Below are 57671 nucleotides of genomic sequence, written 5' to 3'. Positions count from 1 at the left end.
ATGTGCCTGTTATTTCACCGTCAGGCAAGTAGGTTGGGCATATAACGGTCCAGTTTAGGTCACTTTCCTTCAAGTGTAAGTATCCTTTTAAATGATCTTCTGCTGCTCTGGTCGTTTTACGCTTCGATTCATTTGATTGAAAACGATACTTTTCCGGTTCTGTTCGTGACTGTAAAATACCTGCAGTTCCGATAGTAAGAATACGATGAACGCCGTAATGCTTCATGCTGTTTATAATGAGCGGCATACTTTTTGAAATTGTCTCTGCACCATCTGTATTTAACGCGCCGACTACGATATCTTGGTGCTTGAGGGCAAAGCTGATATTTTCTTGATGAAGGACATCGCCTTGTAAGATATGTAGGTTTGGATGACTAACCTTTAGCTTATTGCGATCTCTAACAAGTACTGTAACGTCATTTTCATCTTTTAGCATCATTTTTAATAAAGACTGTCCAACTCGCCCTGTTGAGCCTAATAGTAAAATTTTCATTGGTTGCACCCCTCTATAAAAGATAGTATCTATTCTTTAGGATATACAATCTGTATACTTATTCATAATAAAAAGCATGCGTAGCATAAAGTAATACAAAGTTGATGAAGGAAATATTCAACATCAAAAAAATTTGATATGATAAAAAGACGGAAAAATCAAAAAAATAGGAGAGTGAATGTCTTTTGGGAGACTTGCCTCTGAATCAAATGATGATATTAGTCGTTTTGCTTATGTTATCAGCTTTCTTTTCATCTGCTGAGACAGCCTTTTCAAGCGTAAATAAAATTCGTTTAAAACATTACGCTGAGAAAAAATATCGAGGAAGTAAAAAAGCGCTACATATTGCTGAACACTTTGAGCAGACGCTATCGACAATTTTAGTAGGAAATGTTGTCGTAAACATTGCTGCGTCCTCTTTGGCAGCTAAAATTGCCCTCGATGTGTTTAAAGGAAACCTAGCACTTGTGATTAGTATCATCGTTATGACCATTATCATTTTGATTTTTGGTGAAGTCTTACCGAAATCGTTAGCGAAAGAGCATGCCGAATCTTTTGCGCTGATGATTTCTTCCTTGTTATTTATTATTATTAAATTGTTAACCCCGATTTCCTTCTTATTTTTACAAGTGAAAAAAGGAGCTTCTCACTTGTTAGCGTCTGCTCCTACACCAACGATTACAGAAGATGAAATTAAAGTGATGGTAGATTTAAGCGAAGAAGAAGGAATGATTAATAATATTGAAAAAGAGCTAGTTCATCGTTCACTCAATTTTAATGACATTGTGGTGGGGCAAATTTTAAAACCTAGAATAGATGTCACAGCAGTTGACGTAAATGCTGATATTGATTCGGTTTGCCAAATGTTTCTTGAAGAGAGATATTCGAGAGTTCCTGTATACGAAGATCATATTGATAATATTATTGGCATTTTATCAGAAAGAGAATTTTTAACCTGTTTAGTCCAAAGAAAAGAGATTTCTATTCGTGATTTGTTGAGACAACCTATTTTTGTAGTAGAATCCATGAAAATATCTGTTCTATTGCCAGAGCTCCAAAAAAGTAAGGTACACATGGCAATTGTAGTTGATGAGTTTGGTGGAACGGCCGGTCTTGTGACCTTAGAGGATATATTAGAAGAAATTGTAGGAGAGATTTGGGATGAACATGATGAAGCTGTTAAGTATGTACAACAGATAGGGGAAAAGGAGTACGAATTTAACGCGGACATCCCTATTGATGAATTTTTAACCTATGTAGCGGTTAGTTCTCCTGACAGTACGTGCCATACCTTAGGGGGATGGATATATGAGCAGTTTGATCATATTCCTGCTAAAGGAGACTTTTTCTCATATGAAGAGATATTGTTTACCATTAAGGAAGTAGAAAATCGACGTATTCGCAAAGTTTCCGTAAAATCATTTGCGAATAAGAATGAGGAAACTGATTAAAAGAAACTAGAAAGCGCTCCAAGGGATCTTGGAGCGCTAAAGCCATAATATGAAATTAGTTAATATTAGTACTTGCCGCCTAAGTTTTGCTCAGCTAATTGTACTAAACGTTTTGTGATTTCGCCACCAACAGATCCGTTCGCACGAGCTGTTGCATCTGGTCCTAAGTTTACACCAAACTCACTAGCGATTTCGAACTTCATTTGATCGATAGCAGCTTGAGCACCAGGCGCCACTAACTTGTTTGATGAATTTCTGTTTGATGCGTTTTGATAATTTGCCATGTGTATTCATCTCCTCGTTAGATAAAATAGATTGTAATGGTTGAGTTAGCTGGAGTTGAACCAGCCGAGCAGATGCATCGATTAGATCTGCTTGCCTACCGCGGCGTAACTCAATGTTTGCGAGCTGTTGTGCTGCTCGGTTGTTACTAGTATTATGACGAAAGGAAAAAAAACATATACATAGAAATTATTTGGTAATTTATAGAAAATGTTGTGTGGAGTTTGATAAAGAGTAAGAGAGTTTTATTCCGTGCATATTATAGGTACATATTGATTAGGTAAAGCGAGGTGTGCGGATGTCGATTTGTTCCTTATGTAATGGGTTTAGTGATGTACAAATGACGTGCAAAACATGTGGAGAAGTGCTGGGGGATATGGGAAAAGTCAGCGATTATTTTGATGATTACAGTGCTTACATGGAAATCGATCAGTTAAAAGTAGAGAATGGGTATCCTAGTGATTTAGCAAATCACCAATGTATCCATCTCTTTTACTGCTCTACTTGTCACAGTGAGGAATTGAAGCAAATACAGGAATAAAAAAAGACCCCTAGGGGTCTTTTTTTATTCCTGTTCAGCACGGATGCGCTGTTCGGATTCTGCATCAAAGAAATGCGCTTTGTTCATATCTAATGCTAAGTCCAGAGACTGAAGCGGTTTAATATCTGTTCTTGAATCTACGCGTGCTACAAAATCTTGTCCGCCAAGTTTAGAATAAAGCATGGTTTCAGCTCCCATTAACTCGGATACATCGACTTTGATTGTAACTTTTGTGCCAGGTGAAGATTCAATAAATACAGGCTCATCATGGAAATCTTCAGGACGGATGCCTAAAATAATTTGTTTGTTTAAATATCCTTGCTCGCGAAGTATTTTCATTTTACCTTCCGGAACTGCAAGAAGAGAATCGCCTACTTGAACCTTTCCGTCTTTTAACGTTCCGGTTAAGAAGTTCATAGCAGGAGAACCAATAAACCCGCCTACAAATACATTTTCAGGTTTTTCATATACTTCTTTTGGTGTACCCACCTGCTGGATAATCCCATCTTTCATAACAACCAGACGAGAAGCCATTGTCATTGCTTCGGTTTGGTCATGTGTTACGTAAATTGTCGTTGTACCCAAACGCTGGTGAAGCTTCGCAATTTCAGAACGCATTTGCACACGTAATTTCGCGTCTAAGTTTGATAAAGGTTCATCCATTAAGAAGACCTTAGCATCACGAACGATTGCACGACCTAGAGCTACACGCTGACGCTGTCCGCCCGATAATGCTTTTGGCTTGCGCTCTAAGTATTGCTCAAGTCCTAAAATACGAGCGGCATCTTTTACGCGGCGTTCGATTTCATCTTTTGGTAATTTCCGAAGTTTTAAGCCGAAAGCCATGTTGTCATATACGCTCATATGCGGATACAATGCGTAGTTTTGGAATACCATTGCAATATCGCGATCTTTTGGAGCAACGTCATTTACACGTTTGCTGTCAATATAAAAATCACCTTTGGAAATTTCCTCTAGCCCTGCAACCATACGAAGCGTTGTCGATTTCCCGCAGCCTGAAGGCCCAACAAATACAATAAATTCTTTATCTTGAATGTGAAGGTTAAAATCTTTTACCGCCGTCACATCTTTATCATACATTTTATAAATATGTTCTAAACGTAATTCAGCCATTTCCATTTCCCCCTTGTATGTAATTTGTGAAACCGTTTTCTTAACTCTAGTGTAATTTTTTTTTATGAAACGGTAAATGGCAAACATGCACAAAAAAAAGAAAGGGTTTTCGTGCACTATTTACGAAAACCCTTTCATTTTATTTTTTAGCCTGCGAATTTTTTAATGCAAGAATAGCTAAGTAAGCGGACACAGCTCCTGTGAAGTGTTTGATATCAAGGTGTGTGCGATCAATAAATTTCTCAATTCTATACTGCAAGCTGTTGCGATGCATGTACAATTTCTTAGCAGCAAGAGATACGTTTAAATTACATTCTAAATAAATTTTAATCGTTTCTAAAAGATCTCCATCATCTTTTACTAAGTCAAGTAAATGTATCATATGATTTTGGATTGCCCCTGAAGACTCTTGCAGAACCAAATGGGGTAAAACGTCGGTAAAATGGATAACATGTTTTTGTTCGACTGTATGCTTAATTTGATAAAACCATTTCTTTTCACGTTCAAAAATTAATTGCGGTGAAGACGGAAAAAAGTGAATTTGTCCTTCAAAGAACTGAATCGAAGTTTCAAAATCATGACATAGGACCTCGATAGAGTCTGATAAATTTTCAGTTAAGTCATTAGGATCATCAAAGGTTTCTATAACGATACCTGATTGTTTATCAATCCACAACACAGTGATGGAGGTAGAATACAAGGCGTGAAGCGCATTTTCAAACTCTATTTTTTGTTCAAACAAACGTTTAATTAAAAACTGGGTGAAGCGAAAAGAATGGTGCGTATGATGAGAGTGAATGACTTTTTCAGGTGCTTCAAACAGCAGGTTTGACCAATACAATTGTTCTGGCGCCAGTAAAGAAACTTCCTCATCGTAAGGCGTTAAAAAAGCAGAAAGTAATGCCTGCTCTTTTTGAGATAAAGCCGTGTGTTCAATTCCAATGAAGCCTTCATCACTTGAAAACCATTTGTATCGTCCAAATTGAGAAGGGATTTTAGCCTTAATCATTTTATCCCCAAATAGTGTGTGCAGCTGTTTCATCTGTGCTCGTTCCCTTCGGCGAAAGCTTACTATTCATAAACGTGAAAAAGCATAAGCTCATGAATATAATCAATTAATTGTGTTTCATCTATTTGATTAGAAAGCGCAGTTTTCCATAAAATTTGTCCATCTTTTAAATAATCAGCCTCATAATAAACCCGATTCATATAAAACGAGATGTGCCAGCCCGGCATTCGATTATTTTGATAGAGTGGTTTAACCTGAAAATGTGAAATCATAAAGAAAATCTCCTTTCTCAATTAATTATTATAAGCTTACCATGAGAAAAGGAGATGAAAAATCATTTAATCTAAAAATTTTGTTAATTTGTAAAATATGTTGCATATGTGTTTAGCACCTTGCGTTTGAATGTCTGTTTCATCAAAAATCATCGGTTTTGCATTCACTTCAAACAGATAATACTGCCCTTGGACTGACTTTGCCATATCAAGAGAAAATTCTTCAACTAGAGGGAAGGACTTTTGAAGGACTTGCCCGCACGTATTTACAAAAGACGAAAGAAAGGAAGTATCTACTTCATCTTCAAGATCTTGAAAAGGTGAAATGCTTCCGCCGTTTAATGTATGTGTTGTAATGGATTGATAGGGACTATGTCGAATACCGACGCCACTAATAACATATCCACTATCTTTGTGATGCGCTAAAATACGTAAGTCATAGCGCCGGTCTTTGAATGGTTGCGTCTCAATTGCTTCTTGAATGAGATAAGCAGATCTGGGAAGGTCAATTGCTTGTAAAGAAGAAAATTCTTCTTTGCGAGTATGATCTTGATAAGTAATCGTATGTTTATCGGACGATAATCGAAAAATCCCAGCGCCTTTACTGCTGTTAATAGGCTTAAAATAAAGGGAAGAGTGTTTTTGCAGAAGCTTAGCAATATCAATTTCTGGTGTTAAACGATAGGTTTTAGGAAGGTGAGAAGATAATAGTGGATCCTTTGAAAATAACTGATACACTTTCCATTTTGAAAAAAAAGCGGAATTAAAAAGGGGGATGTGCCTGCTTTTTATTTTTTGGTGTAAAGATTTCAGCTTTTTGGTTTCTGATTTTCTGCCTGGATAACGATTATATATAACGTTTGGCAGCGGCAAAGTTGTTTTGATCCACTGCTTTCTTGCACCGTCAAAGCAATACCCTTCAAAGAAGTGACGAGACATTGTTTCTTCAGCGAATAAAGCAAGAAGCCCGCCTTTCTCTTGCAGGGTATGATGTAAGAGTTCTAATAAAGGACGCTGTTGTACATTCAGTTTTTCCAAAACAGCTTTGTTCGTTAAAACTCCCACAATAGGACCAGCTTTTTCTCCTTTTAAACGAAGAAAAGCCTGAGTAGAAGAAATGTTTTGAGTAAAGGGAAGTTCAATTTCTTGAACTCCCCATGTGTAAGATGCTGAAGGGTTATTATGAAACCACTGCTGCTTTTCTTTGTGATAGTAAATTGTAATCATATGCTGATGCCTTCAGGTGTATTTAGATAGTATCCAGATAAGTAAATCGCATATTCTAGAGAAAGTTTTCTAGTTTGTTGATCCGCTTTTCGTAAGGCAGGGTGTGAAAAAATAGAGCGACCGGGCTTAGAGTTAGCTTCAAACAGCCACACGTTTCCTTGATAATCTACTCCAAAATCGAATCCAAGCTCTCCAATTAATCCGTTCAACTCCTGTTCAAGCACATGACTAATTGAGATAGCGGCATCTTTTAGCTTATTTTCAATTTCTTTTTTGTAAGAAGGGTTAGTGAATATTTTGGCTGTAGCTTCAATTTCTCCGCCGTAATCAAGATGCGTAGTGATGCTGTTGGGACCGGCTACTTTAGCAGCTAGAGCAGTAAGCACCCATTTGTTATTCCCGTCTTTATTCGTATGCACGCGAAAGTCTACACAGCGCTTTTCTTTTTTGATTAATGAAATACCTTGCTGAGCAATGTAGGAAGGATTAGTAAGTAGATATTCAAATTCTGATAATAGATTCTCTAAAGTTTCTTTTTCTTGAACATGAAGACCTTTTTCTCCTTTGTAAGTCAGCGTGTACATGGAATCCTTAAAAGATAGCGTATAAATGCCGCGGCCTAAGCTTCCGTTTTTCGGTTTTAAATAAACGGTTTGATGAAGAAGCAGAAGTTTTTTTATTTGCTCATACGAAGGACTTTCAACCGTGTAAGGTAATAAATAAGCTGTCTGCTCGTTCAGTTTTAAAAGCTCATGAATTTCCCACTTGTTGAAAAAATCAGGATTAAAAAATGGAATGCCGTAATCAGTCATCATCTTTTCTTTAATGAACTTAAAAGGGGCTAACCCCTCTGTTTTTCGATTTGGCAAACGATTATATACAACATTGGGAAGTGGAACTTCATGCTGTGTCCAGCCGCTTTTTTCATAAAAATAGCCGTTTATAGTCCCGGTTTCCCAGTTGATATGATGAGTTCCAAAAATAAAAGGCAGTCCCCCTGTGATACTTGCAGTGGAAAGAAGTTTAGCTAAGTGAAGGGAACGCTTTCCAATTGGCCGCAGCAGAGAACCAGTAAAACCAGCTGATAACACACCAATTAAAGGTCCTAAGTGAATGGTCTCATTCACAATAATAGGGTGCATCATATGAGCGAAAGGAATTTGCAGTTTTGTCATTAGCTCAGTTGAAATCTGAATTTCTTCACGTTCTGAAGATTGTATAAGGCATGGAGCTGTCATTGTTCCAAAAGCTGCTTGTTTCAAGGAGTCTTTGTAAAGAGATGCAGGAACAGAAAGATCGCATCCTAGCTGCTCTACTACAACAAGGCGAGTAAGAGTTTTTTTCATAGCATTACTCCTTACGATACGATAGTGTGTTAGCTAAATAGACGCAGTAAGACAGGACATTTTTATACATGACTTCTTTTTGTTCAGGGGCTGTTTCCATTATTATTTTTCTTCCCGGTTTCGAATTTATATCTAGAATCCAGATGCTGAAGTCTCTCGAGATACATAAATCAATACCTAATTCAAAAAGAGAAGGAAAATGATTTTCCAGTACGGGCGGAATCGTTTTACAAATGGTGTTGATTTCATCCATTACATATTGACGGTGAACGCGAGGGATGCGAGGCAGCAAGTTCTCAAAAGGTACAATAGAGGCTCCTGAACTTACATTTGTTAGGATGGAGTCCCGTTCACCTTGTCTAAGTCCTCTTCCAATTTCTTTCCAAGCACCATCGTTTCCTTTTTGTAATAGCAGTCTTATATCAAAAGGAGTGCGTTCATAAGGGAAAAATGAAATATGGGGCTGAGCAATATACAATACATCACGGGTCGTTTTCGTAAACCAGTGCTTAAACTCTTGAAAAGACGAAAATAGAATGGTGTTTACAATGTCATTTTGTTGATAAGAAGCTTCAATTTCACGTCCGCGCTGTCTTAATTTCACAATTCCTTTACCTTGTGAGCCGTTGGCAGGCTTAATCATTAGGCTATCGTTTGTTCGAAGCAGCTGAACAAGCTGCTCTACACTTTCAATTGGAGTGGTAGGAGGAATATATGAAGATAAATAGCTATCTTTTTTAATTACTTCATAGACATCTAGCTTATTGGGCAATCCATGGCCTAAAAATGTAACATCTTCCCGCTGTTTAAGCCAGCTTACAATAGGGCGCGCCTTTTTAGACAGCGAGTCTTTTCGATAAAAGCAGCGATCGTAAATAAACGAAGGAAGTAAAAAGGAATCTTCTATCCATTTCTCTTGTTGCAAATCATAGCGGAAGCCTTCAATATTTTCGGTGTTAGGATGAATGTTAAAAGGAGTAAAACGGTATATTTCAATTGAAAACTCAGAAGCATGTTTAGCAATTTCGGTCACGTACTCCACTTCTTGCTGTGGGTGAATCGTTAAAAAGCCTAATGAAATCATCGTAAATCCTCCTTGGCAAATTGAAAATTCGTTGCATGCAGACAATAATCAAGCAGTGCTTTTGTTGAGGGACGGACAGAGAAAGCGCTTGAATCTAATTGTTTGGAAGGTTTGACATTTACTTCAATAATCCAAGGCTTTCCTTCTTGATCAATCGCTAAATCAATACCAAATTCTGCATAAAGTTCAGACGGGTGAGAAAGCTGTGTGCAAATTTCAATCGCAATCTCTTTTAAAAGTGAAAGGATGTGACGCGTAGTTTTTGAATCATAGAGCTGAGTTAAAACTTGCTGAGGAGGATGAATATCTCCTCCACGGGCAAGATTTGAGACGAAATTGCCGGGTTTTGATACACGTGTGACAATAGACGTGATTTTCCACGTCAAGTCGTCTTTTTTATGACAGAGAATACGGAAATCAAAAGGGCACTGTTTGTATGTCTGCAGTGAGATTCCTTCTTGGATGAGAAATCCTTGCCTTTTTAATTGACTATAAAGCGTTTCAAATAAGTCATAGAGAGATTCATATTCTTTTTCATACGTCTGCGTAAACGTTGTATAGTCTAAAATATACTTCTCTTTCTTTGAAATTTTAAAAATATTTTTTCCTTGGCTGCCATGAACAGGCTTTAGAAAAACATCGTCATGAAGTTCCAAAGCGTCAAGAAGATCTTGACGTGAACGAAGCTGATACGTTTTTGGCAAATATGGAAGGAAGTGTACGACATCTTTAAGCTGTTGAAAAACCGTCCATTTATTTAAGTAGCGTGCGTTAAAGAAAGGAACGTCGTGCTCTTTCAAAAATGTTTTAAAGGTTTGAAAATCAGCGCTTTGCTCGGTTTTCCTGGCATGAATCCGGTTGTGTACGATTCCCGGAAAGGGAACGTCTGAATAAACCCATCGATCAGCGCGATAAACATATCCTTTAGGGGACAATGACTTCACGTCGCTCAATTTGCTCACATAGCAAAAACACCCTAACTCCTTGCAAGCTTGAACAAATTCCTTACAAAATACAGAAATGGAGCCAAAGAGTTCTTCACCTTCTCGAACTTCTGTTACGATGCTAATCACGGGTCCCATCCTAAAGGTGTTCTCTTCGTAAATGCCTCTCAGCTGATGCGTTTCATAGGGAAAGCGAAAGTCTGTAAATAGAGCTTCTGACATCATGAAGCAGCATTCTCGATGCTGAAAAACAGTGGCTTTGACTTCTTTCGTGATGGAGCCTACTGTTAACGTAAACTCGTGCTTGCATTTCACACGTGAGAACAGAGCAGAACTAATGTAAATATCGTCGCTCATATGGTTCTCTAGTGGTTTTAGAGAAATGGTAAAAGTATTCATAAACGAATCCTCTTTTTCTTTCCTTTAGTAGGCGAATGCTGATATATACTATGAGGAATTAGCCCAATCTGTGAAGAGAATTTATCGTTTTCTGAGAAAATAAAGGTCTTAAGCTGAATTTTATATAATAATTTGTTATAGTTAGGGAAGTCAAGAAATTATAGAACTTAATTAGGAGGAACTTAACGTGTCTGTAAACTTACATGATGTAGCAAATGATTTAGAAAAAGCAATTCGTCAAAGCGACGATTATACAAACTTAAAAAACTTATATGCAGCAGTAAACGCTGATCAAGGTTCAAAACAATTATTTGAGCGTTTCCGTACAATGCAAATGGAGCTGCAACAAAAGCAAATGATGGGCCAAGAGATCACTGAAGAAGAAGTTCAGCAAGCTCAACAAACAGTTGCAATCGTTCAACAAGATCAAAATATCGCGAAGCTAATGGAAGCTGAGCAACGTATGAGCATGGTAATTGGTGAATTAAACAAAATTATCATGAAGCCACTTGAAGAACTTTACGGTGCGGCTGAATAAGAGATAGGGAAAAGAGGAAAAGAGAAATCTTTTCCTCTTTTTTTTATGCGGAAATTTCTTCTAATTGTGCAGTTCTGCTCATAAGCTTAGTAACAAGGCTACACATGCCGACTATCATGAAAAGGTCATTTATAACCGTATCCTAACGGATTAGACATCTATGAAAGAAGGGGTTCTCATATGGCTTATCGATTGCTAGCGTTGAATATTGATGGAACCATTTTAAATAGCCAAGGGCGCGTTACAAAAGAAACGAAAGACGCAATTCAATTTGTGAAAAATAAAGGGGTTTACGTTACGTTAGTAACAAACAGGCATTTTCCGTCTGCTAAAAAAATTGCTCGGTCACTTAAAGTTCATCCTGCAATGCTCATTACTCATAGCGGTGCCTTTATCGGAACATCGATAGACAAACCGATACTAGATAAGAGAATTAGCGAAGAAAAAACATTTAATCTCATTCAGCTTTTTGAAAATTTTAATTGTCATGTCCGCATTTTACATGAAAGGTTTTCAATTGGAAATCGTGTAAAGCTTCCTAACAATATTGTAGCTAAAAGCGTGTTAAAAACGGGAGAACCGCTCTTTTACCCCGTGCAGTTCGTAGATTCATTAGGAGATACGCTTCGTGATGAACCTGTTTCTACGCCAAAAATAGAAGTGTATTTTGCAGATCGTAGAGAAAAAGAATACGCTGAGCAAACAATTGCTAGTGCAGTTCCGGATATTGAATGGTTTTCGTATCCAAATGAAAATAGATGTTATATTACGCCAAAAGGAGCCACAAAAGCTGCCGGCGTTCGTTATGTAGCAAATCGTCTAGGGATACCAATGGAAGACGTGGTGGCAATTGGAAATTGCTATGATGATGTAGAAACGATTGAACATGCGGGAATGGGTGTGGCCATGGGCAATTCACCAACGGAATTAAAAATGCTTGCGGATTGGGTTACTCGTTCTAATAATGAAAATGGTGTAGCCTATATGGTGAAAGAATTATTTAGAAAGCAGCAGCGCCTCGGTTATCTTCATCAAATTGACAGCTTTCGTTTAAAATAAATAAAGGAAAAAAGAGGCTAGGATAAAAGTAGTTTAGCCGAAGGAAGATCCGAACGATGAATCGAGATTCTTGATAGAGAATCCAATTCGTTCGGATTTTTTTATCGGAAGAGTGAACGTAGGTTTCATATATGTAGGTGCTTCTAGCTGTTGACTAGAGGGCAAGGCGAAGACTCCTGAGGGAAAAGCGCAAGCGATGAGGAGGCTCATCGGCCGCCCGGGGAAAGCAAAGCCTTGCACGGAATCAACAGAGGTGTAACAAGCAATTCATATGATCTCATTTATCCTATTTGTTCGTCTTTAGATTGAATGAATGTAGTTATGGCTCAATCTCTTTTTCCGTTTGTTTCCTGTCCGTGCACTCCCTTGAGCTGAGCACCTTGACCGGACATACGTAGGTTTTGTAAACTGATTACTTAGATAGAATTGATTTGAAAGGTGATTATATTGAACATTTATATAAAAGGTATAGAAGATGAGCGTTTTTTACGTCCGCTTCACCGAATTTCAGATTTGTTTTTTGAAGAAAGCAATGTCTCCTTTGAGGATGATAACGAAGCTCAGCTGAAGGTCGAAGTAGAGCTAAAAGTTCATGAAGAAATTTATGCGAAAGCAGTGCTGCATGATGCTGAAACGGACAAGGTGTTTACAGAAGAGCTTTCTAAATCGTTTACGCCGTATGAAACAGAAAAAGAAGAATTTAAGCAAATAAAAAATGTGGTGCTTCGCGTCTACTTATCTGTACTACAGGAGTATACAAGCATTGTTCAAAAATGGGGTATTTTAACTGGTATACGTCCGACGAAGCTGCTTCATATGAAACTGCAGTCAGGCAAAAGTAAAGAACAAGCACATCGTGAGCTAAAGGAAGAATATTTAATCACCGATGACAAAATTAATTTAATGCAGCATATTGTGGATCGTCAACTAGCAGCTATTCCTGATTTACATGAGTTAAAGAACGAGGTAAGCATTTATATAGGCATTCCGTTTTGTCCGACGAAGTGTGCATACTGTACATTCCCAGCCTATGCGATTAACGGACGTCAAGGATCCGTTACGTCATTTTTGGGCGGCTTGCATTATGAGATGCGTGAAGTAGGAAAATGGTTAAAAGACAATAACGTCAAGATTACAACCGTCTATTATGGCGGAGGCACACCAACGAGCATTACCGCTGAAGAAATGGACATGTTATATGAAGAGATGTATGAATCGTTCCCGGATGTACAAAATATCCGTGAAATTACGGTAGAAGCAGGAAGACCTGATACGATTACGGAAGAAAAGCTAGCTGTTTTGAACAAATGGAATATTGACCGGATTAGTGTAAATCCGCAGTCTTATATTCAAGAAACCTTAAAAGCTATTGGACGCCATCATACAGTTGAAGAAACGATTGATAAATTTCATCTTTCTCGAAAAATGGGGATGAATAACATTAACATGGACTTAATTATTGGGCTTCCAAATGAAGGTGTAGAAGAATTTCAGCATACGCTAGACGAATCTAAAAAATTGCTTCCTGAATCTTTAACTGTTCATACGCTATCGTTTAAACGTGCGTCTGAAATGACTCAAAATAAACGGAAATACAAAGTAGCAGATCGCTATGAAATTGGTAAAATGATGGATTTAGCGACTGAGTGGACTCAAGAACAAGGATATGAACCTTATTACTTATATCGCCAAAAAAATATTTTAGGTAATTTAGAGAACGTTGGATATTCATTTCCTGGTCAAGAGAGCCTGTATAATATTATGATCATGGAAGAAAAGCAGACGATTATTGGCCTTGGATGCGGGGCATCCAGTAAGTTCGTGCATCCAGAAACAGGCATTATTACAAGGTTTGCGAATCCAAAAGATCCAAAATCGTACAACGATGGATTCGAGCACTACACACAAGAGAAACTCAAGATTTTAGGTGAATTGTTTAAGAAATAAAAAGGTCACTTTCTAGTGATCTTTTTTTATTTTCAGCAGGGAAATGTCGGAATCTGTTGAATATATAAAAAAGTTGTAAGCGTTTTCTCATCATGACGATGCGAGGTGCCGCTTAATGATGAATGTACAGTTAACCGTACCATCTATGATGGAAAGAGCTGAAAAGCTGTTTGGTAAAAAAGAAGTGGTTTCTAAATCTTCAAAAGGAATTCAGCGTTTAACTTATAATCAGTTAATAAAACGGACTCGGCAGCTCTCTAGTATGCTAGAACGAATTGGAGTGAAGCGAGGGGAAAGAGTCGGAACGTTTGCATGGAATCATCATAGACATCTAGAGGCTTATTTTGGTGTGCCGGGAATAGGCGCTGTTCTTCACACAATTAATATCCGGTTAGATTCCGAGCAAATTGTATACATCATTAACCATGCACGCGATAAAGTCATTTTACTTGATGAATGCTTTTTACCTTTATTTGAAAGCATTCATCAAAAGCTTCCACATGTTGAAGCCTATATCATTATGTCAGATGAAGGTGAGCTGCCAGAAACAGACTTGCCAGTTTATCATTACGAAAATTGGATTCAGCAAGGGCATGCATCGCATTCCTTTGTTCAAGATTTAAGCGAAGAAGAACCAGCAGGTCTTTGTTATACCTCTGCTACTACAGGAGAGCCAAAGGGCGTTGTATATTCTCATCGCGCTATTTATTTGCACTGTATGGCGCTAGGGCTTGCTGATAGTGCTGGATTATCAGAAGCTGATACCGCTATGCCTATCGTTCCAATGTTTCACGTAAACGCATGGGGAATTCCTTTTGCTGCGGTCTGGTTTGGAACAAAGCTCGTGCTGCCGGGTGCTTTTTGTACTTCGGAGACGATTGCTTCTCTGATTGAACAAGAGAGAGTAACTCTTGCAGCAGCAGTACCTACCGTTTGGTTAAATTTTTTACAAGAGTTAGAAAAAAAGCCTTACGCAGTTGATAGCTTGCGCGCTATTTTATGCGGCGGATCAGCGGCCCCAAAAAGCGTCATTCGAGAATTTCAGGAAAAATATCAAATTGAATTTATGCATGCATACGGAATGACGGAAACAAGCCCTGTTGTAACCGTGTCCCGCTTAAAAAGCTATCAGTACAGCGAAGACTCTGAGTATCAGCTCAGCGTAAAAGCGAAGCAAGGTTTCTTAGTTCCTGGCGTTGAAATGAAAGTAATAGGTCAAAATGGAGAAGTTGCTTGGGATGGAGTGGAAATGGGTGAGCTATTACTAAAGGGGCCATGGGTAGCTTCTGAATATTACAAGGATAAAAGAACAGCAGATACGTTTAAAGACGGCTGGCTGTATACGGGAGATATTGTGACGGTTGACGAAGAGGGAACGATCAAAATTGTAGACCGAACAAAAGATTTAATTAAAAGCGGAGGAGAATGGATTTCATCTGTTGATTTAGAAAACGCGCTTATTGCCCATGAAGCTGTTTTCGAAGCCTGTGTCATAGCAGTCCCTCATAAGGTGTGGCAAGAGCGTCCAGTTGCTTGTGTCGTGTTAAAAGATGTATATAAAGGTGTCGTTTCGTCAGAAGAGCTGCTCAAATTTTTAGCGTCGCAATTTGCAAAATGGTGGCTTCCAGATGAAATTTTATTTATAGATGAAATCCCGAAGACAACGGTAGGAAAGTTCTTAAAACGTACGCTTCGTGAACAAGTCGTTAATCATTATCAGAAAGGGTGAGTAAGATGACCGTCGAATTAAAAGTAGTAGAACTAGTTTTACAAGAGCGCGTCGCCACAATTTCGTTTAACAGGCCGGATGCGTTAAATGCATTAAATGAAGAAGTGCTAGAGCAGTTTATTCAATGTTTAAAAGTTGTCGAAGAAAGCGAAGCGGACTTTTTAGTAGTAAAAGGAAACGGAAAAGTATTTTCAGCAGGCGGAGATATTAATATGATGATGTCACCTTCACAATCAGAACGTTTTGAGCAGGTGATGGATTTGATTAATGAAGCCGTGCTGACTTTATACAGCCTGCCTCAAATGACGATAAGTGTACTGCACGGTGCGGCAGCAGGGCTAGGGCTCAGCATCGCGCTTGCTTCTGATTATATTATTGCAGAAAGACACACAAAAATTGCAATGAACTTTATCGGCATTGCTCTAATTCCCGATGGAGGCGGTCACTTTTTACTAGAAAAGCGCATCGGTGCTCACCGTGCGAAACAGCTGATTTGGGAAGGAAAGACATTAAAAGCAGAGGAAGCTCATCAATTTGGCATAATTGATGAAATAAAAGAAGGAGATTTGGCGAAGCGTGTAGAAGATTATCTCTCATATTGGCTAAAAAAACCTTCACGTGCTTTGAAGGAAACAAAGCGAATTTATGTGGAGACATCTACTTCACAATTAAAGCAAGTGCTTGCCCTTGAGAAAAGAAGTCAGTTTGCTATGAGCCAAAGTTTGGATCATAAGGAAGGTGTACGTGCGTTTCTGGAAAAGCGAGCTCCTGTTTTTAATCAAAGTGAAAAAGATATTTCCGAAAATTAAGTGAACTAGTTTAAAAGCCAATATTTTTGTCTATCATATTGATAGAGCATGTTTAAAAGTTGCAAAACAGTGGTAACACAAGATAATGTAGAAACTAATGAGGTGATTGGAAATGAACAAAACAGATTTAGTAAACGCAGTGGCAACAAAATCGGAGTTAACAAAAGCAGATGCATCTAAAGCAGTTGACGCATTACTAGAAACAATTTCATCAACGCTAGGTGAAGGTGAAAAAATTCAGTTAATCGGCTTCGGTACATTTGAAGTACGCGAGCGTGCTGCTCGTACAGGCCGTAACCCTCAAACGGGTGAAGAAATGCAAATTCCAGCATCAAAAGTACCGGCATTTAAAGCTGGTAAAGAACTAAAAGAAGCTGTAAAGTAATATAAAACGCCGGAAAGCTAAACCTTTCCGGCGTTTTATATTAACGATGAAATAATACAAGTTTTCCGCTAGAGCTAACGCATCGATGTGTTTTTTCTAAATAGGCAAGCTCTTCCAACTTTTTGGTGCCGATAGTCTTTGCTTCTGTTTCAGAAGCTGCTTCGAAACTTTCATCTATTAATTTTTCTCCAGTCTTTTCAAAAGCGGTTAATGTATAAGTACTCATAAAATCTACTCTCCTCTTATAGTATCATTGTAAGCGTATTCAACATATTTCTCGTCTTATTCCCCTAAATCCTGCTAAGGTTTACAGATATCATTTTTTTCCATACAATAAACATAGGTTTATCTACAAAGGAGGAATTAAATGTCTCTTTCTATCCGTGAAGTTTCAAAAAGGTACGGTGAATTTACAGCTGTAAACGAACTATCCTTGCAAATTCCAAAAGGTGAAGTGTTTGGTTTTTTAGGTGCAAACGGTGCTGGCAAAACAACGACGTTTCGAATGATTTTAGGACTCATTGAACCAACCTCAGGTCACATCCAATGGAATGATAAATCTTTAACTTATAGTAGAAGTCATCTAGTTGGTTACCTTCCAGAAGAAAGGGGACTATATCCAAAATTAAAAGTCAAAGATCAGCTTGTTTATCTAGGGCGGCTGCGCGGGATGAAAAAAGCTCACGTGCTGCAAGAAATGGAGCGCTGGTTATCTCGGTTTAATATTCCTCAATATGCTTCAAAAAAAGTAGAAGAACTATCCAAAGGAAATCAGCAAAAAATTCAATTTATCGCTTCCGTTATTCATCGTCCTGAGCTGCTTATTTTAGATGAACCTTTTAGCGGCTTGGATCCTGTAAACGTAGAGGTACTAAAAGAAGCGGTACTTGATTTAAAAAAGCGCGGAACGACGATTGTTTTTTCAAGTCACCGAATGGAACATGTGGAAGAACTTTGTGAATATTTATGTATTATGCATCATGGTACGCCTGTTGTATATGGAAGACTGCCGGAGATTAAGCGTGCATTTGGCAAAAAAAATGTCATTGTACACGGAAAAGGTCCGTTTGAGAGAATTACGGAGCTTGAAGGTGTTGTAAAGGTGAAAAAAACGGTTGAAGGCATGATCGTTCAAATTCAACATGAATCCGTATCACAACTCATTTTTCAAGAACTTAAACACTTTTCATTTGTATCTAAATTTGCAGTGGAAGAGCCTTCATTAAATGATATTTTCATTGAAAAGGTAGGTGCTTCCTATGAATAAATTTTGGGTTATCGTTTTTCATACATATCTTAATAAATTAAAAACAAAATCTTTTATTATTACAACGATTATTACTGCTCTTATTCTAGTTGCTCTTACAAATATGGAGAAAATTATCGACGTTTTTAATTCAGATGATAATGGCACAAATGTGGGTGTCATCTATGAAGTGGAAAGCGTATATACGTTGTTCAAACAAAATGTAAATGCCATGGATAAAGACATTCATTTAAAAGAATTTACGTCTGAGTCTAAGGCAAAGCAAGCGGTAAAAAGCGGGCAGCTCGATAGCTATTTACTTTTATCTTTAAACGATAAGCAGCTGCCTCAAGCTGTGTACAAAGCTAACTCTTTGGCCGAATCAAATCTTTCTTCTACCTTAGAACAGGCGGTACAGCAAACAAAAGTGGCTATGGCTACAGTGAAAATCGGTTTAGAAGAAAAGCAAATTGATCAGCTTTACAGCCCTGTTTCATTTAAAAAAGAAGCGTTAGTTGAAAATGCCAAAACAGAACAAGAGCTAAATCAAGCAAGAGGTCTTGTGTATGTGTTGCTGTTTGTTATTTATTTTGCCGTTATCATGTATGGAAGCATGATTGCGATGGAAGTAGCTACTGAAAAATCATCCCGCGTTATGGAGATCCTTGTATCGAGCGTATCACCTATTACACAAATGTTTGCTAAAATCATTGGAATTGCTCTGCTCAGCTTAACACAGCTTGCAGTGATACTGAGCGTAGGCTACACATCGTTAAAAGCCAGTGTGGAAACAAATCATAACGGTATCTTTTCTTATCTCGGATTTAATGATGTTCCGCTGACTACATTCATGTATGCATTTGTCTTTTTCATATTGGGGTACTTTCTTTTTGCTACGCTCGCGGCTTTTTTAGGTTCTCTTGTGAGCCGTATTGAAGATGTACAGCAAATGATTACGCCCATGACCCTTGTGATTGTGGCCGCTTTTTTAATTGCTATGTTTGGACTTGGTGATCCTGAAACCACAATCATTACAGTCACATCTTTTATCCCGTTTTTTGCGCCGATGATTATGTTTTTGCGTGTAGGTATGTTAAATGTCCCTGTGTGGGAAGTGAGTGTATCGATAGGGATTTTAATTGTGACGATTACTGCTTTAGCAATATTTGGTGCCCGTGTATATAAAGGAGGCGTTCTTATGTATGGACAGTCTACCTCTTTTAAAGATATTAAAAAGGCGCTGCAGTTAACGAAAAAAGAAACATAAAGAAGTGAGAGGCTGAGACAAAAATAGTTTAATTGTAGGAAGGTCCGGACGAACAATCTAGATTCTTGATGGAGAATCCAACTCGTTCGGATTTTTTTATTGCTATTGGTGACCATAGTTTTCATGTATGTAGTTGCTTCTAGCTGTGTATTGGAGGGCAAGACGAAGACTCCCGCGGAAAGCGAAGTCTTGCAAAGAAATCAACAGCGATGTCTCAAGCAGTTCAGCTCCTTTATCCAATTTGTTCGTCTTTAAATTGCATTGATTTTGTTATGTCGCAATCTCATCTTTTATGAAAAAGCGTCTGCCCGTGCATTCGATGCCAAGCGATGGTAAAATGAAATGTAAAGAGCTGTAAATAAGCGGACGAAGCGATAAGAGCTTTGCTATCAAATACATAGAATGAAGTGGTAAGGAGGAAAAGATCATGACAAAAGGAATTGCTCAATACGAAGTAGGAGAGCAAGTTGATCTTTATTTTTTAATTAAATCCTCAACGAGAGGAATTGCAAGCAATGGAAAGCCATTTTTAACGGTAATCCTACAGGATAAAACAGGTGATATTGAAGCCAAGCTGTGGGATGCATCCCCAGACGACGAGGAAAATTATGCTGCTCAAAAGATTGTGCGAGCTGCTGGAGAAGTAATGAATTACCGCGGGCGCAACCAGCTGAAAATACGCAACATTCGTCCTGCACAGCCCCAAGACGGAGTGCGCACATCTGACTTTTTAGAAGTGGCGCCTTTATCTCAAGAAGAAATGGTCGAACATATTACAAAGAGTATATTTGAAATGAAAAATTCGAATGTCCAGCGCATTACTCGCCATTTGTTTAAAAAATATCAAACGGAATTTTTAGAATATCCGGCAGCAACTAAAAATCACCATGAGTTTGTATCGGGACTTGCCTACCATGTCGTGTCTATGCTGAAGCTGGCTGAGTCATTTTCAACCCTTTATCCAAGCTTAAATCGCGACTTGCTGTACGCTGGAGTGATTCTTCATGACCTTGGCAAAGTATTTGAACTTTCAGGTCCTGTTTCGACGATATACACAGTCGAAGGGAACTTGCTTGGCCATATCTCGATTATGGTGAATGAAATTGGAAAAGCGGCGGAAGAATTAGCGATTGAAGGAGAAGAGGTTATGCTTCTTCAGCACCTTGTATTATCGCATCACGGTAAGGAAGAGTGGGGAAGTCCGAAAAAGCCGTTAATTAAAGAGGCTGAGATGCTTCATTTGATTGACAATGTAGACGCTAAAATGAATATGCTAGACCGAGCATTAACAAAAGTGAAGCCTGGTGAATTTACAGAGCGTATTTTTGCACTTGATAATCGCTCATTTTATAAACCAACGATTGATTAAAAAGGTATAAGTCTTTCTTCCTTCGCATATAGTGGTTGTAAATAAATGTGATGGGGGATCAATATATGGTGACACTACCAATTTGGATTTATTTAGTTGTAGCAGGCATTTTCTTTAGTGGATTTATGGCGATTCGTGCTGCGCAACATGATAAGCAAGTGGATGATTCGTTTATTGAAAAAGAGGGACAAGTTTTCATCGAAAGAATGCAAGTGGAAAAAGAAAGACGCAACAGCGATTCTATCTGATTATATAAAAGAGCCTGTCACTCATGTGACAGGCTCTTAGCATTACTGCTGAGGAGTTTCTACGCCAGATTGACTATCTGTCGCACCTTCTTCGAAAATTGGTTTTACATTTTTATCTTTGACTTCCACTTTTGCTTTATCAAGCTCTTTTTGAATCTTCTTGTTCGCTTCTGCTTGATCTACTTTTGAACGTTTGATTTGCTGCTCAAGTTCGGGTTTCTTTTCCTCAAACGATTCTACTTTCTTTTTATCAACTAGTTTAATGATATGGTAGCCGTACTCTGTTTTGATTGGTTTACTTACTTCACCTTTTTTCAGCTTGTAAGCCGCTTCTTCAAATTCTTTAACCATTTGGCCTTCACCGAAGTAGCCTAAATCGCCGCCGTTAGCTGCAGACTGCTGATCCGTTGAATATTCTTTTGCCAGACTAGCAAAGTCCTCGCCTTTTTTGATTTTCGCTTCTACTTCGTTTGCTGTTTTTTCGTCTTTTACTAAAATATGACTTGCGCGAATTTGAGGTTTTTGAGCTTTATATTCATCATAAGCTTTTTTCAGTTCTTTGTCCGATACCTTAATGCCTGCTGTAGCAGCTTTTTCACGAAGAATATCAACTTTTAGCATATCTTTGACTTCTTTTTCGCCTTTTTGCTTAATAACTGAATCCACCTGATCACCGTATTGTTCTCTTAGAATGTTCAACTGCTGATCAAGCTCTTTATCCGTTACTTTATATTTTTTACTCAATACTTTTTCTTCAGTAACGCTTCGTACGAGTGTATTAAATTGGTCTTGTCCGATTGTATCTTTCATTTGCTTATACAAATCACCTTGCGTGATATTGCCTGCTTTTGTTTCTACAATCACTTTTGAAGAATCGTTTGCATTTGAAGCATTACTTCCCCCGCTGCATGCTGATAAAGCAACGAGACTGGCTGCCGTTGTTAGTGCAACTAAGCTTTTTTTCATACGTAAACACTCCTACTCATCATTTTTACTTATGTAGCTTGACTCAAGATTTACTATATCACATTTCCTGATGTTAGCAAATGAAGTTAAAACCACGTAAATTTACATTTATTTTCCACTAAGCATGGAGTGATTATACGCTTATGATGCCTTTTTTATAAAGCATTTTCAAAATGGTGCACAAACTCACAGAGTAATCTCCAAACGAGAAGCAAGGGAAATAAATTATGGAGTTTGGGCTAAAAGCCTAGACGTTTTTTGAGGTAATGCATAAGATGCAGTATTAGTAAACAAAGGGGGTGCTCAAATGAGCGGATGCGGATATGGAGGCGGTTTTGCACTATTAGTTGTACTGTTTATCTTATTAGTCATTGTTGGTTGTGCATGTTACCACTAGGAAATAGATGAATATAAAAGGAAAGGGGCGATAGATATGGGTTCTTACGGATGCGGATACGGCAGTGGATTTGCGCTATTAGTCGTATTATTCATCTTATTAATTATCATCGGAGCTAGCTGTTTTTGCTAAGCCTATAAAAAAGCGGTGAGACATCTCACCGTTTTTTATGTAAATGATACTTCAATATAAGATGAAACTAATAAAATGGTAATTAATACATTAATCGTACGAAAAACTTTAGGCTGTTTTTCAGCTGGAATTTCTTTTTGAATACACAATGTATTTGTTAGTGCATTGATGTAGAATAAAATGAATAGTGCAAATACAATAAAGAATATGTACATAAAAATCCCCCTAACAAAATCAGTGTGACAAAGACAAAAAGTCTTATAGTCATTTATATAGTACAGCTTTGTATGAATTTACAAATATCTATATTAACATTACCAAAAAAGCGGTAAAATAGATAGTTATATATACAGTTGAGCAAAGAATTTCAAAAGGTATTTACACAGAAATGCGGTTTTTATTTTATAAAGGGCAATTAAGAAGTTGAGAAATAGGTTTTAAACGAAATAGCAAAGTGAATGGATAAAAAGTGAGTAACAATTAGCCATTGTGCAAAAGGATTGTTAAAAAGGACAGAGGGATTTATATTAATATATGCAGTGAGTACATAATCAGTATATGAAAATCTTTATACGGTGCTACTCAAACAGGAAATGTGATTGACGAAGAAAGAATTATTTGGAAGAACATGAATGAATCATGTACAATATGGAGTAGAGGTATATGAACGTTGAAGGAGTAGGGGAAGCGGATGGAAACTTTAGAATCTCGAGTATCACGTTTAGAATATTACATAAAACTGTTATCAGGGACATCTGAACAAGAAGCTAAACCATTTATTGATTTAGTGGTAAGAAATCAGCTTACAAAGAAGGAAGTAGAGGAAATCTTAATTCTGTGTGAAGATACAAAAAGCGAATATATTGAGCAAAAAGCGGAAGGTCTAACAGACTTTGTTCCGCTTCTTACACAATTTGTTGGCATGCTGAATTATAAATTAAATCCAAGAGAGACGGTCGAATCGCTTCGTTACCAACCTTCTTATCAAGATGTGATGAATGAATTTTTTGAAATTATTCAATGGATAAGGGACTAACCATTAAGAGTTTGAAATAGTCTCCTGGTGGTTCTCTTTATCTTTCTTGACAAGCTTGCCATCTTCTTCAGTGAATTCCTCTTCGATATGATGGAAAGATCGCTCGAAGATATCCATAAAATCTTCACCGTAAATTTTGCGGATGACGGTCATTAGTTCCATAAACTCAGGGAATTTGCCGTACAAGTCGCGCAATGGAAGTGCACCGCTGAATACCGAATTATTAGAAGGTTCGTAATGTTCCATTAAATCTAGTAAAATGGCCTCGCCTTTATCTGTCAGCTGAATGTACGTATTTCGCTTGTCGCTTTCCTTTTTAGAAAACTCAAGCAAACCTCGTTCTTCTAGTTTTTTGGAGAAGTTAAACGCAGTAGAAACATGCATAACTCCAAACTTGGCAATTTCGGAAATGGAAGCCCCATTTAAATGATATGAAATCCACAAAATATGATGCTCGTTAATATTAAGGTCATAAGGCTTAATCCATTGCTGCCAATCCTTCTCTACGGTTTTCCAAAGGGCTTTACTTAATTGGGCAATGCGTTGGCTAAATAGAAGTGCTTCTTTCAAACTGTAATCTTGATCACTAGTCTTTTTCATCTTCTCCCACCTACTTAGTCTCTTTTTTTATTTATCTTCTATTATGCCAATAAAATAAAAAATTATAAAGATGTAAATTTACAAAATTTTAAAAAATTAAAAAAGAAGGCGCTTTAACCTTCTTTTTTGTCAATTTTTTCATTGGGATTTTTAGTTGTCTGTACATGTTCCTCAAGGTTTGACAAAGAATTTTGGATTTCTTTCAAATGATGCTGAATGGATTCCTTATGAGGGACAATTTCTTCTTTAAACTGACCAAGGGTAGTAGAAAGGTCACTTGCGATATTTTTCACTATAGTATTTCCTTCTCTGGCGGTCATTTGTACTTGTTGAGAAACAGCTTTTATTTTTGTTGAGAGCTCTTGTTGTGAAGCGTTAACTCGGTCTTTTCGAGAACTGACACGCTGTTTAAGTTCTCGTCCTGAATATGGAGTAATAAGAAGCGTTGTAATAGCGGCAACGGTGCTTCCGATTGCTGCTCCAGCTGCTAGTTTTTTCATTCTACTCATTATTTATTTCCTCCTATGTAGTAAAGTAATTGCTAACACTTCCTTCTGACATAATCATAAAAAAATAGCATAGATTTATACAAAAGAAGGAGGTTATCAACATGGGATAGCTTTATTCATTCTTTTGATGATTAGCCTGAGTTTTTTTCTGGCTGCCTTTAAATGGTTTAGCCTTACGACTAGAACGGCATCATATCCACCTAAACATGTGCTTAAACAGAAGTCTCTTACATGTGCGACAGTGGCTTTTGCGAGTTTTTTATTGGCGCTTATACTTTATTATGTAACCTAGGACGGGGAACTTAAACCTTTATTACATAGTAAGTCTTCATACCTATTGTATGAGCTGCAAATGAAATTTAAGTGAAAAGCATCCTGTACCATTTCTTTTTAAACAAAAAGTTAAGAGTCGAACTGTAGGCTGTCTTTAAAAGATCAGCAACATACTATAAATGAACCGTTTTATCTGAAGGTCCGCCACGCTTTGGCGGGCCTTAGTTTTTGGTGTGAAAAAAGAGCCTGATTCTTAACTAAATCAGGCTCTTGACGTTACGATAATTTTGCTTTGATGCTTGTGCGTTTTAGAACGGATTGAACAATTGGATAAATAACGATCATAACGATTGTATTCACTACTGTTGCAGGCAATACAACTGCAGCAACAAGCGCCATGACGCTATTTCCGCCCGGTAAGCCGACGATTAGCGCGGCAGCTGACAAGAATACGGTTCCTGATACGAGTGTACCAACAGCTGTTAAAGCAGCGGCAACTGGTGTTTTAATGCCTGTTGCTTTTTTCACAAGCATAAATAATGCAAAGAAAACAAATGCTGTAATTGGTTTATCAATCAAGTTTGCAATTTGTCCGCCAGGAAAGCTTGTTGTTAAAGCGGAAATAACCGCTGTGGTTAAGCTAACCAATGCAACATTTTTTACGCTAGGAAACAACAGGATTGCTAAAAACATCATTGTTAACATCATATCTGGTTTCATTCCAAATAAAACAGGAGGTACCACCGTGTGGAGAACCGCTCCAATTCCGACTAATAACGCTAAAGAAACTAAAACTTTTGTATTCATTTCTCATCTCTCCTCTTCTAAGCTAAGCTCGAAATATACCAATAGTGCGTCTATGCCCATTGCATATATTTACGTACTGATTATAACATATTTATGCGAAAAAAGAATCAGTTAATTCTGCCAATTATGCGTTTGCCTGTGCAAATTCATCCATAAAGACGGCAAGAGCTTCACACGCTTCAAGCGGTACAGCATTGTAAATAGAAGCGCGGCATCCGCCGATTGAACGGTGTCCAGCTAATCCTACGAAGCCTTTTTCTTTTGCTTGCTGTAAAAACGCAGCGGTTAACTCATCGGTTGGTAAAGTAAACGTTACGTTCATAATTGATCGGCTTTCCTCTGTAGCGTGAGGGGTATAGAAACCATTTGAACGTTCCATGCTTGTGTAGAGTAACTTAGCTTTTTTATGATTTTGGGCTTCAATTGCTTTAACGCCGCCTTGTTCTTTAATCCAATCTAAAACAAGTGAAAGCATATAAATGCCAAACGTTGGAGGAGTGTTGTAAAGAGAGTTGCTCTTTACGTGTGTCTCATAATTCAGCATTGTTGGTAAACCTTCAGGAATACGTTTAAGTAATTCTTTCTTCAAAATGACAACCGTGACACCGGATGGTCCGAGGTTTTTCTGAGCACCAGCATAAATGAGTGAGAACTTAGATACATCAATTTGACGGCAAAGAATGTCGCTTGACATGTCGGCAATTAAGTCTACTCCTTCAATAGAAGGATAGTCAGCCCATTGTGTACCAAAAATAGTATTGTTGGACGTGATATGCAAGTATCCAATCTCTTCTTTTGGAAGCTTTACATCATCTAAAGCTGGAATAGAGCGGTAGTTCTCTTCTTTAGTAGAAGCAACAACTGCTGTTTTTCCAAGTTTCTGTGCTTCTTTTAATGCTTTTTCCGACCATGATCCCGTTAGCACATATGCCCCGACTTGATCAGGAGCTAAAAAGTTCATTGGAATCATAGAGAATTGCAGGCTTGCTCCGCCCTGCAGGAATAAAATTTCATGTGTATCTGGAATATTAAGCAATTCCGTTAGTGTTTCTTTAGCATGTGTTAATACATCTTCAAACTCTTTGCTGCGATGCGATAATTCCATCACAGACATACCTGTATTTTTGAAATTAACTAGCTCCTCTTGAGCAAGTTGTAAGACAGGTAGGGGAAGCGCAGATGGACCTGCATTAAAATTATAAGCTCGGTTTAACGTAATCACATTAATTCCTCCTCAAATTAGTTCGAACACTCATCATACAAAATGGCTAATGACTGATGTCAGAAAGAATATCATTATACTATCACGAAAACCATGGATTGTGGAGGTAACTTTTCAAAAATTTAAATTAATCTGTAAAGAGGAAATAATAGAAAAAAGATAAATAAAAAGTATGCGTAAACATGTTTTGGCAAACATGTAAATGAAATGTTTATATGCTATACTGATGGAAGAAATAATGTGGAGGAACAGAATGAGAGTATTAAAATATGCAATATTAGGGCTCTTAAATCAGGAGGAGCTCAGCGGGTATGACATTACCAGACTTTTTAAAGAAGAGGTTGGTAACTTTTGGAGCGCCAAACACAGCCAGATTTATCCCGAGCTAAAGCGATTAACAGAAGAAGGATTTATTCGCTATGAAACGGTGATTCAAGGCAAAAAATTAGAAAAAAAGATGTATTCGATAACGGAAGAAGGAAGAGTCGAGCTAAGCAAGTGGCTCACTACAATTGATCCTATTCCTGAAACAACTAAAGATGAATTTATGTTAAAAGCTTATTTTGCTTCATCCATGTCAATAGAAGAGTTAAAGCAACAAATAGATAATCAATTATCAAGCAGGAAAGTGAAGCTGACTTTTTTAAAGAAACGACTGGATGACCTTTTAGAAGAAGTTAATCACCATATTACCGTTTCTTCTCCTCAATTTGGTCATTACTTGGTGCTATCTCGCGCTCAAGACCGGGAGACAAGCTACATCAATTGGCTTGAACGTACGCTGAATTTAATTGAAAAAGAACAATAAGAAAAGGTGAGCAGATTATGAGTTGGTGCATAAAATCATTTCAAGAGCTGACAAACGATGAGCTTTATGAAATTCTACAGCTTCGCACCTCTATTTTTGTTGTCGAACAGAAGTGTGCTTACTTAGAAGTAGATGGAAAAGACAAATTTGCTTATCACTTGTTCAAAAAAGAGAATGAGAAAATTATCGCATACCTTAGAGTTTTACCAAAAGGAATTAGCTATAACGAAGCTTCTCTTGGGCGCATTATTGTAAAACAAACACAGCGCGGTACAGGTCTCGGAAGAGAACTAGTAGCAAGAGGAATTGATTTTCTAGAGAGTGAATTGCACGAGAAAACAATTAAAATTCAAGCACAAAGCAGGCTTCAAAAATTTTATGAATCGTTTGGTTTTAAACCTATTTCCGATATTTATTCAGATGAAGGGCTTCCCCACGTAGATATGCTAAAGACACCTTAGAAACTTCACCAATTGTGTGAAGTTTTTCTATTTCTGAAACGGGTAAGGTGAAAGAAAGATGTTAGGTCTTAGTACCGCGCAGATAGAATCGATATGACTACTACTAAATTAGTAATTTATGAATAAGATAGATAATAAATTTGTTTCTTTTTACTTATTCTTTGATTTTAAGTAAGTGATATATTGAAGAAAGTAATAATATTGTATATAATGATTTTTGTAACAAAAATGTAACAATTGCGTAATATTCTTAATATTAATTCAGAAAGAAATTTGTTGTACATATTGCTTGGAGGCATTTTTATGAGTGCAAAAGAAAAGAAAAATAGGTATATATATAGTTTGGATGGACTTCGAGCCTTCGCTGTTATGTCTGTCATTGCATATCATTTAGGATTTGGATGGGCATCTGGAGGGTTTTTAGGAGTTGACGTTTTCTTTGTATTATCAGGGTATTTAATTACCTCGATTTTACTGGTGCAATCTTGGGAAAATCCTTTAAAAAATTTGAAGCATTTTTGGATCAGCCGAACGAGAAGACTTCTTCCAGCTGTGTATGTGATGGTCGTATTAACTGCAGCATGGGTTATTTTATTTAACCGGCCATTGTTAACAACGCTACGAGGCGATGCATTATCGTCTATTTTTTATATGAGTAACTGGTGGTTTATTTTTCATAAAGTTTCATATTTTGATAGTTTTGGATCACCGTCACCATTAAAGAACTTATGGTCACTTGCTATTGAAGAACAGTTTTACATTGTGTGGCCACTTGTTTTATTATTGGGTTTGAAATTTATTAAAAAGAGAGGAATTCTTTCTCTATTTATTTTAGCTGGAGTAATGGCCTCAGCTATTCTAATGTCTTTTTTATATGAGCCAGGAGGAGATCCTAGCCGCATTTATTATGGAACCGATACTCGGCTGTTTGCCCTTTTAATCGGGTGTTTACTTGCATTTGTCTGGCCGATGTATCGTTTATCATCAAAAAACCTTCCACCCGTAGGCAAGCAAGTATTAAACGCGGTAAGTATGGTGAGTTTCTTTGTATTTATTCTCTGCGTATGGAGCGTTGATGAGTATACTCATGCATCTTTTCTTTATCAAGGTGGAATGCTGCTGATTTGTTTAAACGCTGCTGTACTGGTTGCAACAATTAGTCATCCTAGTAGTTTTTTAGGAAAAGCTCTGTCGTTTAAACCGCTTCGCTGGCTTGGTACTAGATCATACGGTATCTATTTGTGGCATTATCCGGTTATTGTTCTTACAACACCTGTAGCCGAGATTGGCCGCCCGGTCTATTGGCATGCGCTGTTACAAATAGGGCTTACATTTATCATTGCTGAACTTTCGTACCGTTACATCGAGGTGCCTATCCGCACACGCGGCTTTCGCTATTATTTCCGGCACTACCATCCGAGAGAGCTTTTTAAATGGCGTAATCTCTCTCGTTCGAGACAAGCGGTTTTGGGCAGTCTCATTTTCTTTTTGGCGTTGTTTACAGCGGACATGACAAGCTTTGCTATTAGTACGCAGCAAAAGGATGAAACGGCAGCCAAAGAGACAGAGGTCAAAATTCAAACGAATCATAAAGAAAATGCTTCAACTTCTGTTAAAGACAAGATCAAAGCGGAGGATAAAAAAGCAGAGAACGCGAAAAAGAATTCCGCAGAAGAAAAATCTGATGCAAAAGAAGAACAGCAGCCGAATTCTTACAGAGATGTTCTTGCGATTGGAGATTCGGTCATGCTGGATATTGCTCCTAATCTTAAAGAGATGCCGCTTAGTATTGCGATTGACGGAAAAGTAGGAAGGCAGCTCAATGAAGCACTGCAGCTAACTCCTAGTTATCAAGCATTTAATAATCCGAACAGCGCAGTGATTATTGAGTTAGGAACAAACGGCTATTTTACAAATGAAGAACTTGAACAACTGTTAAAAGCTTTTTCACAAGCGGACGTTTACTTAGTGAATACGCGCGTTCCTCGTTCCTGGGAAAGCACCGTGAACAAGAACTTGAAAGCTGCTTCTGAAAAGTTTGATCACGTCACGCTTGTAGATTGGTACTCTGAGGCTTCTAAGCATCCTGAATACTTTACATCAGATGGTGTCCACTTGGTACCTGAAGGATCAAGAGCATTAACAAAATTGATTGAAGAACGTATGAATTTAGAAGTTAAGAAGGAAAGTCGTTCATAATAAGTGAAAAGCCGCACTATGTTTTATATCACACACCGATTAAACCTGTGTCAAATAAAAAGATAAAACAAAAAAAGCTTACATGTGTAAGCTTTTTTTGTTTCAAGAAAGACGAGAAGAAATATTGCCAGCGATTTCTTGAAGTTTTTCAGGCGTGTATTCGCTTGTATGCTCTTTCCATACAGCACCGAATCCATCGCCTTCCCCATAGCGAGGAATAATATGCATATGATAATGAAACACGGATTGACCAGCTTTTTCACCATTATTATTTAAGATGTTTAAGCCGATTGGGCTGTAGGTTTCTTTAATTGCATTAGCGATTTGAGGAACCACTTCAAATAAATTGCGCGCAATTTCCGGCGTTAGTTCGTGAATGTCTTTTTTATGTACTTTTGGAATCACAAGCGTATGACCTTTTGTTACTTGGCTAATGTCTAAAAAAGCTAATACATGTTCATTTTCAAATACTTTTGCACTTGGAATTTCACCGCGAATAATTTTGCAAAAAATACAGTTTTCATCATGTGTGCTCATTATGTTCACCTTCCGTTACCAATATAAATGTATGGGTATACATGTACGTTTATTTTACCACAAAGTAGAAATGCAATCAGCAGGCAAGAAATAGCCACTGGCATTTTATACACAAAAACGGGATGCAAACGATTATGCATCCCGTCATGTGAAGAAGGAAAAAGTAGCTTTTAATGCAGCATATGATCTTTAAGGAACACCTCATTTACGTAATTACATTGCCTAATGAAACAGTAACTTGAAAAAGTATATTCTCTTTAACAAACACCTCATTTAAGCATTGAGCTAAAAAAATATACAATGTGAACGAAATCGTTCTTGGTCTTTGACAAACACCTCATTTACACAGTAATAAATGAACATTATTGTCTACCCATTATATATATTCTTACTACGTTCATGACTACCATCCCCTTATGAATCAAACATACATCGATTTACAATAAGGTTTTCTGAAATATGCCTGCTGTAGACACCTCATCCCAAATGTAAGAAGCTTTGTAATGATTAGTTGTAATCAATCACTTGTTTTCCTTCTTCCCTATATAGAATGTCCCGATATTTCGTTTATATTCTGGAAAAATTAACCGAAAAGAATTGAAAACGATGTGAGGAAGAAAAAGATTTGGTACAATAGAGCAAATAGCGCTTGCGCTTGTAGACAAAAAAGAACAAATAAAAGGAGATCGTGATGGGTTCTTTATTGCAAATTAACAATATTACAGGGGGATATACAAAAACTCCCGTCTTAAAAGATGTATCGTTTGATGTAAATGCAGGTGAATTAGTTGGGTTAATCGGCTTAAACGGAGCCGGCAAAAGTACAACGATTAAACATATCATTGGATTAATGGAAGCAAAAAAAGGAAGTGTATCCATTAATAATAAAACCTTTCAACAAGACCCGACAGGCTATCGAAGTCAGTTTACGTTTATTCCAGAAACTCCTGTGCTATACGATGAATTAACATTAAAAGAACATTTGGATATGACAGCTATGGCTTATGGACTTGAGCCTCAAGCATATGAAGCCCGTCTGCAGCCGCTTTTAAAAGAATTTCGTTTAGATCGGAAGTTAAAATGGTTTCCCGCGCATTTTTCAAAGGGAATGAAGCAGAAGGTTATGATTATGTGCGCTTTTTTGGTTCAGCCGTCTCTTTATATTATTGATGAACCTTTTTTAGGTTTAGACCCGCTTGGTATTCAATCTTTACTTGATTTGATGACGGATATGAAAAAACAAGGTGCAGGCATTTTAATGTCCACACACATTTTGGCGACCGCGGAACGCTACTGTGATAAATTTGTTATTTTACATAACGGAGAAGTAAGAGCGCAAGGTACGCTTAGAGATCTTCAAGAAGAATTTCAGATGCGCAATGCTACTCTTGATGAAATTTATATTGAATTAACAAAGGAAGAAGGCTATGAGTAAGGTTGATGCATTATGGAAGCAACGATTTCAGCAGTATTTAGTGGATGTAAGAAGATATACAAAATATATCCTAAATGACCACATTAAATTAGTGTTAATTTTTGCGATTGGCGGCTTGGCCTACTATTATCAACAGTGGTTGAGTACACTAACACCTGCGTTTCCTTCGGCTGTAGTAATTGCGATCCTTATGGGATTGATTTTAACAATGGGCCAAATTCAAACGTTTTTAAAACGACCTGATTTAGTCTTTTTACTTCCTTTGGAGACGAAGCTGCAGCCTTATTTCAAAAAATCTTTTTGGTTTACCTTTACAATTCAGCTTTATATTTTATTATTTGCAACGGGTGCAGCAGCGCCTCTTCACGTAAAAGTAATGCATGATTCGTACTCAAATATTTTTGTGTTTTTTCTGCTATTACTCATTCTGAAAGTTGTAAACTTAGGCATGTCTTGGTGGGCCGTATGGTTTGAAGAAAAGTGGGCGAAGTGGACAGATTATATCGTCAGGTTTTTCTTAAACGCGGTTTTTACTTATTTCTTGTTTTCGCATGCATACGTATTTTTTACAGGAATTGTAGCGATAATTATGATTGCTCTAGCCATTTATTATCGCTCTCTGACAAAAAGGAAGCCGATTAAATGGGAAAAGCTAATTGACTTAGAAGAAAAGCGTATGGGCTATTTTTATCGATTAGCTAATTTATTTACGGATGTTCCTCAGGTAAAAGAGCGAATTAAACGCCGCAGATATTTAGATTGGCTAGTAGCACGTATTCCATTTCGTCAAAATGCCACTTACCATTACTTATACACCAGAACATTTTTGCGATCCGGAGATTATTTAAGTTTGCTCGTTCGCTTAACTGTCATTGGCGGATTTTTAATTGTAGCTGCGCCGTTTCAATACGGCAATATAGTGGTTGTTTTATTTGTTGTATACATGACGGGTTTTCAATTACTCCCGCTTTGGAAGCAGCACAAGCAGATTTTATGGCTTTCTCTTTATCCGGTCGAAGCTAAAGAACGAAAAAGGGCATTTTTGGACGTATGGAAAAAAGCGCTGTATGTACAAATTTTTGTGCTCGCCATAGCGGTGGCTTTTTCTAATGTAGTTGCTGCATTGCTTTCCGTGGCAGCGGGTGCTATATTTATTCACTTATTTGTAAATGCATATGTAAATAAAAAATTAACGTAAAAAAAGCTCCGAATGGAGCTTTTTTTACGTTTTTAGGCTACTTTTGAGACGAAGATAATATCCGAAAGCGATAGACGTTCATCGCTACTTTTGTGAGATGATCAAGAAGCTGATAATTAGCATACGCACCTACAACAGCTCCAATCCCCGGCATCAGTTGAAACATTTTCACAACATCAATGTAATCGCGATATTCTTGTTGAAAAGCTTTCCAATCAAGCTCAAGAAGTTCCTCTTTCTTTTCCTCCCAGCTTTCTATTATTTCGAGCAGCTTAGTTCTATGGTCGTCGCTGCAAAAGGCAAGATGAAAAATATACAGCATATAAATGCGTTCTTCTTTTTCTTTTACATCAAAACCATACGTAGCGGCAATGTCAAATAAGCACTTCATTTTTATGGAAAGAAGAAGCGGGAAATCTGCTGCACCTAAAAGGAGACCGCCTGCACCAGTACCAGCTCCTTCTACAGCAGCAGTTTTTTTGTACTTAGGTATGAGCTCCAAAATTCTTTTCTCTTTTTCTTCAAACGAAAGACTGCTGACATCTCTTTTTTTAGTCGTGAAATTGGACCCAACAAGCGTGGTTTCAACCATTTTTTTTATACTTTCAGTTATAATTCTATGGACTTTAGCAGGGATTTTTTCATTTATTTTAAGTTGTAAAGATTTTGCGGTACGCTGAAATTTAGAAGGTCGTTTCAACATGCTAAATTTCCAATGTTCAGCTTCTCGTAATACTTTTTCTTCATACGTATTCAAAAAAGTCACCTCTTTTCAGTCGATATAAATACTACGTTTTAAGTGAGAAAAAGTTTCCTAAAATATAAAACAGCAAGCGCTCGTCCGTTTATCTGTACGAATGCTTGCTGAATGATCAATTAGCTTTTATTGCGTTTTTAGAATGAGCCTGTTCTTTTAAATACTCAACAGCAGCCGTACCAAGCGTTTTAGCTGCGATAAGCATTGCTTTTTCGTTAAAATCAAATTTAGGATGATGATGAGGATAAGGAGCATCTACACCTTCTGGCTGAGCTCCCGTAAAAAAGAACGTTCCTTTAATATGCTGCAAATAATAAGAGAAATCTTCTCCAGTCATGTGAGGCTCCGTTTCTTCGACTGTATGAACTTCATCGATTTGAGAAGCAGCAGAAGCAAGAAAAGCCGTTTCTTCCGGGTGGTTTACGACGGAAGGATAGCCGCGCGTATAACTCAGCTCATAAGAAGCATCAGCTGTTAAGCATGTACCTTGGACAATTCGTTCGATTTCTTTTTCGACATTATTTCTCACATCTTCGTTAAAAGTTCTTACCGTTCCAATTAGCCGAGCAGAATCAGCAATAATATTAAATGCATTTTCCGCTACAAAAGAACCTATGCTCACGACCGCTGAATCAATTGGGTTTACACGTCTACTTACAATTTGCTGTAAATTAACAACAAGCTGAGAGGCGATGACGATTGAATCTTTTGTTTTATGGGGCTGTGCACCGTGTCCGCCTGCTCCTTTGATCGTAATTTCAAAGCGATCAGCAGCTGCCATAATAGGGCCCGTTCGATATTGAATCACACCAGTCGGAGTTAATGACCATAAATGCGTTCCGAATATCGCGTCTACACCGTCTAAGCATCCGTCTTCAATCATAGACTTGGCGCCTCCGGGAGCGTACTCTTCGGCGTGCTGATGAATGAAGACGATTTTACCAGGCAGAGAATCTCTTATTTCAAAAAGCGCTTTAGCAAGGACTAAAAGAGCAGCCGTATGACCATCATGGCCACATGCATGCATCACGCCCGGAACAGTTGATTGATAGGGTACATCTTTTTCATCTTGAATAGGAAGGGCATCAAAGTCGGCTCTCAAAGCTACAGTAGGACCGGGTTTTCCTCCTTGAATGCTTGCTACAATGCCGTTTCCTCCTACATTTGCTCGGTAAGAAATACCGATTTTGTCATAAAAAGACCGAATGTAGGCAGCAGTTTGAAATTCTTTAAAAGACGGCTCTGGATACTGATGCAGATAGCGGCGAATTTGAACCATTTCATCAAATTTTTCTTCAAGTAAAGTATGTAGCTTGGAGTTCACATAACCATATCCTTTCTGTGTAAGTTGAATAAAGTTTTGAATTTTTTGACATTTTAATCATTATATCATTATCTATAAAAAAGAAAAGAATGTAAGCGTTGTTATTGAAAAAAGTAATTGAATCATGAAATATTTTATATACATAATAGATACATAAGATGAGAAATAGGGATAAAGAATGAGTTTTTTACCAATTTTCTCGTGAGATAATAGGAGGTAACGATATGGTAGATTCACAAACTGTATCTCTGTACAAAAAATTGATGTGGGCATTTGGAATTGCGGGTCTCGTTTTTTTAGGAGTGTTGTTTGCTGTGTCGACAGATTCTTTTCAAGGAGACCGCTGGCTTGTTTCAGCTATAGATGACAGCACTATTCTTCAGTCAGCGTCATCTGTTTTTCACGGCCTGTCTTTTTTAGCTTCAAAAGTAATGATTATGGTTCTTTTAGCTGTACTTATTATTTTTTTATTTTTTAAAAAAGATTATATTGGCATGATATCCGCATTTTTACTTATTTTAAGCGGCGATATTATTAACAAAGCAGTTAAAGATGCGGTAGAACGAAGCCGTCCTCTTGAAGGCATCGAAGGCTATAGCTTTCCAAGCGGCCATGCGATGATGGGAATTCTTATCTACGGTCTGATTATCTTTTTTCTAACAAAACATATGAATAATCAAAAGGTAGCCAAGCGGTATCAGCTTGCAATTACTTTAATCGTTTTATTAATAGGTGTGAGCCGTATTCTATTAAGAGAACATTTTTTAACAGATGTCTTAGCTGGCTACAGCTTAGGTCTTATGTGGCTTATTGTAGGCATTTTCCTCTATACGCTTGTTTATGCATATGTAAAGCCGTCAGCAGAAAAAGAGTTTCCAAAAGGTATGTAAAAATATATACATAGGGCCCCCTTCATAGAAAGAAGGGGGCTTTTGTTTAAACTAGAAACATTGCGACAATCGTTGTAACGACTAATCCAATTGCTACAGGTTTTAAATTGCGTCTGGCAAGTTCAAACGGACTAACTCCGCAAATCGCAGCAGCCGGAATCAGCGCCCATGGAATCAACGTTCCCCCTCCAACCCAAATCGCAGCAATTTGCCCCAAAGCAGTTAGCGTGGCAGCGCCCGATCCTAAAGCAGATGCAAATAAATGAGAGACAGAGCCTACGAGTGAAATACCTGAAAATCCTGAACCGTCTAACCCGGTAATAGCTCCTAGCGCAGTTATCGTCACAGTAGCGACCTGTGCGGTTAACGGCACGGTGGAAGCAAGCGCAACGCCTAGGTCATTTACAAGTCCATGTGATCCTTTCGGAAGAAAGTCACCAATGATTGTTTTGAACCCAGCATCTCCTAAATAGAAAAAAGCGGCAATCGGAATAACGGGACCGAATACTTTAAAACCAAACTGCAAGCCTTCAATCAAGTAGGAAGTTGTTTGTTCGAGACCTTTTCCTTTGTGAGCAATAAGCGACACCACTACTAAAATAAATAGAGCTGTACCTCCAACGAGAGCAGTGGCATCTCCTCCCTGTAAATGAAGGGCGAACATTGCCCATACGTCTATAGCAAAGAAAAGGGGAACGATAATGGATAAAGCCCGGCGTAGTGAAGGAGAAAGAGGTGTGGATTGGTTAGAAGAGCTGCTTGTTAAAATTGTCGGTTGCGCCTGAATTCTATTGTGCTTCATATCTTGTTTTAGAAAGTAAAAAGCAGAGAGCGTTGTAACGACTCCCATCACAATGACAAGAGGGACACTTGCTTGAACAACCTCGTGAACCGGAAGACCTGCTGCGTCAGCGGTTATCTTAGGGGCAGCTTGAATAACAAAGTCACCTGAAAGCGCAACGCCGTGACCGAATAAATTCATCGCTACAGCTACGCCTATAGCCGGAAGCCCTACGCGGATGGCAACTGGTAACAGCACGGCTCCAAGTAAAGCAACGGCTGGAGAAGGCCAGAAAAAATAGGAGATTGTCATCATAACTAATCCAATAACCCAATAGGCAAGAGCAGGTGTTTTAATGAGGCGAGCAAAAGGGGAAATCATCGATTCGTTTATTCCTGTAGCCATTAAGACTTTACTCATGGATACAATAATTGAAATAATTAAAATGGTAGGAAGCAGTTCTGTAATGGCATAAATGAAGCTGGAAAAAACAGCGCTGACGGAGTGGCTTAACGAAGAGGTAGCCGTTAAGGAAAGCAAAAAAATCCCGAGTATACAAAGGATACTCGTATCTCGCCGCACAATCATAAAGCCGATAATGAAGGCGATAAAAAGGACATACATCCAATGAAGAGCTCCAAGCTCTATGCCCATAAAAATTCCTCCCAATAGGTGATATAGTATACAATATGACGTTTGTGCCTATTGTGATACTCGCCTACTAGGAGGATGTTTACTTATTTAACTACGTGGTATGAGGTCACATAAGAAGGGCGAGAGAAAATCGATGGCTGCTGATCCACGCCTTCTGACGTACCGCGTTTTTTGTGTGCTTCATTATAGGCTTTTGAAGACTGCCAATCGCTAAATGAACTTTCATCTTTCCATCCTGTAAAGATAATGTAGGTGTCATTTTGCAGTGGCCGAAGTACACGAATAGCTGAAAAGCCTGCTTCATTTTCAATTAAACGAGCTCGTTGGCTAAATCGCTGTTCAAATAAAGGACGGCCTTCATCTGTAACTGAAATATTATTTAGTACAGCAAATCCGCTATCTGCAAGATCTCCAGAAGCATCTAATACTTCATAAGCATGTCCTTCTTTAAAAATTGTATCTCCATCTGTTTCGTGGACTAGTGCAAATTGATCGTCATCTTTGTGAAGCAGGAATAAACGTTCACTCGGATGTTCGTCGATCAACTTTTGAAGGTAAGGGCCTGTTCCGTAAGTAATAAAGATCTTCATGGATTATACTTCCTTTCTAATTGGGAATTGCATACAATTTACAATTGTAAATCATACTAAAATTATAAAATTTTACACACAAAAATTCAAAAATTGTGAACTTCTAATGAAGATGGTAAAGTAAAACATTGATGAAGTTGTTTTCCATATTATCAAAAGTTTAGCGGAAGAAAAGGGGTGGCACGATGTACAAAAAAGGCTTATACGCAATTGCTGCCTTAGTTGGAATTTTTCTATTAGGATTGATTGGATATATTATCATCTTGTTTCTTGGAAACTATGTAATTGATGAGAAAAAAATCGTCATGGACTCGGCTACGAGGTTAGTGGACGAAAATGGAAACGAATTAACAAAGCTCTATGTGAAAAATCGGGATTTGGTTTCAATTGACAAGATTCCAAAGCATGTGCAACAAGCATTTATTTCAATTGAAGACGTTCGTTTTTATGAACACCACGGAATCGATTTTAAATCTATTGGCCGAGCATTATACCGAGATATATTGGCTGGAGGAAGTGTTGAAGGAGGAAGTACTTTAACACAGCAGCTGGCTAAAAATGTGTTTTTATCAAATGATAAAACGCTGCTTAGAAAAACAAAAGAAGTAGTGGTGGCCATTAACTTGGAGCAGCGTTACAGTAAGCAAAAACTGCTTGAAATGTATTTGAATCAAATATACTTTGGACACGGAGCCTATGGAATCCAAGCTGCATCCAAGCTTTACTTCAATAAAGATGTCTCCGAATTAACGGTAGAAGAAGGTGCACTGCTCGCTGCACTGCCAAAAGCACCGAATTCTTATTCTCCTATTTTACATCCAGAAAAAAGTATAGAACGTAGAAATGTTGTGTTAAATGCCATGCAAAAAGCAGGTTATTTATCAGCTGAAAAAAATGTCCGTTTGCAAGGAAGAACGCTGGGGTTGAACATAAAGGAGCAGGCTAAAAATCCAGCGTATTTAACCTATATCGATATGGTTATTCAAGAAGCAGAGAAGAAATACAGCATTTCGGGCAATGAGCTTCTGCGCGGAGGTTATACGGTCAAAGTACCGATGAATATAAAAGCACAAGAAGCAGCCTACGAGCTGATGAAAGAAAATCGTTATTTTCCAGGTACAGATAACAGTACCCAAGGTGCTTTTGTATTAGTCGATAACAAAAGCGGAGGAGTTTTATCTGTTATGGGAGGCCGAGATTATGTACAAAAATCGCTCAACCGCGTAAATGTCAAAAGACAGCCAGGTTCTACGATGAAACCTATTGCGGTATATGGCCCTGCGTTAGAAGAAGGTAAATTCAAGCCTTATTCGTTGCTGCAAGACAAGCTTAGAAGCTACGGGGGATACACGCCTAAAAACGTAGACGGGCAATATGCTAAAAAGCTAACGATGTACGATGCCCTAAAAGATTCTAAAAACGCAGCTGCTGTCTGGACATTGAATCAGCTAGGAGTTGAAACAAGTAAGCAGTATCTTACAAAGCTAGGAATTCCGTTAGAAGATAAAGGGCTTGCGATTGCTCTTGGAGGATTAAAAGAAGGAATTACACCGCTTCAATTAGCAGGAGCGTATCGGGCATTTGCTGAAAACGGAGAAAACATCCAACCGTACTTTATTCATGAAATAAAAGATCAAGACGGAAAAGTGATTGCAAAAGCTGTTCCCGACACTCACAAAGCATTTTCAAAACAGACGGCTTGGTATATGACAAAAATGCTTCGAGGAGTTGTTAAAGAAGGAACGGCAAAAAATGGAGAGTTTAAAGGAGAGTTAGCAGGAAAAACAGGATCTACTTCGTATACGAATGTTAAAGGAGCCACAAGAGATGCTTGGTTTGTTGGATATACGCCAGATGTTGTAGGAAGCGTGTGGATGGGATATGATTCTACAAATGACCAGCATTATTTAACAAAAGGAAGTTCTTATCCGACTCTATTATTTAAAGACATTTTAACAAGAGCTGGTTACGACGAAGCTGCATTTCAAAAGCCAGCAGGCGTTAAAGATCTGCCAAAACCAATACGTTTAGAGCAAGTTAAAGACTTAAAACAAGAATTAACATTCCATCCATTTGGTTTGCTAACGGTAAATTTATCGTGGACACCTTCACCTGATAAAAGAGCTGTTTATTATGTTTATGAGAAAAAAGGTGATAAAGCCGAATTAATTGGTAAAGTGAAGGGAAAAGGAGAATTTGAAAAAGAGCGTGTGAATCTGCTCGACAGTCCTACTTATTATGTAGTTCCTTACAATTCCCTAACAAAACAAAAAGGAAAAAAATCCAACGAAGTAACACCTGCTCTTTTTCAATAAAAAAAGAAGAGTAGGGCGATTTTTTGACATTTTTAGCAGGTGGCTATACAAGTCGTAAAGAAATGGGTATAGTGACAAGTAGAGAATATAACGTGAAACTTTAATCAGTAGAGGAACCGGTATGTTCCTTTGCTGATTATTGTCTGTCTAATCGAAGAAAATACGGATGGAAGACAATCGAGAAAGGTGGAAATTATGAGTCAAGGAACGTTTAACGATACTTTTTTAAAAGCCTGTAGAGGGGAAGAAACGGATAATGTTCCGGTTTGGTATATGCGCCAAGCAGGGCGTTCACAGCCGGAATACCGAAAGCTAAAAGAGAAGTACTCTCTATTTGAAATCACTCATCAGCCGGAGCTTGGGGCATACGTAACACGCCTGCCCGTTGAACAGTACGGAGTGGATGCAGCTATTTTATATAAAGATATAATGTCACCGCTTCCTTCAATTGGAGTGGATGTTGAAATCAAGTCAGGAATTGGTCCTGTCATTTCTAATCCAATTCAATCTTTAAGCGATGTAGAAAAGCTAGGAGAAATTACGCCGGAAGAAGATGTTCCGTATGTATTAGATACGATTAAGCTGTTAACAACAGAACAGCTAAACGTACCTCTAATTGGTTTTGCCGGTGCCCCTTTTACAGTGGCAAGCTATATGATTGAAGGAGGACCTTCAAAAAACTATAATAAAACAAAAGCATTTATGTACACGGAACCTAAAGCATGGTTTGCATTAATGGATAAGTTAGCAGATATGACGATTACATATGTAAAAGCGCAAATTGACGCTGGAGCAAAAGCCATTCAAATCTTTGATTCATGGGTGGGTGCTTTAAATGTAGCGGATTATCGTTATTTTATAAAGCCTGTTATGGAGCGAATTTTCACCTCTTTGCGCGAAAAAAATGTACCGCTTATTATGTTTGGAGTAGGAGCAAGTCATTTGGCAAAAGAATGGCATGATCTGCCGCTGGATGTAGTGGGATTAGATTGGCGAACGCAGCTGGATGAAGCACGTGCACTAGGCTTAACCAAAACACTGCAAGGAAACTTAGATCCTGCTATTTTGTTAGCTCCATGGCAAGTTATTGAAGAACGTGTAACAGAAATATTAGATAAAGGGATGGCCAGTCCTGGTTACATCTTTAACTTGGGGCACGGCGTCTTTCCACAGGTTCAGCCGGAAACGTTGAAGCGTTTAACAACCTTTATTCATGAATATTCTGCAAATAGACAATAAATTGTCAAATAATTTGGAGCGCTAAACTTTGAATTTTTCTTTTTATTCATGGCAAAATGAAGACAAGTATTGAATCTAACAAAGAGGTGTCGAACACATGAGTAAAAAAGTAATGGGATTACTTGTAATGGCATATGGAACGCCATATAAAGAAGAAGATATTGAACGTTACTATACACATATCCGCCGCGGACGTAAACCTTCACCGGAAGCCTTAGAAGATTTACAAAACCGCTACGAAGCAATCGGAGGCATTTCACCTCTTGCAAAAATTACGCAGCAGCAAATGGAAAGTCTGGAAAAGCGCTTGAATGAAGTACAGGATGAAATTGAATTTAAAGCGTATCTTGGCTTAAAGCATATTGAACCGTTTGTTGAAGATGCAGTAGAAGCCATGCATAAAGACGGAATTAAAGAAGCCGTCAGCATTGTGCTTGCACCTCACTTTTCAACGTTTAGCGTAAAGTCCTATAATGGGCGCGCCAAAGAAACGGCTGAAAAATTAGGAGGACCAATCATTCATTCCGTAGAAAGCTGGTACAGTGAGCCAAAATTCATTCAGTACTGGGCTACACGTGTTAAACAAACGTTTGATTTAATAGACGAAGAGAAACGCCAAAAAGCCGTATTGATTGTTTCTGCACATAGCTTGCCGGAAAAAATTATTGCAGCAGGAGATCCATATCCGAATCAGCTTCAAGAAACAGCAGATTTAATTGCACAAGCAGCTGGTATTGAACATTACGAAATTGGCTGGCAAAGTGCTGGAAATACGCCAGAGCCATGGATAGGTCCTGATGTCCAAGATTTAACAAGAGAACTGTATGAAGAAAAAGGCTATACGTCGTTTGTCTATACCCCGGTTGGATTTATCGCAGACCACTTAGAAGTACTTTATGATAACGACTACGAATGCAAAGTGGTGACAGATGAAATTGGGGCTGATTATTACCGCCCTGAAATGCCGAATGCACAGCCTGAATTTATCGATGGGTTAGCTACAGTTGTGTTAAAACGAATTGCCCGTTAAGTCAATATAGATTCTTTGTACGTTGAACAGGGACGAAAAGTAACTTATAATCAATATAAAGAAAAGTAAGAAGCGAGCTATGGATTTCCATAATCGCTTCTCTTTATATTGAATTTTACAGAAAAGGCGATGATAACATGACGGATAGACGAAAAAAGGTTGTCATCATCGGTGGAGGAATAACAGGTCTTTCAGCTGCCTATTATTTGCAAAAAAAAATAAAGGATCATCAGCTGCCAATTGATCTTCAACTAATAGAAGCGACGCATCGGCTTGGCGGGAAAATTCAAACGGTCAAACGAGACGGTTATTTATTTGAAAAAGGTCCGGATTCATTTTTAGCGCGTAAGCTAGCTGCTACAAAACTTGCAAAAGAAGTGGGGCTAGGCCGGGAGCTAGTCGGAAATGAAAAGGGAAAATCCTATATTCTAGTAAAAGATACACCGCATGCACTGCCTGATGGTGCTGTAATGGGGATACCAACCAAGTTATCTCCTTTTATCACAACAGGGTTATTTTCACCTGTTGGCAAGCTGCGCGCAGCAGCTGATTTTTTTATACCGAAGACAAAAAATCAGGATGACCGTTCGCTAGGCGTGTTTTTTAGAAGAAGGTTTGGTGATGAAGTTGTTGAAAATTTAATCGAGCCTCTATTATCAGGAATTTACGCAGGAGACGTTGATCGTTTGAGTTTACGATCAACATTTCCACAGTTTCTGCATGCTGAACATAAGTACAGAAGCTTAATTGTTGGAATGAAAAAGCTAAAAGAAATTCACCCACAGCACGGTGATGATTCGGAGTTCAAAAAAAATAGTGTTTTTTTAACATTAAAAGAAGGCCTTCAATCGCTAGTAGAGGGGGTAGAAAAAGCAATAGATCCTGATATTATTACAAAAGGAATAAAAGTAGAGAAAATTTATAAAGAAGATACCGCATATGAATTATCGTTAAATAGCGGGAAAGTCATAAAAGCAGACAGCGTTATTGTAACTTCTCCTCATGCAGCTGCTCAGTCTATGCTTTCGGAATATAAAATATTCGAACCGTTGAAGCATATGCCTTCCACTTCAGTAGCTACTGTTGTGATAGCCTTTGCACAAGAAGCGCTGCAAGACAATCTAGATGCAATGAACATCGCCGTTTCAAGAAATAGCGATTACACGATTACGGCTTGCACGTGGCTGAATAAAAAGTGGCCGCATGCGGTTCCGGAAGGAAAAGTGCTGCTGAGATGTTTAGTTGGACGAACCGGGGATGAAGCTGTGGTGGATCAGCCTGACGATGAAATTTTTAAAATTGTCCTGGAGGATTTGAAGAAGCTCATCACCATTTCTGCTGAGCCCGAATTTTACGCGGTAACGAGATGGAAGCAGTCAATGCCTCAGTATACGGTCGGACATCACGATATGCTAGATACGATGAATGAACAGCTTGAAAAAGAGCTTGCCGGTCTTTATGTAGCGGGAAGCTCATATGAAGGTCTGGGTATACCGGAATGTGTAGAGCAAGGAGAAGATGTGGCTAAAAAAGCGGTTAAATATGTGCAGCAACTGTAGAAGTGGAGCGGTGAATCAATGCTCCACTTTTTTGTCTACTACCTCTAGAGAAAGGTTATACTAAGAGAAGAGATTGTGGTTGAAAAGCAAAAGAAACTTATGCTATAGTAAAACCGTACTTATTGACTCAAATATTCATTTGGTCAGAAAGAAGGGGATAACGTGGCTATAGACCGAAAGCAATCAGTTGTTGATGCAGCGTCAAAATCATTTGCGCTGTTTGGATATAAAGCAACGACTATGGAGCAAGTGGCGAAGCTTGCAAATGTCGGAAAAGGAACGATTTATACTTTTTTTAAAAATAAAGAAGAGTTATTCGATGAAATTGTTACACGAATGATTCGAGAAATGACAGATGCAGCTGAAACTGTCATTGACAGCAGCCGTCCTTTTTTTGAAAATGCCCAAGCAGCTATTTTTCGAATCTTAGAATTCCGCACTGAGCATCAGCTCATGCTGAAGCTGGTACAGGAACAGCAGTTAGGCACTACAGCAGTGCAAGAAGTGCTGGTGCGAGTAGAAGAAGAGATTTTAACTTATATAAAAAACAAAATCGAAATTGCGATTTCTAAAAAAGAAATCAAACCGTGCAACCCGGAGCTCACAGCTTTTTTATTATTTAAAATGTACATTGCACTCGTCTATGATTGGGAAAAACGGCATGAGCCGCTTTCAGAAGAAAAAATTGCTGAATTAATTGAACTATACTTTTTACGCGGTCTGTCTCAGTGAGATAGGCTTTTTTCATAGAAAAAACAAAAAAGGTCTCATGACGAGACCTTTTTTTATTGTTCACTATCATCTTTTTTTACACCGTTTAATTCCGTATTTCCTGTTTTTGCATCTTCTTCTTTTTGCTCTACTTCTTTTTCGCCTTCTTTTTTAAGGTCAAAATAAGCTTTAATAGAATCGCCTGTAATAGTTTTACTTAACGTATTAGATGTACCGGCTACATAAGCAGAAGGGATGACAACCGCTACTGCTACTTCCGGATTATCATAAGGCGCGTATGAAACGAACGTAGAGTTACGAACGCTTACGCCTTTATTAAAGGTTTCCGCGGTACCAGACTTACCAGCGATATTATACTGACTGTATTTTCCTGTATTAAGTAAACGCCCTGTACCATGTGAGCTAGTAACTACGCGGCGGAAGCCCTGCTTAACAATGTCAATTTCCGATTGACTCATTGTAATACGGTTTAATACTTCCGGCTCAAACGAGCTTTGTACGCTCCCTTTTAGTTCACTATCAAGCTCAGGCTCACGAATTTCTTTTACTAGGTGGGGTTTCATACGATAGCCACCGTTAGCAATTGTTGAAATGTATTGAACAAGCTGAAGAGGTGTGTACGTATCATACTGTCCAATACCAAAATCTAGTGCTTTACCTGGTTCATTTGTGACGCTGTTACGAATACCGGTTGATTCGTTTTCTAATTCGATTCCCGTTGAAATTCCAAGACCAAACTGGCTATAGTATGAGCGCAGCTTATTAAAGATAGACGGTGGAATGTTCAGTCTGCCGCCAGGGCGGTACGTTTCACCAGCCATGCTCATAACCGTGCGGTACATAAATACGTTTGATGATTGTTCTAGAGCTTTTTCGATTCCAGTAGCTCCCATATTATGCGAGGACTTTTTCTTAGTGCCCCCAGCAAATGTCATCGGTGCATCATAAAACACCGTTCCAGGCTGAATAGCGCCTGAGTCAAGACCTGCAAGAACAGTAGCTCCTTTTACAGCTGAACCCACTTCATAAGAAGTTGTCATGTTACCAAGAGCAAAATCTTGTACTTTTCGTGCTCCCGTCTTTTTATCTGTAACGAGCTGTTTTCCACCCATTGCTAAAATGTCTCCCGTGTGAGGGTCCATCATAATAGCAAACGCGCGATCCATTAATCGTGAACCAGCTGCTCCAGATGTCACAGCTTTTGTTAAAATATCTTCAACTTGCTTTTGCAGCTCCATATCAATTGTTAAAATTAAGTCACTGCCGCGCTGACCTTCTGTAACGGTCTCTTGGCTGACTAAGTTGCCCGAGCGGTCCGTTACGTTTTGCACGCGAGCTTTTTGGCCGCGAAGGACGTCTTCATACTGCTTTTCTAAATAACTTTTTCCTACTCTATCGTTACGGCTGTAACCGTGGGACAAGTAGTACTGTAAGTTTTCGCTTGGCAATCCTTCATCTGCTGATGTGATTTTACCAAGCAGCGTGCTAAGTAAGCCATCGTATGTATACATACGGTCCCAGTAAGTTGTTGTATCAACGCCTGGCAAGTTCCCTAATTGTTCACTAATAACGGCAAGCTCTTTATCTGTTAAGCCGCTTTTAATAATTTGAGCGGTTAACGCGTAGCCGCCTTCCATCTTGCTTTTAATAGCAATCACTTCAAGGTCATCTTTCACCGATAAAAGTTCGTTTTTGGTGATGCGCTTCAGCTGAAGAGGATACAAATCATCTTCAGAAAGCTGACCTTCTTTTACTTTTTGCTTATCTGCTGAGGTAATTTTTTTCGCAGCTGCTTTTGGATGAGTTGCAATCCAATAATCTTTTAAGTCGCGTTCTGTTAGCTTAATCGTATTTTTATCTTTCTTTTTATCCGATTTGCCAAAAACGTCTGTTGTAACAGGAACATCAATAAGAGTGGCAAGCTTCTTAGCTACTTTTAGCTTGTCTTCTTGAGTGACGCCCTTCAAACGCGTGTACGTGACAGCGTTCAACGGTTTATTATCCACGATAACGCGGTCATAGCGGTCTAGCATCTTTCCGCGAGGAACCGGTGAATCTACCGTTTCATCTTCTGTTTTTTCAACTTCTCGTTTATAGTTCTCTCCGTACACGATCTGTACGAAGCCTAATCGTAAAATGAGTGCAGAAAAAAGCAGGAAAACCACAATAAACAGCCAGTTAATTCGAAATGAGACATGTGTTTTTTTGCGCTTTTTAGTTTTCATGTAAACCCCTTCACTTTGTTTATACAAGTTAAAAAAATTCATAAATTTTCTTATGAATCTATCACTCTACATATTAACATAATTTTGTCTATAAATGTTATTAGGTGGAATAAAACAGATAAAAATTTTATAGAAATTTTTGGGACAGAAGAGAGACCTGTCGAAGGGGGCTGAAGGGGGGTGTTCAATATTTTCCACTCGGTTGTTCAATATTGTTACCTGTTCAAATGTCCTAGAATCGGTAAAATAAAGAGAGATAGATATCAAGGGGGGCAAAACGAATGAAAATGAAAAGGCTTTCAATAATGTCTGGCGTGTTAGCAACATCACTTTTATTTGCGACAGCATGTTCAAACTCAGGTACGGATTCAAAAGCAAGTAAATCAACAGGCTCAGGTGATCAAGTTGTTATTGATATGTTCCAGTTTAAAGTGGAAATTGCAGATCAGCTGAAAGAATTAACGGATGAATATACAAAAGAACATCCAAACGTAAAGTTTAACATCCAAACAGTCGGCGGAGGCGCGGACTATGGTGCAGCATTAAAAGCGCAGTTTGCCTCTGGAAATGAACCTGATATCTTTAATAATGGAGGGTTCCAAGAAGCGCAAACGTGGAAGGATAAATTAGAAGATTTATCTGATCAGCCGTGGGTAGATAATCTGTATGATATCGCTAAAGAACCGATGACAATGGACGGGAAAATCTATGGTCAGCCGCTAAACTTAGAAGGTTATGGTTTTATTTATAATAAAGATTTATTTGAAAAAGCAGGCATTAAAGAATTGCCTAAGACGCTGTCGGAATTAGAAGCAGCTTCTAAAAAGCTTAAAGCAAAAGGCATTACGCCATTTTCTAACGGATACGGCGAGTGGTGGGTGCTAGGTAACCACTTATTTAATATTCCAATGGCGCAGCAAGACGATCCAGATGCGTTTATTAAAGGTCTAAACGAAGGAAAAGCAAAATTTGAAGGCAATGAAACGTTTAAGCAATTTATGAATCTGTTCGATTTAACGTTAAAGTATGGAAATAAAAATCCATTAACGACAGATTACAATACACAAGTTACTCAATTTGCTTCTGGTGAAACAGCGATGATGCAACAAGGTAACTGGACGGTAAATATGATCACAAAAATCAATCCGGACATGAAAATGGGCTTTATCCCAATGCCAATCAGCAACGATGCGAAGAAAAATGATAAATTAGCAATCGGAGTTCCAAATAACTGGGTAGTGAACAAAAATGCGCCAGATGCAGATAAAAAAGCAGCGAAGGAATTCTTAAATTGGATGGTTTCTTCTAAAGAGGGTCAAAAATTCTTAGTTGAAAAGTTCAAGTTCATTCCAGCGTTCAAAAACATCGATGGAAAAGGAATCGATTCTTTATCTGATGATATCTTAAAATACTCTGAAGAAGGCAAAACATTATCTTGGAACTGGTTTAAGTATCCAGAAGGAACGGTTCAAGAAGTAGGAGCAGCAATGCAGTCATACGCAGGCAAACAAATGACGGAAGAAGAATTTATGAAGAAATTAGATGCAATTTGGGCAAAAATGAAAAAATAACCAAAAAGTCCGCGTGGAAAACGCGGACTTTTTAGTGTGAAAAAATAGCTGATTAGATTCATAGTTATGAAAAAATAATAGTTAATTGAAAGCGCTTTTAATGTATAATAATAGTCATAATGTATGACATTAGTCAAAGGAGGTTATTCGTGAAAGGCTGGAGCATACGCAAGAAATTAATTTTGTTTTTCTTATTCGCAACAGTTATTCCATTTTTAATTTCAACGATTTTTACGTATCAATACACAAAAGAAACGGTTAAGAATCGATTTATTTCTACCAACTATCAAGTTATTAAAAATGGAAGCAATGATTTGAGTGATTACTTAAATGAAATTGCTAATATTACAAAAAGGCTGTACGGCTACCACCCATTTATTAAAGTGTTAGATGAAGGCGTATCAAGTGACTTAGGAGCCAATCAACTGGAAATATCACGCACTCTTCTTTATTTATATAATACTCGTCCAGAGATTGAACAGCTCCATCTTTATATTGAGAACGGGCATGACTCGTATACAGCTTATAATTCGAAAGTGAGCAGCAGAGGGAAGTACGATGATATTTACACTCAGCCTTACTATTCTTATTTAAATAAAAATCATAAATTTCTTGCCATTGAGCCTACCCATGAAATTTATAGCTACAATAATTTATCAACGTTAATTGATTCACTGCCGAATCAAGTTATTAGCTTTCATCAGCGGATTGATGAAATTCCATCAGACAAGTTGTTAGCTTATCTATCTTTAGACATTAACATGACACAGATTCAATCTATATCGCAGCGTTTATATAATGAAGAGTCAGAAGATTTTTATTTAATGAACAATAAAGGGAAGGTTTTGTATTCTTCGGATTCAAAGGTTATTGGAAAAAATGAAAACTACCCGTGGCTAAAGGCGCTTACGTCTCAAGAGGATCACAGCATGGAATGGGAAGATAAAAGCTTCTCAGGCGTATTAATGTATGAAAAGCTTAAACAGCCTTTTGAGGACTTATACATTGTGAAACGAATTCCTTACAATGTTTTATATGAGGATGCAAGAAAGACAGCACTTATGAATGTATTAATTGGCCTGCCATTTTTGTGTATGCTCGTTATCGCTACGCTTTTTATATCAGTACGTTTTACAAAGCCAATTAACGTATTGATTCGCAATATGAAAGAAGTGGAAAAAGGATCATTTGAAGTGCGGTTTAAGTCGCTTGGAAACGATGAATTTGGTGTTTTAGGAAGGCATTTTACCTCTATGGTAGAAACAATTAATGACTTGATTGAACGTAAATTTCGCTTGGAATTAGAAAATAAATCAACGCAGCTAAAAGTGCTGCAGTCACAAATTAATCCGCATTTTTTATACAACGCATTTCAATCGATTGGAACTCTTGCCCTTAAGCATAAAGCAGTTGAAGTATATTCTTTATTAACCTCACTTTCTCACATTATGCGTTACAGCATGAATATGAAAGAGGATATCGTGAGCTTAAAGCAAGAAGTCGATCACGTAAAAGCTTTCTTGAGTCTGCAGAAGCAGCGGTTTGGTTCAAAGTTTGAGTATGAGTTAAATATCGAAAAAGAGGCAGAGCTTATGCGAATACCGAAAATGATCTTGCAGCCTCTTGTTGAGAATTCTTTTAAGCATGGATTCGAAACCCGCACAGGAAGCGGAAAGCTGTTGATTTCAGCGAAGTTGAACGGAGAAGAACTGATTCTAACTGTTTCTGACAACGGAAAAGGGATAGGAGAGCAAGAGTTGAATCAATTAAAAACGAGACTTCAGCAATCGTATAATCAAACAGATGAGCATATTGGGTTGCAAAACATTTATGAACGACTTCGCATCTACTATGGAGATCATGCTTCAATGCATATTAGCAGTCAAGAAAATCACGATTTTACCGTTGTCATAAAGCTAACAACAATTGAAGAAAAGAGGGATAGCGATGAAAGTATTAATCGTGGATGATGAAGAGCATGTAAGAGAAGGGATAAAGCTGCTTGGACAGTGGGAAGAGCATGAAATTACAGATGTGATAGAAGCTGATAGCGGTGAGCAAGCGATTGCGCTTATCGAGGATCATGGACCGGAAATCATTTTTACTGATATGAAGATGCCTAATATCGATGGAATTGCTTTGTTGGAGTGGATTAAAGAGAATTCACCTTCTAGCAAAACGATTGTGGTAACAGGATATGATGACTACCACTATATGCGTAAAGCTATTCATTTTGGAAGTACGGATTATATTCTAAAGCCAGTGGATCCTTCGATTTTAAACGATACGCTTGTACGAGCTGTAACCCAATGGAAAAAAGAAGAAGAGTCAAGAAAAGTCCATAATAGCAGCTATCGTTTAATCAATGAAATGAAGCCCATTTATCGAGATCGAAAACTGACGCAGTTGATGAACAATTATTTGCTAAATCAATCAATCTATGAAGAGTTTGGTTTCCATCTGACTAGAGAATATGAAGTGGGGATTGTACGTGTAGATGAATCCATCATTCGTTCTTTTGGCGGTGACCGGGATTTAGCCTATTTTTCAATTTTAAATGTAATCAATGAAATGCTGATGGCAGAAGAAAATGGGGTAGCCTTCCGTTATTTATCAAATAAGTGGGAAATTATCATTATATTTTGGAATGATTTTGAACGCATAACCTCTTTACTGACGACTTTACATACAGCCATTCGCCGTACGCTAGACGTGAGCTGTCGGATTGCAAGAGGGTGCAGAGTTTCTTCTATTGATCAGTTAATGAAATCCTATGAACATGCGAAAAACTCGCTTTTATTAAGCAATGTTCTTGATCAAAATAAAGTGAAGGTCTACGGAGAGCAAGACGTTTTAGCAAGTGCTTTATTAATAAATATGATGGATTATAACAGTAAAATTGAAGAAGCGCTGCAAGTAGGAAAGTTTGAAGCCTTTTTGCCGGTATTCAACGAAATTATCACAGCTTTTGAAGCACAAAATTACCTATCATTAAAGCAAATTCTGCATTTTGAGCAGGAATATCAGCTGTTAAGCCAGCATTGGTTAAAAAGATATCACATTCCTTATACGATAAATAACGATCCTGAATATGTTCTTTCTTTTTTCTATAACCAAGATGGGCAGTTTCAGCTAGCAAAGTATGTAGAGAGAAAGAAGCGTGAAGTAAAGCGCTTTTTAAAAGTAGTAAAAAGGTATAGCAAGCAAAACAATCGCGACGTTATTTATGAAATCGAACAATATTTGCAGCAAAACTTTCATCGAGATGTGAAGCTTCAAGAAATATCGGAACGTTTCTATCTAAGCCGTGAATACATTTCGAGAAAGTTTAAGCAAGAATTTCAAGAAAACATTTCAGATTATATGGTGAAAGTCAGAATGAATAAAGCCAAATCACTTTTACTAAATGAAGAACTAAAAATCTATGAAATTGCGAATATGATTGGATATCATGATGATAAATACTTTCGAAAAGTGTTTAAAAAAGTAGAAGGCATTACGCCAAACGAGTATCGCAGTTTGAGCGTATAAAAAAAAGCTGAAACTGTTTTATAACAGTTTCAGCTTTTTTTATTTCATGGTATCTAGACAGTGATCACATTTGTTTCCGTAGCATTCATGCTGTTCCTCGATGTCGTTTCCGCATTCTACGCACTTTTTATTGGGTAATCTTTTGAAAAATTCAGTCATTTTTTCTAACATTTTAAATCCCTCCGTTGTTTTTGTTACTAACATTGTATTATAACAGATGATAAAATGTCAATTATGTTTTATAACAATTTAGCCTATTTTGCTATTCTAAGTGGTTATTTGTTATATAACAATGAGTTATTTCGATAAAATGGCGGAAACGAGTGCCTTTCAGTTAGTTTTCAAAAAAAAGTAGGGTATACTGAACGTAATAAAAATAGTACGAAAGGGTGATTGAAATGAAAGTAACTGTTATTGGTTTTTGGGGAGGGTATCCTGCTGTTTCAGAAGCTACTTCTAGCTATTTAATTGAGCACGATGGATTTCAGCTGCTTGTTGATTGCGGAAGCGGGGCATTGGCTCAGCTGCAAAAATATGCAAATCCAGAAGAAATAGATGCTATGATTTTATCTCATTATCATCATGATCACGTGGCTGATGTCGGAGTATTCCAATATGCTCGCCTCATTCAGACTCATCTAGGGAACGCTGTTAGAGAACTTTCTATTTACGGACATACATATGATCAGGAAAGCTTCAACAAACTTACTCATAAAGGAATTACCAAAGGTGTAGAGTACGATCCGAGTCAAAAACTTGAAGTTGGGCCTTTTACAATCGAATTTATGAAAACACAACATCCAGTCGTTTGTTATGCCATGAGAATAAGTGCTGGCAATCAAACCGTCGTGTACACAGCGGACTCGAGCTATTTAGAAGAATTTGTTTCCTTCTCAGAAAATGCAGATCTTCTTATTTGTGAATGTAATTTTTATGCTAGCCAAGATGGAAGCGGCGCTGGACACATGACAAGTACAGAAGCCGGTACACTTGCTTCTAAAGCAAGTGTCAAACAACTCATGCTTACTCACCTTCCCCACTACGGAGAACATCAACAGCTAGTAGAGGAAGCTGCTGCTCATTATCGAGGTACGCTCACGTTAGCTGAAGCAGGATACGTATGGGAATAACAAGGAGGAAAATGAATGTTATTTATTGATAATCAAAAAAATTATGATCCCCGAATAAATTTAGCAATTGAAGAGTATGCGCTCAAGCATCTAGATATTAATGAGACATATCTGCTGTTTTATATTAATGAACCTTCTATTATTATTGGGAAAAACCAGAACACCATTGAGGAGATTAATACAAAATATGTTGAAGATCAGCATATTCATGTAGTGAGACGTCTATCTGGAGGCGGTGCCGTTTATCATGATAAAGGAAATTTAAACTTCAGCTTTATTACGAAAGACGATGGAAATAGCTTTCATAATTTTAAAAAGTTTACCGAGCCAGTCGTGGAAGCGTTAAAGAAATTAGGAGTTAATGCTGAGTTAAGCGGACGAAATGATTTAATGGCCGAAGGACGTAAAATTTCTGGAAATGCTCAGTTTTCGACGAAAGGAAGAATGTTCAGCCATGGAACTCTTCTTTTTGATTCAGAGATTGAAAACGTGGTATCAGCGTTAAAAGTAAAAAAAGATAAAATTGAATCTAAAGGCATTAAGTCTATTCGAAATAGAGTAGCAAATATCAGCGAATTTTTAGAACAGAAAGTAACGGTGGAAGAATTTAGAGAAATGCTGCTTAGGTATATCTTTGAGGGAGAAGAAAATATAACAGAATATAAACTAACAGAAAAAGATTGGGAAACGATTCATCAAATTTCTAAAGAGCGCTATCAGTCATGGGATTGGAACTATGGAAAATCACCTAAATTTAACTTACAGCACTCTCACCGCTTTCCTGTGGGACAAATTGACGTTCGTTTAGAAGTGAATAAAGGGAAAATCGATGCTTGCACTATTTATGGAGATTTCTTTGGAGTGGGGGATGTCCAGGAAGTACAGGAAAAATTAACAGGTGTTCGTTATGAAAAAGCTTCTATTGAACAAGCTTTAGAAGACATCGATATTCCACATTATTTTGGTAATATTACAAAAGAAGAGTTTGTTGAATTAATCTATTAAGAAAAAAGTCTGCTACGTCAGGCTTTTTTTCTTTTTAAACAGATGAGTCTTGTCAATAGAACAGCAGTAACATTATAATAGAATAGAAGAAGTAAGAATTTTTCCATTATTATGACTTAATAATGAATGGTTATTCATTCATTATTAAAAGGAGGAAGTTATGAGATGAATTTGTCAGCACAGCTTCATAACACAGCTGAGCAATTTCCACAAAAATCGGCATATGTTTTTATGGATCAGGAAACATCTTATGCAGATCTTGATGCATCGGTATCTAAATTTGCTAATGGTCTGAAGCAGTTAGGTATAAAAAAAGGAGATCATATCGCTTTGATTGTCGGCAACTCGCCTCATTTTGTGATTGGATTGTACGGTGCTCTTCGAGTAGGAGCTACCGTTATACCCATTAATCCTATTTACACAGCGGATGAAATTAGCTACATGCTTCAGGATGGAGATGTAAAAGGAGTTATTGCGGTTGATTTACTTCTCCCTGTTTTAAAGAAAATCATTGGACACGCTCCATTTTTGGAACACGTTATCTTATGTGAAACGACAGATACAGTGGAAAATATCCCTTCTTATTTTCACACGTTTTCGCAAGTTGTAAACAGAGGGGAAGCTACATATGATTTTCTGGAGTTAAAAGAAGAAGATGTGGCCATCATTCTGTATACGTCAGGAACGACTGGAAAACCAAAAGGAGCTATGCTTACGCATAAGAATATTTATTCAAATGCTCAAGACGTAGCAGATTATTTAAGTATAAATGGGAATGACCGAGTCGTAGCTGCTTTGCCGATGTTTCACGTATTTTGTTTAACTGTTTCATTGAATGCGCCTTTAATGAATGGAGGAACGATATTAATTGAACCAAAATTCAGTCCATCTTCTATATTTGAATTAATTCAAAATCGACAAGCGACTATTTTTGCTGGCGTTCCGACAATGTATAATTTCTTACTTCAGCATGACAAAGGGAAAAAAGAGCACTTTCACACGGTAAGGCTTTGTATATCAGGCGGGGCATCAATGCCGGTGGCGCTTCTAACCCATTTTGAACGTAAGTTTGGAGTAATGGTAGCAGAAGGGTATGGGTTATCTGAGGCTTCTCCTGTGACGTGTTTCAATCCGATTGACCGAGAGAGAAAAGCCGGTTCTATAGGCACATCTATTATGAATGTTGAAAATAAAGTGGTAAACGAACTAGGAGAAGAAGTAGAAGTAGGACAAGTCGGCGAACTTATCGTCAAAGGCCCTAATGTGATGAAAGGGTATTACAAGCTTCCTGAAGACACGGAATATGCTCTCCGAGATGGTTGGCTATATACAGGGGACTTAGCAAGAATGGATAAGGAAGGTTATTTTTATATCGTTGACCGTAAAAAAGATTTAATTATTGTAGGAGGATATAATGTTTATCCTCGCGAAGTAGAAGAAGTGCTATATGCGCATCAGGATATTGTAGAAGTGGCCGTTATCGGAGTTCCTGATCCTTCTTTAGGTGAATGTGTGAAGTGTTACGTGGTGTGCAATAATCAAGAGATAACGGAAGAGAAGCTTATTGCTTACTGCAAAGAGCATCTTGCTAAATATAAAGTGCCAAGTGAAATTGAATTTTTAAAAGAACTTCCTAAAAATACAACGGGAAAAATTTTAAGGCGTGCACTGAAGCAGCAGGTATCTCAGGATTGATAAAATGAAAGCGATTCCAAGTTGGGGGTGGTAAAAGAATGTCATCTATTTCTTATGAAATAAAGGGACACGTCGCTCATGTGATACTGAACCGTCCGGAAGCGATGAATGCTTTTAATTATGATATGCTTAAAGAATTGGAAGAAGCAATTGAAGGGATTCGTATTCAAAAAGATGTTCGAGTTGTGACGTTTAAAGGGGCAGGTGAAAAATCTTTTAGTGTAGGTGCCGATTTAAAAGAACGTAAAACCCTCTCTGATCAAGAGGTAAAGCGCAATATTTACAAAATAGGAGAAGTGTTTTCTAAGATAGAGCAGCTTCCTCAGCCAACGATAGCAATCATCAACGGATATGCATTTGGAGGAGGAATGGAGCTGGCTTTAGCATGTGATTTCCGGATTGCTTCAACAGAAGCGCTTATGGGTTTAACGGAAACAAGCTTAGCGATTATACCAGGCGCAGGAGGAACACAGCGTCTCCCTCGGTTAGTTGGGGAAGCAAAAGCAATGGAACTAATTTTAACAGCTCAGCGCCTCACGGCATCAGAAGCGAAAGAATGTGGTTTAGTAACGAAGGTAGCTCCTGGATATCAAATAGAAGAAACAATAGATATTTTTATCTCGCTTTTATTGAAAAATGGGCCAATTGCACTTCAGCAAGCAAAATTTGCTATCAAAGAAGGAATGAAGGCGGATTTGCAGACTGGTTTGCAAATTGAACGAAAAGCATATGAGTTAACGATTCCGACAGAAGATCGTCTAGAGGCGCTTCAAGCATTTACTGAGAAAAGAAGACCTAGTTTTAAAGGGAAATAAGAAAGGGCTGTCTAATGGACAGCTCTTTTTCAATTTCTTCATAAATGAAGAAATTGAAAAAAGTAAAGAGTTCAAGAATATAGAAGGCAAAGTTTAAACCTAGCTTTTGCCTACAATATAATGATATGATCTAGATAAAACAGCTATCTGAATTAAAAAGTAATGATTAAGAAGTTTTTTCTTAAAAACTGTTGACTTTAATAAAGATATATTTTATTATTATAAAGCGTCGTTGAGACATAACAGTAACAACGAAGCTGAAAAAAGAATTTTAAAAAGTTGTTGACATTACGTCAGTAACTTGATAAGATAATAAAGTCGCTTAAGAGCGGCGGTTGAACTTTGAAAACTGAACAAAGCGACAAACGTCAACGTTAATTTTTATTTTTAAATGAGCAAGTCAAACATTTCTTCGGAGAGTTTGATCCTGGCTCAGGATGAACGCTGGCGGCGTGCCTAATACATGCAA

General features: G+C 37.9%; 57 protein-coding genes and 1 rRNA gene (1 of these 58 running past the window's edge). 35 read left to right on the top strand and 23 right to left on the bottom strand.

Annotation, left to right across the window (positions count from 1 at the left end; translation table 11 throughout):
• Positions 1-493 carry the 5' portion of an NAD(P)-dependent oxidoreductase gene (locus SB717_RS22645; protein ID WP_410904782.1) on the bottom strand. 128 nt of this gene lie to the left of the window's left edge, so the window shows 493 of its 621 coding nt (coding positions 1-493); the start codon lies at positions 491-493; the stop codon falls past the left edge of the window.
• A gap of 185 nt (positions 494-678) precedes the next feature.
• On the opposite strand from SB717_RS22645, the gene SB717_RS22640 reads away from it, so the two are divergent.
• Complete coding sequence (locus SB717_RS22640) at positions 679-1944, top strand: hemolysin family protein (RefSeq protein ID WP_410904781.1); 1266 nt, start codon at positions 679-681, stop codon at positions 1942-1944.
• Between the two features lie 65 nt (positions 1945-2009).
• Here the strand turns inward: SB717_RS22640 and SB717_RS22635 are convergent, their stop codons facing one another.
• On the bottom strand, positions 2010-2228 hold the full coding sequence (locus SB717_RS22635; RefSeq protein ID WP_013055290.1) for an alpha/beta-type small acid-soluble spore protein: 219 nt from the start codon (positions 2226-2228) through the stop codon (positions 2010-2012).
• A 296-nt stretch (positions 2229-2524) separates the two neighbouring features.
• Between SB717_RS22635 and SB717_RS22630 the strand changes: the two genes are divergently transcribed.
• Positions 2525-2767 carry a hypothetical protein gene (locus SB717_RS22630; protein ID WP_098623215.1) on the top strand — a complete coding sequence of 81 codons (243 nt, stop codon included), beginning with the start codon at positions 2525-2527 and terminating at the stop codon, positions 2765-2767.
• Between the two features lie 24 nt (positions 2768-2791).
• Here SB717_RS22630 and SB717_RS22625 read toward each other — a convergent pair whose 3' ends face one another.
• The 7 genes from SB717_RS22625 to SB717_RS22595 all read right to left on the bottom strand — a co-directional run bounded on the left by SB717_RS22625 (position 2792) and on the right by SB717_RS22595 (position 10182).
• A complete protein-coding gene (locus SB717_RS22625; protein WP_016762961.1) occupies positions 2792-3901 on the bottom strand; it encodes an ABC transporter ATP-binding protein in 1110 nt (369 codons plus the stop codon).
• A 139-nt stretch (positions 3902-4040) separates the two neighbouring features.
• On the bottom strand, positions 4041-4943 hold the full coding sequence (locus tag SB717_RS22620) for a PucR family transcriptional regulator (protein ID WP_410904780.1): 903 nt from the start codon (positions 4941-4943) through the stop codon (positions 4041-4043).
• 29 nt (positions 4944-4972) lie between these two features.
• Positions 4973-5182 carry a YheE family protein gene (locus SB717_RS22615; RefSeq protein WP_074682942.1) on the bottom strand — a complete coding sequence of 70 codons (210 nt, stop codon included), beginning with the start codon at positions 5180-5182 and terminating at the stop codon, positions 4973-4975.
• 66 nt (positions 5183-5248) lie between these two features.
• Positions 5249-6409, bottom strand: coding sequence for a YheC/YheD family endospore coat-associated protein (locus tag SB717_RS22610; RefSeq protein ID WP_098623217.1), 1161 nt, complete (start codon positions 6407-6409; stop codon positions 5249-5251).
• Positions 6406-7755, bottom strand: coding sequence for a YheC/YheD family endospore coat-associated protein (locus SB717_RS22605; protein ID WP_410904779.1), 1350 nt, complete (start codon positions 7753-7755; stop codon positions 6406-6408). The genes SB717_RS22610 and SB717_RS22605 overlap by 4 nt, the downstream gene beginning before the upstream one ends.
• A gap of 4 nt (positions 7756-7759) precedes the next feature.
• The gene (locus SB717_RS22600) at positions 7760-8839 is read right to left on the bottom strand and encodes a YheC/YheD family endospore coat-associated protein (RefSeq protein ID WP_074682945.1); all 1080 of its coding nucleotides are present in this window, start codon (positions 8837-8839) and stop codon (positions 7760-7762) included.
• The gene (locus SB717_RS22595; RefSeq protein WP_074682946.1) at positions 8836-10182 is read right to left on the bottom strand and encodes a YheC/YheD family endospore coat-associated protein; all 1347 of its coding nucleotides are present in this window, start codon (positions 10180-10182) and stop codon (positions 8836-8838) included. The genes SB717_RS22600 and SB717_RS22595 overlap by 4 nt, the downstream gene beginning before the upstream one ends.
• A 187-nt stretch (positions 10183-10369) precedes the next feature.
• On the opposite strand from SB717_RS22595, the gene SB717_RS22590 reads away from it, so the two are divergent.
• The 6 genes from SB717_RS22590 (at position 10370) to SB717_RS22565 (ending at position 16649) form a co-directional block, all read left to right on the top strand.
• Positions 10370-10720 carry a YlbF/YmcA family competence regulator gene (locus tag SB717_RS22590; protein WP_013055299.1) on the top strand — a complete coding sequence of 117 codons (351 nt, stop codon included), beginning with the start codon at positions 10370-10372 and terminating at the stop codon, positions 10718-10720.
• A 180-nt stretch (positions 10721-10900) separates the two neighbouring features.
• A complete protein-coding gene (locus tag SB717_RS22585; protein ID WP_028412564.1) occupies positions 10901-11779 on the top strand; it encodes a Cof-type HAD-IIB family hydrolase in 879 nt (292 codons plus the stop codon).
• A gap of 447 nt (positions 11780-12226) precedes the next feature.
• Positions 12227-13726 carry a coproporphyrinogen III oxidase gene (locus SB717_RS22580; protein ID WP_074682947.1) on the top strand — a complete coding sequence of 500 codons (1500 nt, stop codon included), beginning with the start codon at positions 12227-12229 and terminating at the stop codon, positions 13724-13726.
• Between the two features lie 115 nt (positions 13727-13841).
• Entirely contained in the window at positions 13842-15455 is a 1614-nt protein-coding gene (locus SB717_RS22575; RefSeq protein WP_074682948.1) for a long-chain fatty acid--CoA ligase, read from the top strand.
• Positions 15456-15460: 5 nt separating this feature from the next.
• Positions 15461-16264: an enoyl-CoA hydratase gene (locus SB717_RS22570; protein ID WP_074682949.1), complete on the top strand. Its 804-nt coding sequence runs from the start codon at positions 15461-15463 to the stop codon at positions 16262-16264.
• Between the two features lie 112 nt (positions 16265-16376).
• Positions 16377-16649: an HU family DNA-binding protein gene (locus SB717_RS22565; RefSeq protein WP_013055305.1), complete on the top strand. Its 273-nt coding sequence runs from the start codon at positions 16377-16379 to the stop codon at positions 16647-16649.
• Positions 16650-16689: 40 nt separating this feature from the next.
• On the opposite strand, the gene SB717_RS22560 is transcribed toward SB717_RS22565, so the two are convergent.
• Positions 16690-16875: a YhzD family protein gene (locus tag SB717_RS22560; protein ID WP_028412560.1), complete on the bottom strand. Its 186-nt coding sequence runs from the start codon at positions 16873-16875 to the stop codon at positions 16690-16692.
• A 141-nt stretch (positions 16876-17016) separates the two neighbouring features.
• Between SB717_RS22560 and SB717_RS22555 the strand changes: the two genes are divergently transcribed.
• From SB717_RS22555 to SB717_RS22540, 4 genes are all read left to right on the top strand, one after another.
• Positions 17017-17916 carry an ABC transporter ATP-binding protein gene (locus SB717_RS22555; RefSeq protein WP_410904778.1) on the top strand — a complete coding sequence of 300 codons (900 nt, stop codon included), beginning with the start codon at positions 17017-17019 and terminating at the stop codon, positions 17914-17916.
• Positions 17909-19162 (top strand): ABC transporter permease, encoded by a 1254-nt coding sequence (locus SB717_RS22550; RefSeq protein WP_074682951.1) that lies wholly within the window; start codon positions 17909-17911, stop codon positions 19160-19162. The genes SB717_RS22555 and SB717_RS22550 overlap by 8 nt, the downstream gene beginning before the upstream one ends.
• A 427-nt stretch (positions 19163-19589) precedes the next feature.
• A complete protein-coding gene (yhaM, locus tag SB717_RS22545; RefSeq protein WP_013055309.1) occupies positions 19590-20531 on the top strand; it encodes a 3'-5' exoribonuclease YhaM in 942 nt (313 codons plus the stop codon).
• Positions 20532-20596: 65 nt separating this feature from the next.
• A complete protein-coding gene (locus tag SB717_RS22540) occupies positions 20597-20779 on the top strand; it encodes a sporulation YhaL family protein (protein WP_013055310.1) in 183 nt (60 codons plus the stop codon).
• 42 nt (positions 20780-20821) lie between these two features.
• Here the strand turns inward: SB717_RS22540 and SB717_RS22535 are convergent, their stop codons facing one another.
• The gene (locus SB717_RS22535; protein WP_074682952.1) at positions 20822-21745 is read right to left on the bottom strand and encodes a peptidylprolyl isomerase; all 924 of its coding nucleotides are present in this window, start codon (positions 21743-21745) and stop codon (positions 20822-20824) included.
• A gap of 307 nt (positions 21746-22052) precedes the next feature.
• On the opposite strand from SB717_RS22535, the gene SB717_RS22530 reads away from it, so the two are divergent.
• Together SB717_RS22530 and SB717_RS22525 are read left to right on the top strand one after the other, a co-directional pair.
• Entirely contained in the window at positions 22053-22142 is a 90-nt protein-coding gene (locus SB717_RS22530; RefSeq protein WP_074682953.1) for a YjcZ family sporulation protein, read from the top strand.
• 36 nt (positions 22143-22178) lie between these two features.
• A complete protein-coding gene (locus SB717_RS22525; protein WP_410904777.1) occupies positions 22179-22274 on the top strand; it encodes a YjcZ family sporulation protein in 96 nt (31 codons plus the stop codon).
• Positions 22275-22309: 35 nt separating this feature from the next.
• Here SB717_RS22525 and SB717_RS22520 read toward each other — a convergent pair whose 3' ends face one another.
• Positions 22310-22489: a hypothetical protein gene (locus tag SB717_RS22520; protein ID WP_013055312.1), complete on the bottom strand. Its 180-nt coding sequence runs from the start codon at positions 22487-22489 to the stop codon at positions 22310-22312.
• A gap of 476 nt (positions 22490-22965) precedes the next feature.
• Here SB717_RS22520 and SB717_RS22515 point away from each other — a divergent pair, with 476 nt between their 5' ends.
• Positions 22966-23310, top strand: coding sequence for a DUF1878 family protein (locus SB717_RS22515; RefSeq protein WP_014461678.1), 345 nt, complete (start codon positions 22966-22968; stop codon positions 23308-23310).
• A 3-nt stretch (positions 23311-23313) separates the two neighbouring features.
• Here the strand turns inward: SB717_RS22515 and SB717_RS22510 are convergent, their stop codons facing one another.
• Together SB717_RS22510 and SB717_RS22505 are read right to left on the bottom strand one after the other, a co-directional pair.
• The gene (locus tag SB717_RS22510; protein ID WP_014461677.1) at positions 23314-23910 is read right to left on the bottom strand and encodes an HTH-type transcriptional regulator Hpr; all 597 of its coding nucleotides are present in this window, start codon (positions 23908-23910) and stop codon (positions 23314-23316) included.
• 113 nt (positions 23911-24023) lie between these two features.
• Positions 24024-24419 carry a YtxH domain-containing protein gene (locus SB717_RS22505; protein ID WP_028412556.1) on the bottom strand — a complete coding sequence of 132 codons (396 nt, stop codon included), beginning with the start codon at positions 24417-24419 and terminating at the stop codon, positions 24024-24026.
• A gap of 73 nt (positions 24420-24492) precedes the next feature.
• Here SB717_RS22505 and yhzF point away from each other — a divergent pair, with 73 nt between their 5' ends.
• The gene (gene yhzF / locus SB717_RS40275) at positions 24493-24711 is read left to right on the top strand and encodes a membrane protein YhzF (protein ID WP_465245805.1); all 219 of its coding nucleotides are present in this window, start codon (positions 24493-24495) and stop codon (positions 24709-24711) included.
• A gap of 257 nt (positions 24712-24968) precedes the next feature.
• Here yhzF and SB717_RS22500 read toward each other — a convergent pair whose 3' ends face one another.
• Together SB717_RS22500 and serC are read right to left on the bottom strand one after the other, a co-directional pair.
• Positions 24969-25499, bottom strand: a complete 531-nt coding sequence (locus SB717_RS22500; RefSeq protein WP_045292399.1) for a tryptophan transporter — start codon at positions 25497-25499, stop codon at positions 24969-24971.
• A 124-nt stretch (positions 25500-25623) separates the two neighbouring features.
• Positions 25624-26721: a 3-phosphoserine/phosphohydroxythreonine transaminase gene (gene serC / locus SB717_RS22495; protein ID WP_410904776.1), complete on the bottom strand. Its 1098-nt coding sequence runs from the start codon at positions 26719-26721 to the stop codon at positions 25624-25626.
• A 253-nt stretch (positions 26722-26974) separates the two neighbouring features.
• Between serC and SB717_RS22490 the strand changes: the two genes are divergently transcribed.
• From SB717_RS22490 to SB717_RS22480, 3 genes are all read left to right on the top strand, one after another.
• Positions 26975-27529 carry a PadR family transcriptional regulator gene (locus SB717_RS22490; protein ID WP_074682956.1) on the top strand — a complete coding sequence of 185 codons (555 nt, stop codon included), beginning with the start codon at positions 26975-26977 and terminating at the stop codon, positions 27527-27529.
• 17 nt (positions 27530-27546) lie between these two features.
• The gene (locus tag SB717_RS22485; protein ID WP_410904775.1) at positions 27547-27990 is read left to right on the top strand and encodes a GNAT family N-acetyltransferase; all 444 of its coding nucleotides are present in this window, start codon (positions 27547-27549) and stop codon (positions 27988-27990) included.
• A gap of 303 nt (positions 27991-28293) precedes the next feature.
• Complete coding sequence (locus tag SB717_RS22480) at positions 28294-30189, top strand: acyltransferase family protein (RefSeq protein WP_410904774.1); 1896 nt, start codon at positions 28294-28296, stop codon at positions 30187-30189.
• A gap of 102 nt (positions 30190-30291) precedes the next feature.
• Here the strand turns inward: SB717_RS22480 and SB717_RS22475 are convergent, their stop codons facing one another.
• Positions 30292-30726 carry an HIT family protein gene (locus tag SB717_RS22475; RefSeq protein WP_216884949.1) on the bottom strand — a complete coding sequence of 145 codons (435 nt, stop codon included), beginning with the start codon at positions 30724-30726 and terminating at the stop codon, positions 30292-30294.
• Between the two features lie 691 nt (positions 30727-31417).
• Between SB717_RS22475 and SB717_RS22470 the strand changes: the two genes are divergently transcribed.
• Both SB717_RS22470 and SB717_RS22465 read left to right on the top strand, forming a co-directional pair.
• A complete protein-coding gene (locus SB717_RS22470; protein WP_074682960.1) occupies positions 31418-32161 on the top strand; it encodes an ABC transporter ATP-binding protein in 744 nt (247 codons plus the stop codon).
• Positions 32154-33359 (top strand): ABC transporter permease, encoded by a 1206-nt coding sequence (locus SB717_RS22465; protein WP_410904773.1) that lies wholly within the window; start codon positions 32154-32156, stop codon positions 33357-33359. Before SB717_RS22470 ends, SB717_RS22465 begins: the two co-directional genes overlap by 8 nt.
• 37 nt (positions 33360-33396) lie before the next feature.
• Here SB717_RS22465 and SB717_RS22460 read toward each other — a convergent pair whose 3' ends face one another.
• Entirely contained in the window at positions 33397-34116 is a 720-nt protein-coding gene (locus tag SB717_RS22460; RefSeq protein WP_410904772.1) for an EcsC family protein, read from the bottom strand.
• Between the two features lie 115 nt (positions 34117-34231).
• Complete coding sequence (locus tag SB717_RS22455; RefSeq protein WP_410904771.1) at positions 34232-35440, bottom strand: M20 family metallopeptidase; 1209 nt, start codon at positions 35438-35440, stop codon at positions 34232-34234.
• Between the two features lie 224 nt (positions 35441-35664).
• Here SB717_RS22455 and SB717_RS22450 point away from each other — a divergent pair, with 224 nt between their 5' ends.
• On the top strand, positions 35665-36330 hold the full coding sequence (locus SB717_RS22450; RefSeq protein ID WP_410904770.1) for a phosphatase PAP2 family protein: 666 nt from the start codon (positions 35665-35667) through the stop codon (positions 36328-36330).
• 46 nt (positions 36331-36376) lie between these two features.
• Here the strand turns inward: SB717_RS22450 and SB717_RS22445 are convergent, their stop codons facing one another.
• Positions 36377-37765 carry a hypothetical protein gene (locus SB717_RS22445; protein ID WP_410904769.1) on the bottom strand — a complete coding sequence of 463 codons (1389 nt, stop codon included), beginning with the start codon at positions 37763-37765 and terminating at the stop codon, positions 36377-36379.
• Positions 37766-37848: 83 nt separating this feature from the next.
• Positions 37849-38355, bottom strand: coding sequence for an antibiotic biosynthesis monooxygenase family protein (locus SB717_RS22440; protein ID WP_144647220.1), 507 nt, complete (start codon positions 38353-38355; stop codon positions 37849-37851).
• A gap of 185 nt (positions 38356-38540) precedes the next feature.
• Between SB717_RS22440 and SB717_RS22435 the strand changes: the two genes are divergently transcribed.
• The 5 genes from SB717_RS22435 (at position 38541) to SB717_RS22415 (ending at position 45230) form a co-directional block, all read left to right on the top strand.
• Positions 38541-40670 carry a transglycosylase domain-containing protein gene (locus SB717_RS22435; protein ID WP_410904768.1) on the top strand — a complete coding sequence of 710 codons (2130 nt, stop codon included), beginning with the start codon at positions 38541-38543 and terminating at the stop codon, positions 40668-40670.
• A gap of 195 nt (positions 40671-40865) precedes the next feature.
• Positions 40866-41909 (top strand): uroporphyrinogen decarboxylase, encoded by a 1044-nt coding sequence (gene hemE, locus SB717_RS22430; protein WP_410904767.1) that lies wholly within the window; start codon positions 40866-40868, stop codon positions 41907-41909.
• Between the two features lie 97 nt (positions 41910-42006).
• Positions 42007-42939 carry a ferrochelatase gene (hemH, locus tag SB717_RS22425; RefSeq protein ID WP_063247675.1) on the top strand — a complete coding sequence of 311 codons (933 nt, stop codon included), beginning with the start codon at positions 42007-42009 and terminating at the stop codon, positions 42937-42939.
• 137 nt (positions 42940-43076) lie between these two features.
• Complete coding sequence (gene hemY / locus SB717_RS22420; RefSeq protein WP_098622446.1) at positions 43077-44498, top strand: protoporphyrinogen oxidase; 1422 nt, start codon at positions 43077-43079, stop codon at positions 44496-44498.
• A gap of 162 nt (positions 44499-44660) precedes the next feature.
• Positions 44661-45230, top strand: coding sequence for a TetR/AcrR family transcriptional regulator (locus SB717_RS22415; protein ID WP_028412542.1), 570 nt, complete (start codon positions 44661-44663; stop codon positions 45228-45230).
• A gap of 53 nt (positions 45231-45283) precedes the next feature.
• Here SB717_RS22415 and SB717_RS22410 read toward each other — a convergent pair whose 3' ends face one another.
• Complete coding sequence (locus tag SB717_RS22410; RefSeq protein ID WP_410904766.1) at positions 45284-47455, bottom strand: peptidoglycan D,D-transpeptidase FtsI family protein; 2172 nt, start codon at positions 47453-47455, stop codon at positions 45284-45286.
• Positions 47456-47736: 281 nt separating this feature from the next.
• Here SB717_RS22410 and SB717_RS22405 point away from each other — a divergent pair, with 281 nt between their 5' ends.
• The 3 genes from SB717_RS22405 to SB717_RS22395 all read left to right on the top strand — a co-directional run bounded on the left by SB717_RS22405 (position 47737) and on the right by SB717_RS22395 (position 52557).
• Positions 47737-49026, top strand: coding sequence for an ABC transporter substrate-binding protein (locus tag SB717_RS22405; RefSeq protein ID WP_033580638.1), 1290 nt, complete (start codon positions 47737-47739; stop codon positions 49024-49026).
• 149 nt (positions 49027-49175) lie between these two features.
• On the top strand, positions 49176-50996 hold the full coding sequence (locus tag SB717_RS22400; RefSeq protein ID WP_074682971.1) for a cache domain-containing sensor histidine kinase: 1821 nt from the start codon (positions 49176-49178) through the stop codon (positions 50994-50996).
• Complete coding sequence (locus SB717_RS22395) at positions 50974-52557, top strand: response regulator (protein WP_410904765.1); 1584 nt, start codon at positions 50974-50976, stop codon at positions 52555-52557. Before SB717_RS22400 ends, SB717_RS22395 begins: the two co-directional genes overlap by 23 nt.
• Before the next feature lie 39 nt (positions 52558-52596).
• Here SB717_RS22395 and yhfH read toward each other — a convergent pair whose 3' ends face one another.
• Positions 52597-52728 carry a protein YhfH gene (yhfH, locus tag SB717_RS22390; RefSeq protein WP_074682973.1) on the bottom strand — a complete coding sequence of 44 codons (132 nt, stop codon included), beginning with the start codon at positions 52726-52728 and terminating at the stop codon, positions 52597-52599.
• A gap of 227 nt (positions 52729-52955) precedes the next feature.
• Between yhfH and SB717_RS22385 the strand changes: the two genes are divergently transcribed.
• The 5 genes from SB717_RS22385 to SB717_RS22365 all read left to right on the top strand — a co-directional run.
• Positions 52956-53687 carry an MBL fold metallo-hydrolase gene (locus SB717_RS22385; RefSeq protein WP_074682974.1) on the top strand — a complete coding sequence of 244 codons (732 nt, stop codon included), beginning with the start codon at positions 52956-52958 and terminating at the stop codon, positions 53685-53687.
• Between the two features lie 15 nt (positions 53688-53702).
• On the top strand, positions 53703-54692 hold the full coding sequence (gene lplA / locus SB717_RS22380; protein WP_049162875.1) for a lipoate--protein ligase: 990 nt from the start codon (positions 53703-53705) through the stop codon (positions 54690-54692).
• A gap of 165 nt (positions 54693-54857) precedes the next feature.
• Positions 54858-56387, top strand: a complete 1530-nt coding sequence (locus SB717_RS22375) for a fatty acid--CoA ligase family protein (RefSeq protein ID WP_410904764.1) — start codon at positions 54858-54860, stop codon at positions 56385-56387.
• Positions 56388-56425: 38 nt separating this feature from the next.
• On the top strand, positions 56426-57202 hold the full coding sequence (locus SB717_RS22370) for an enoyl-CoA hydratase-related protein (protein ID WP_098622451.1): 777 nt from the start codon (positions 56426-56428) through the stop codon (positions 57200-57202).
• 409 nt (positions 57203-57611) lie between these two features.
• Positions 57612-57671, top strand: a 16S ribosomal RNA gene (locus SB717_RS22365); the annotation flags it as partial.

The organism is Priestia sp. SIMBA_032, assembly GCF_046535215.1.
GTDB lineage: Bacteria > Bacillota > Bacilli > Bacillales > Bacillaceae_H > Priestia > Priestia aryabhattai.
Note: the sequence above shows the minus strand (reverse complement) of the source record. Positions and strands in the feature narration are given on the sequence as shown.

What these genes read in the sequence shown, in the direction of transcription:
- SB717_RS22535 (WP_074682952.1), bottom strand. Translation starts at nt 21,745, where the DNA reads ATGAAAAAAAGCTTAGTTGCACTAACAACGGCAGCCAGTCTCGTTGCT.
- SB717_RS22550 (WP_074682951.1), top strand. Translation starts at nt 17,909, where the DNA reads ATGAATAAATTTTGGGTTATCGTTTTTCATACATATCTTAATAAATTA.
- SB717_RS22405 (WP_033580638.1), top strand. Translation starts at nt 47,737, where the DNA reads ATGAAAATGAAAAGGCTTTCAATAATGTCTGGCGTGTTAGCAACATCA.
- SB717_RS22465 (WP_410904773.1), top strand. Translation starts at nt 32,154, where the DNA reads ATGAGTAAGGTTGATGCATTATGGAAGCAACGATTTCAGCAGTATTTA.
- SB717_RS22515 (WP_014461678.1), top strand. Translation starts at nt 22,966, where the DNA reads ATGGAAACTTTAGAATCTCGAGTATCACGTTTAGAATATTACATAAAA.
- SB717_RS22625 (WP_016762961.1), bottom strand. Translation starts at nt 3,901, where the DNA reads ATGGCTGAATTACGTTTAGAACATATTTATAAAATGTATGATAAAGAT.
- SB717_RS22510 (WP_014461677.1), bottom strand. Translation starts at nt 23,910, where the DNA reads ATGAAAAAGACTAGTGATCAAGATTACAGTTTGAAAGAAGCACTTCTA.
- SB717_RS22540 (WP_013055310.1), top strand. Translation starts at nt 20,597, where the DNA reads ATGGTGACACTACCAATTTGGATTTATTTAGTTGTAGCAGGCATTTTC.
- lplA (WP_049162875.1), top strand. Translation starts at nt 53,703, where the DNA reads ATGTTATTTATTGATAATCAAAAAAATTATGATCCCCGAATAAATTTA.
- SB717_RS22570 (WP_074682949.1), top strand. Translation starts at nt 15,461, where the DNA reads ATGACCGTCGAATTAAAAGTAGTAGAACTAGTTTTACAAGAGCGCGTC.
- SB717_RS22555 (WP_410904778.1), top strand. Translation starts at nt 17,017, where the DNA reads ATGTCTCTTTCTATCCGTGAAGTTTCAAAAAGGTACGGTGAATTTACA.
- SB717_RS22395 (WP_410904765.1), top strand. Translation starts at nt 50,974, where the DNA reads ATGAAAGTATTAATCGTGGATGATGAAGAGCATGTAAGAGAAGGGATA.
- SB717_RS22475 (WP_216884949.1), bottom strand. Translation starts at nt 30,726, where the DNA reads ATGAGCACACATGATGAAAACTGTATTTTTTGCAAAATTATTCGCGGT.
- SB717_RS22505 (WP_028412556.1), bottom strand. Translation starts at nt 24,419, where the DNA reads ATGAGTAGAATGAAAAAACTAGCAGCTGGAGCAGCAATCGGAAGCACC.
- SB717_RS22440 (WP_144647220.1), bottom strand. Translation starts at nt 38,355, where the DNA reads ATGAAGATCTTTATTACTTACGGAACAGGCCCTTACCTTCAAAAGTTG.
- hemY (WP_098622446.1), top strand. Translation starts at nt 43,077, where the DNA reads ATGACGGATAGACGAAAAAAGGTTGTCATCATCGGTGGAGGAATAACA.
- SB717_RS22450 (WP_410904770.1), top strand. Translation starts at nt 35,665, where the DNA reads ATGGTAGATTCACAAACTGTATCTCTGTACAAAAAATTGATGTGGGCA.
- SB717_RS22600 (WP_074682945.1), bottom strand. Translation starts at nt 8,839, where the DNA reads ATGATTTCATTAGGCTTTTTAACGATTCACCCACAGCAAGAAGTGGAG.
- SB717_RS22560 (WP_028412560.1), bottom strand. Translation starts at nt 16,875, where the DNA reads ATGAGTACTTATACATTAACCGCTTTTGAAAAGACTGGAGAAAAATTA.
- SB717_RS22445 (WP_410904769.1), bottom strand. Translation starts at nt 37,765, where the DNA reads ATGGGCATAGAGCTTGGAGCTCTTCATTGGATGTATGTCCTTTTTATC.
- SB717_RS22575 (WP_074682948.1), top strand. Translation starts at nt 13,842, where the DNA reads ATGATGAATGTACAGTTAACCGTACCATCTATGATGGAAAGAGCTGAA.
- SB717_RS22385 (WP_074682974.1), top strand. Translation starts at nt 52,956, where the DNA reads ATGAAAGTAACTGTTATTGGTTTTTGGGGAGGGTATCCTGCTGTTTCA.
- SB717_RS22615 (WP_074682942.1), bottom strand. Translation starts at nt 5,182, where the DNA reads ATGATTTCACATTTTCAGGTTAAACCACTCTATCAAAATAATCGAATG.
- SB717_RS22635 (WP_013055290.1), bottom strand. Translation starts at nt 2,228, where the DNA reads ATGGCAAATTATCAAAACGCATCAAACAGAAATTCATCAAACAAGTTA.
- hemH (WP_063247675.1), top strand. Translation starts at nt 42,007, where the DNA reads ATGAGTAAAAAAGTAATGGGATTACTTGTAATGGCATATGGAACGCCA.
- SB717_RS22490 (WP_074682956.1), top strand. Translation starts at nt 26,975, where the DNA reads ATGAGAGTATTAAAATATGCAATATTAGGGCTCTTAAATCAGGAGGAG.
- SB717_RS22585 (WP_028412564.1), top strand. Translation starts at nt 10,901, where the DNA reads ATGGCTTATCGATTGCTAGCGTTGAATATTGATGGAACCATTTTAAAT.
- SB717_RS22435 (WP_410904768.1), top strand. Translation starts at nt 38,541, where the DNA reads ATGTACAAAAAAGGCTTATACGCAATTGCTGCCTTAGTTGGAATTTTT.
- SB717_RS22520 (WP_013055312.1), bottom strand. Translation starts at nt 22,489, where the DNA reads ATGTACATATTCTTTATTGTATTTGCACTATTCATTTTATTCTACATC.
- yhaM (WP_013055309.1), top strand. Translation starts at nt 19,590, where the DNA reads ATGACAAAAGGAATTGCTCAATACGAAGTAGGAGAGCAAGTTGATCTT.
- SB717_RS22605 (WP_410904779.1), bottom strand. Translation starts at nt 7,755, where the DNA reads ATGAAAAAAACTCTTACTCGCCTTGTTGTAGTAGAGCAGCTAGGATGC.
- SB717_RS22530 (WP_074682953.1), top strand. Translation starts at nt 22,053, where the DNA reads ATGAGCGGATGCGGATATGGAGGCGGTTTTGCACTATTAGTTGTACTG.
- SB717_RS22610 (WP_098623217.1), bottom strand. Translation starts at nt 6,409, where the DNA reads ATGATTACAATTTACTATCACAAAGAAAAGCAGCAGTGGTTTCATAAT.
- SB717_RS22500 (WP_045292399.1), bottom strand. Translation starts at nt 25,499, where the DNA reads ATGAATACAAAAGTTTTAGTTTCTTTAGCGTTATTAGTCGGAATTGGA.
- SB717_RS22630 (WP_098623215.1), top strand. Translation starts at nt 2,525, where the DNA reads ATGTCGATTTGTTCCTTATGTAATGGGTTTAGTGATGTACAAATGACG.
- yhfH (WP_074682973.1), bottom strand. Translation starts at nt 52,728, where the DNA reads ATGTTAGAAAAAATGACTGAATTTTTCAAAAGATTACCCAATAAAAAG.
- SB717_RS22525 (WP_410904777.1), top strand. Translation starts at nt 22,179, where the DNA reads ATGGGTTCTTACGGATGCGGATACGGCAGTGGATTTGCGCTATTAGTC.
- hemE (WP_410904767.1), top strand. Translation starts at nt 40,866, where the DNA reads ATGAGTCAAGGAACGTTTAACGATACTTTTTTAAAAGCCTGTAGAGGG.
- SB717_RS22620 (WP_410904780.1), bottom strand. Translation starts at nt 4,943, where the DNA reads ATGAAACAGCTGCACACACTATTTGGGGATAAAATGATTAAGGCTAAA.
- SB717_RS22565 (WP_013055305.1), top strand. Translation starts at nt 16,377, where the DNA reads ATGAACAAAACAGATTTAGTAAACGCAGTGGCAACAAAATCGGAGTTA.
- SB717_RS22485 (WP_410904775.1), top strand. Translation starts at nt 27,547, where the DNA reads ATGAGTTGGTGCATAAAATCATTTCAAGAGCTGACAAACGATGAGCTT.
- SB717_RS22410 (WP_410904766.1), bottom strand. Translation starts at nt 47,455, where the DNA reads ATGAAAACTAAAAAGCGCAAAAAAACACATGTCTCATTTCGAATTAAC.
- SB717_RS22480 (WP_410904774.1), top strand. Translation starts at nt 28,294, where the DNA reads ATGAGTGCAAAAGAAAAGAAAAATAGGTATATATATAGTTTGGATGGA.
- SB717_RS22595 (WP_074682946.1), bottom strand. Translation starts at nt 10,182, where the DNA reads ATGAATACTTTTACCATTTCTCTAAAACCACTAGAGAACCATATGAGC.
- SB717_RS22375 (WP_410904764.1), top strand. Translation starts at nt 54,858, where the DNA reads ATGAATTTGTCAGCACAGCTTCATAACACAGCTGAGCAATTTCCACAA.
- SB717_RS22470 (WP_074682960.1), top strand. Translation starts at nt 31,418, where the DNA reads ATGGGTTCTTTATTGCAAATTAACAATATTACAGGGGGATATACAAAA.
- SB717_RS22370 (WP_098622451.1), top strand. Translation starts at nt 56,426, where the DNA reads ATGTCATCTATTTCTTATGAAATAAAGGGACACGTCGCTCATGTGATA.